The sequence below is a fragment of the Haloarcula sp. H-hyl6 genome (assembly GCF_056934455.1).
On the sequence record NZ_JBRIIK010000001.1, the window covers coordinates 1,093,090 to 1,148,193 of the forward strand.

57 protein-coding genes (2 of these 57 cut by a window edge) are annotated in these 55,104 nt (G+C 68.4%); 35 read left to right on the plus strand and 22 right to left on the minus strand.

The features are described 5' to 3' along the window. On the minus strand, positions 1–573 hold the 5' end (the start) of the coding sequence (locus Hhyl6_RS05780; RefSeq protein WP_483738271.1) for an LVIVD repeat-containing protein. Its footprint begins 810 nt before the window's first position; only the first 573 of its 1,383 coding nucleotides appear in the window; it begins with the start codon at positions 571–573; its stop codon lies off the left edge, out of view. A 71-nt stretch (positions 574–644) separates the two neighbouring features. On the opposite strand from Hhyl6_RS05780, the gene Hhyl6_RS05785 reads away from it, so the two are divergent. Next, entirely contained in the window at positions 645–1,382 is a 738-nt protein-coding gene (locus tag Hhyl6_RS05785) for an SDR family NAD(P)-dependent oxidoreductase (protein WP_483738272.1), read from the plus strand. A gap of 46 nt (positions 1,383–1,428) precedes the next feature. Here the strand turns inward: Hhyl6_RS05785 and Hhyl6_RS05790 are convergent, their stop codons facing one another. Both Hhyl6_RS05790 and Hhyl6_RS05795 read right to left on the minus strand, forming a co-directional pair. Next, entirely contained in the window at positions 1,429–1,674 is a 246-nt protein-coding gene (locus Hhyl6_RS05790; RefSeq protein WP_483738273.1) for a hypothetical protein, read from the minus strand. A 74-nt stretch (positions 1,675–1,748) separates the two neighbouring features. After that, on the minus strand, positions 1,749–2,330 hold the full coding sequence (locus Hhyl6_RS05795) for an LURP-one-related/scramblase family protein (protein ID WP_483738274.1): 582 nt from the start codon (positions 2,328–2,330) through the stop codon (positions 1,749–1,751). Positions 2,331–2,448: 118 nt separating this feature from the next. Here Hhyl6_RS05795 and uvrA point away from each other — a divergent pair, with 118 nt between their 5' ends. From uvrA to Hhyl6_RS05820, 5 genes are all read left to right on the plus strand, one after another. After that, on the plus strand, positions 2,449–5,430 hold the full coding sequence (gene uvrA, locus Hhyl6_RS05800) for an excinuclease ABC subunit UvrA (RefSeq protein ID WP_483738275.1): 2,982 nt from the start codon (positions 2,449–2,451) through the stop codon (positions 5,428–5,430). A 79-nt stretch (positions 5,431–5,509) separates the two neighbouring features. Continuing rightward, entirely contained in the window at positions 5,510–6,277 is a 768-nt protein-coding gene (locus Hhyl6_RS05805; protein ID WP_483738276.1) for a hypothetical protein, read from the plus strand. Positions 6,278–6,331: 54 nt separating this feature from the next. Then, on the plus strand, positions 6,332–8,215 hold the full coding sequence (locus Hhyl6_RS05810) for a S9 family peptidase (protein WP_483738277.1): 1,884 nt from the start codon (positions 6,332–6,334) through the stop codon (positions 8,213–8,215). 61 nt (positions 8,216–8,276) lie between these two features. Further along, positions 8,277–10,331: a pentapeptide repeat-containing protein gene (locus Hhyl6_RS05815; RefSeq protein WP_483738278.1), complete on the plus strand. Its 2,055-nt coding sequence runs from the start codon at positions 8,277–8,279 to the stop codon at positions 10,329–10,331. A 39-nt stretch (positions 10,332–10,370) separates the two neighbouring features. Beyond that, positions 10,371–11,327: a hypothetical protein gene (locus Hhyl6_RS05820; protein WP_483738279.1), complete on the plus strand. Its 957-nt coding sequence runs from the start codon at positions 10,371–10,373 to the stop codon at positions 11,325–11,327. Here Hhyl6_RS05820 and Hhyl6_RS05825 read toward each other — a convergent pair. Beyond that, on the minus strand, positions 11,324–11,710 hold the full coding sequence (locus Hhyl6_RS05825) for a hypothetical protein (protein ID WP_483738280.1): 387 nt from the start codon (positions 11,708–11,710) through the stop codon (positions 11,324–11,326). The two genes, Hhyl6_RS05820 and Hhyl6_RS05825, sit on opposite strands and share 4 nt — an antisense overlap. 113 nt (positions 11,711–11,823) lie before the next feature. Here Hhyl6_RS05825 and Hhyl6_RS05830 point away from each other — a divergent pair, with 113 nt between their 5' ends. Both Hhyl6_RS05830 and Hhyl6_RS05835 read left to right on the plus strand, forming a co-directional pair. Then, a complete protein-coding gene (locus tag Hhyl6_RS05830) occupies positions 11,824–12,273 on the plus strand; it encodes a DUF5518 domain-containing protein (protein WP_483738281.1) in 450 nt (149 codons plus the stop codon). Positions 12,274–12,356: 83 nt separating this feature from the next. After that, a complete protein-coding gene (locus Hhyl6_RS05835) occupies positions 12,357–13,439 on the plus strand; it encodes a geranylgeranyl reductase family protein (protein ID WP_483738282.1) in 1,083 nt (360 codons plus the stop codon). Position 13,440: 1 nt separating this feature from the next. On the opposite strand, the gene Hhyl6_RS05840 is transcribed toward Hhyl6_RS05835, so the two are convergent. After that, positions 13,441–13,689 (minus strand): DUF8151 family protein, encoded by a 249-nt coding sequence (locus tag Hhyl6_RS05840; RefSeq protein WP_483738283.1) that lies wholly within the window; start codon positions 13,687–13,689, stop codon positions 13,441–13,443. An 83-nt stretch (positions 13,690–13,772) separates the two neighbouring features. On the opposite strand from Hhyl6_RS05840, the gene Hhyl6_RS05845 reads away from it, so the two are divergent. After that, complete coding sequence (locus tag Hhyl6_RS05845) at positions 13,773–14,000, plus strand: DUF7860 family protein (RefSeq protein WP_483738284.1); 228 nt, start codon at positions 13,773–13,775, stop codon at positions 13,998–14,000. 52 nt (positions 14,001–14,052) lie between these two features. After that, complete coding sequence (locus Hhyl6_RS05850; RefSeq protein WP_483738285.1) at positions 14,053–14,448, plus strand: hypothetical protein; 396 nt, start codon at positions 14,053–14,055, stop codon at positions 14,446–14,448. On the opposite strand, the gene ygfZ is transcribed toward Hhyl6_RS05850, so the two are convergent. From ygfZ to Hhyl6_RS05870, 4 genes are all read right to left on the minus strand, one after another. Beyond that, on the minus strand, positions 14,439–15,524 hold the full coding sequence (ygfZ, locus tag Hhyl6_RS05855) for a CAF17-like 4Fe-4S cluster assembly/insertion protein YgfZ (RefSeq protein WP_483738286.1): 1,086 nt from the start codon (positions 15,522–15,524) through the stop codon (positions 14,439–14,441). The two genes, Hhyl6_RS05850 and ygfZ, sit on opposite strands and share 10 nt — an antisense overlap. 38 nt (positions 15,525–15,562) lie before the next feature. Further along, entirely contained in the window at positions 15,563–16,804 is a 1,242-nt protein-coding gene (locus Hhyl6_RS05860) for a carboxypeptidase regulatory-like domain-containing protein (RefSeq protein WP_483738287.1), read from the minus strand. Positions 16,805–16,882: 78 nt separating this feature from the next. Continuing rightward, a complete protein-coding gene (locus tag Hhyl6_RS05865; RefSeq protein WP_483738288.1) occupies positions 16,883–17,827 on the minus strand; it encodes a PfkB family carbohydrate kinase in 945 nt (314 codons plus the stop codon). Between the two features lie 155 nt (positions 17,828–17,982). Next, on the minus strand, positions 17,983–19,110 hold the full coding sequence (locus Hhyl6_RS05870) for a carboxylate--amine ligase (protein ID WP_483738289.1): 1,128 nt from the start codon (positions 19,108–19,110) through the stop codon (positions 17,983–17,985). 244 nt (positions 19,111–19,354) lie between these two features. Between Hhyl6_RS05870 and Hhyl6_RS05875 the strand changes: the two genes are divergently transcribed. Then, positions 19,355–20,293 (plus strand): glycosyltransferase, encoded by a 939-nt coding sequence (locus Hhyl6_RS05875; RefSeq protein WP_483738290.1) that lies wholly within the window; start codon positions 19,355–19,357, stop codon positions 20,291–20,293. Positions 20,294–20,312: 19 nt separating this feature from the next. Here the strand turns inward: Hhyl6_RS05875 and mutL are convergent, their stop codons facing one another. Continuing rightward, positions 20,313–22,394 carry a DNA mismatch repair endonuclease MutL gene (mutL, locus tag Hhyl6_RS05880; protein WP_483738291.1) on the minus strand — a complete coding sequence of 694 codons (2,082 nt, stop codon included), beginning with the start codon at positions 22,392–22,394 and terminating at the stop codon, positions 20,313–20,315. A gap of 127 nt (positions 22,395–22,521) precedes the next feature. Here mutL and Hhyl6_RS05885 point away from each other — a divergent pair, with 127 nt between their 5' ends. After that, complete coding sequence (locus tag Hhyl6_RS05885) at positions 22,522–22,710, plus strand: hypothetical protein (RefSeq protein WP_483738292.1); 189 nt, start codon at positions 22,522–22,524, stop codon at positions 22,708–22,710. Positions 22,711–22,788: 78 nt separating this feature from the next. Next, the gene (locus Hhyl6_RS05890; RefSeq protein ID WP_483738293.1) at positions 22,789–24,045 is read left to right on the plus strand and encodes an HAD family hydrolase; all 1,257 of its coding nucleotides are present in this window, start codon (positions 22,789–22,791) and stop codon (positions 24,043–24,045) included. Between the two features lies 1 nt (position 24,046). Here Hhyl6_RS05890 and Hhyl6_RS05895 read toward each other — a convergent pair whose 3' ends face one another. Further along, on the minus strand, positions 24,047–24,655 hold the full coding sequence (locus Hhyl6_RS05895) for a DUF4397 domain-containing protein (protein ID WP_483738294.1): 609 nt from the start codon (positions 24,653–24,655) through the stop codon (positions 24,047–24,049). Between the two features lie 151 nt (positions 24,656–24,806). Here Hhyl6_RS05895 and Hhyl6_RS05900 point away from each other — a divergent pair, with 151 nt between their 5' ends. From Hhyl6_RS05900 to Hhyl6_RS05930, 7 genes are all read left to right on the plus strand, one after another. Then, on the plus strand, positions 24,807–25,313 hold the full coding sequence (locus tag Hhyl6_RS05900; RefSeq protein WP_483738295.1) for a hypothetical protein: 507 nt from the start codon (positions 24,807–24,809) through the stop codon (positions 25,311–25,313). A 115-nt stretch (positions 25,314–25,428) separates the two neighbouring features. Beyond that, a complete protein-coding gene (locus Hhyl6_RS05905; protein WP_483738296.1) occupies positions 25,429–26,028 on the plus strand; it encodes a class I SAM-dependent methyltransferase in 600 nt (199 codons plus the stop codon). A gap of 69 nt (positions 26,029–26,097) precedes the next feature. Beyond that, positions 26,098–26,286, plus strand: a complete 189-nt coding sequence (locus Hhyl6_RS05910) for a hypothetical protein (protein ID WP_483738297.1) — start codon at positions 26,098–26,100, stop codon at positions 26,284–26,286. Between the two features lie 38 nt (positions 26,287–26,324). Next, positions 26,325–26,495, plus strand: coding sequence for a hypothetical protein (locus tag Hhyl6_RS05915; RefSeq protein WP_483738298.1), 171 nt, complete (start codon positions 26,325–26,327; stop codon positions 26,493–26,495). A gap of 74 nt (positions 26,496–26,569) precedes the next feature. Next, the gene (locus tag Hhyl6_RS05920; RefSeq protein ID WP_483738299.1) at positions 26,570–27,052 is read left to right on the plus strand and encodes a DUF7992 family protein; all 483 of its coding nucleotides are present in this window, start codon (positions 26,570–26,572) and stop codon (positions 27,050–27,052) included. Between the two features lies 1 nt (position 27,053). Next, complete coding sequence (locus Hhyl6_RS05925; RefSeq protein WP_483738300.1) at positions 27,054–27,440, plus strand: hypothetical protein; 387 nt, start codon at positions 27,054–27,056, stop codon at positions 27,438–27,440. Positions 27,441–27,535: 95 nt separating this feature from the next. After that, positions 27,536–27,826 carry an SUI1 family translation initiation factor gene (locus Hhyl6_RS05930; RefSeq protein ID WP_483738301.1) on the plus strand — a complete coding sequence of 97 codons (291 nt, stop codon included), beginning with the start codon at positions 27,536–27,538 and terminating at the stop codon, positions 27,824–27,826. 8 nt (positions 27,827–27,834) lie between these two features. Here Hhyl6_RS05930 and mutS read toward each other — a convergent pair whose 3' ends face one another. Then, complete coding sequence (gene mutS, locus Hhyl6_RS05935) at positions 27,835–30,522, minus strand: DNA mismatch repair protein MutS (RefSeq protein WP_483738302.1); 2,688 nt, start codon at positions 30,520–30,522, stop codon at positions 27,835–27,837. A 73-nt stretch (positions 30,523–30,595) separates the two neighbouring features. Continuing rightward, positions 30,596–35,284 (minus strand): multicopper oxidase domain-containing protein, encoded by a 4,689-nt coding sequence (locus Hhyl6_RS05940; protein WP_483738303.1) that lies wholly within the window; start codon positions 35,282–35,284, stop codon positions 30,596–30,598. Between the two features lie 303 nt (positions 35,285–35,587). Between Hhyl6_RS05940 and Hhyl6_RS05945 the strand changes: the two genes are divergently transcribed. The 4 genes from Hhyl6_RS05945 to Hhyl6_RS05960 are packed head-to-tail and all read left to right on the plus strand — an operon-like array spanning position 35,588 to position 39,414. Next, on the plus strand, positions 35,588–35,728 hold the full coding sequence (locus tag Hhyl6_RS05945; RefSeq protein WP_483738304.1) for a hypothetical protein: 141 nt from the start codon (positions 35,588–35,590) through the stop codon (positions 35,726–35,728). Continuing rightward, positions 35,725–36,147: an arsenate-mycothiol transferase ArsC gene (locus Hhyl6_RS05950; RefSeq protein ID WP_483738305.1), complete on the plus strand. Its 423-nt coding sequence runs from the start codon at positions 35,725–35,727 to the stop codon at positions 36,145–36,147. The genes Hhyl6_RS05945 and Hhyl6_RS05950 overlap by 4 nt, the downstream gene beginning before the upstream one ends. A gap of 40 nt (positions 36,148–36,187) precedes the next feature. Next, positions 36,188–38,356: a peptidase gene (locus Hhyl6_RS05955; RefSeq protein ID WP_483738306.1), complete on the plus strand. Its 2,169-nt coding sequence runs from the start codon at positions 36,188–36,190 to the stop codon at positions 38,354–38,356. Between the two features lie 35 nt (positions 38,357–38,391). Further along, complete coding sequence (locus Hhyl6_RS05960) at positions 38,392–39,414, plus strand: AIR synthase family protein (RefSeq protein ID WP_483738307.1); 1,023 nt, start codon at positions 38,392–38,394, stop codon at positions 39,412–39,414. On the opposite strand, the gene Hhyl6_RS05965 is transcribed toward Hhyl6_RS05960, so the two are convergent. Further along, positions 39,415–39,579, minus strand: coding sequence for a DUF7331 family protein (locus Hhyl6_RS05965; RefSeq protein ID WP_483738308.1), 165 nt, complete (start codon positions 39,577–39,579; stop codon positions 39,415–39,417). 169 nt (positions 39,580–39,748) lie between these two features. Here Hhyl6_RS05965 and thiD point away from each other — a divergent pair, with 169 nt between their 5' ends. Next, positions 39,749–41,101, plus strand: a complete 1,353-nt coding sequence (thiD, locus tag Hhyl6_RS05970) for a bifunctional hydroxymethylpyrimidine kinase/phosphomethylpyrimidine kinase (protein ID WP_483738309.1) — start codon at positions 39,749–39,751, stop codon at positions 41,099–41,101. Positions 41,102–41,192: 91 nt separating this feature from the next. Here thiD and Hhyl6_RS05975 read toward each other — a convergent pair whose 3' ends face one another. Together Hhyl6_RS05975 and Hhyl6_RS05980 are read right to left on the minus strand one after the other, a co-directional pair. After that, the gene (locus Hhyl6_RS05975) at positions 41,193–41,438 is read right to left on the minus strand and encodes a PRC-barrel domain containing protein (RefSeq protein ID WP_483738310.1); all 246 of its coding nucleotides are present in this window, start codon (positions 41,436–41,438) and stop codon (positions 41,193–41,195) included. Between the two features lie 100 nt (positions 41,439–41,538). Continuing rightward, a complete protein-coding gene (locus tag Hhyl6_RS05980) occupies positions 41,539–41,994 on the minus strand; it encodes a ferritin-like domain-containing protein (protein ID WP_483738311.1) in 456 nt (151 codons plus the stop codon). Positions 41,995–42,307: 313 nt separating this feature from the next. Here Hhyl6_RS05980 and Hhyl6_RS05985 point away from each other — a divergent pair, with 313 nt between their 5' ends. Next, on the plus strand, positions 42,308–42,904 hold the full coding sequence (locus tag Hhyl6_RS05985) for a hypothetical protein (RefSeq protein WP_483738312.1): 597 nt from the start codon (positions 42,308–42,310) through the stop codon (positions 42,902–42,904). 111 nt (positions 42,905–43,015) lie between these two features. Beyond that, on the plus strand, positions 43,016–43,651 hold the full coding sequence (locus Hhyl6_RS05990) for a DsbA family oxidoreductase (protein WP_483738313.1): 636 nt from the start codon (positions 43,016–43,018) through the stop codon (positions 43,649–43,651). On the opposite strand, the gene ddh is transcribed toward Hhyl6_RS05990, so the two are convergent. Together ddh and Hhyl6_RS06000 are read right to left on the minus strand one after the other, a co-directional pair. Then, the gene (gene ddh / locus Hhyl6_RS05995) at positions 43,648–44,574 is read right to left on the minus strand and encodes a D-2-hydroxyacid dehydrogenase (RefSeq protein ID WP_483738314.1); all 927 of its coding nucleotides are present in this window, start codon (positions 44,572–44,574) and stop codon (positions 43,648–43,650) included. The genes Hhyl6_RS05990 and ddh overlap by 4 nt on opposite strands. Before the next feature lie 476 nt (positions 44,575–45,050). Then, the gene (locus Hhyl6_RS06000; RefSeq protein WP_483738315.1) at positions 45,051–45,233 is read right to left on the minus strand and encodes a hypothetical protein; all 183 of its coding nucleotides are present in this window, start codon (positions 45,231–45,233) and stop codon (positions 45,051–45,053) included. Between the two features lie 185 nt (positions 45,234–45,418). On the opposite strand from Hhyl6_RS06000, the gene Hhyl6_RS06005 reads away from it, so the two are divergent. Beyond that, positions 45,419–46,513: a TSUP family transporter gene (locus Hhyl6_RS06005; RefSeq protein ID WP_483738316.1), complete on the plus strand. Its 1,095-nt coding sequence runs from the start codon at positions 45,419–45,421 to the stop codon at positions 46,511–46,513. Positions 46,514–46,537: 24 nt separating this feature from the next. After that, on the plus strand, positions 46,538–46,975 hold the full coding sequence (locus Hhyl6_RS06010) for a universal stress protein (protein WP_483738317.1): 438 nt from the start codon (positions 46,538–46,540) through the stop codon (positions 46,973–46,975). Positions 46,976–47,037: 62 nt separating this feature from the next. On the opposite strand, the gene Hhyl6_RS06015 is transcribed toward Hhyl6_RS06010, so the two are convergent. The 4 genes from Hhyl6_RS06015 to Hhyl6_RS06030 all read right to left on the minus strand — a co-directional run bounded on the left by Hhyl6_RS06015 (position 47,038) and on the right by Hhyl6_RS06030 (position 49,728). Then, a complete protein-coding gene (locus tag Hhyl6_RS06015) occupies positions 47,038–47,811 on the minus strand; it encodes a DUF7847 domain-containing protein (protein WP_483738318.1) in 774 nt (257 codons plus the stop codon). A 54-nt stretch (positions 47,812–47,865) separates the two neighbouring features. Next, on the minus strand, positions 47,866–48,198 hold the full coding sequence (locus Hhyl6_RS06020; protein WP_483738319.1) for a thioredoxin family protein: 333 nt from the start codon (positions 48,196–48,198) through the stop codon (positions 47,866–47,868). Positions 48,199–48,260: 62 nt separating this feature from the next. After that, on the minus strand, positions 48,261–49,118 hold the full coding sequence (locus Hhyl6_RS06025) for a hypothetical protein (RefSeq protein WP_483738320.1): 858 nt from the start codon (positions 49,116–49,118) through the stop codon (positions 48,261–48,263). Next, positions 49,111–49,728, minus strand: a complete 618-nt coding sequence (locus Hhyl6_RS06030) for a DUF7344 domain-containing protein (protein ID WP_483738321.1) — start codon at positions 49,726–49,728, stop codon at positions 49,111–49,113. The genes Hhyl6_RS06025 and Hhyl6_RS06030 overlap by 8 nt, the downstream gene beginning before the upstream one ends. Before the next feature lie 423 nt (positions 49,729–50,151). Between Hhyl6_RS06030 and Hhyl6_RS06035 the strand changes: the two genes are divergently transcribed. From Hhyl6_RS06035 to Hhyl6_RS06060, 6 genes are all read left to right on the plus strand, one after another. After that, positions 50,152–50,838 carry a hypothetical protein gene (locus Hhyl6_RS06035; RefSeq protein WP_483738322.1) on the plus strand — a complete coding sequence of 229 codons (687 nt, stop codon included), beginning with the start codon at positions 50,152–50,154 and terminating at the stop codon, positions 50,836–50,838. A 32-nt stretch (positions 50,839–50,870) separates the two neighbouring features. Next, positions 50,871–51,383, plus strand: coding sequence for a hypothetical protein (locus tag Hhyl6_RS06040; RefSeq protein WP_483738323.1), 513 nt, complete (start codon positions 50,871–50,873; stop codon positions 51,381–51,383). Positions 51,384–51,515: 132 nt separating this feature from the next. Then, the gene (locus Hhyl6_RS06045; protein WP_483738324.1) at positions 51,516–52,313 is read left to right on the plus strand and encodes a hypothetical protein; all 798 of its coding nucleotides are present in this window, start codon (positions 51,516–51,518) and stop codon (positions 52,311–52,313) included. A gap of 3 nt (positions 52,314–52,316) precedes the next feature. Next, the gene (locus Hhyl6_RS06050) at positions 52,317–53,234 is read left to right on the plus strand and encodes a hypothetical protein (protein WP_483738325.1); all 918 of its coding nucleotides are present in this window, start codon (positions 52,317–52,319) and stop codon (positions 53,232–53,234) included. A 54-nt stretch (positions 53,235–53,288) separates the two neighbouring features. Next, entirely contained in the window at positions 53,289–54,437 is a 1,149-nt protein-coding gene (locus Hhyl6_RS06055; protein ID WP_483738326.1) for a S26 family signal peptidase, read from the plus strand. Positions 54,438–54,518: 81 nt separating this feature from the next. Continuing rightward, positions 54,519–55,104 carry the 5' portion of a DUF5305 domain-containing protein gene (locus Hhyl6_RS06060; RefSeq protein WP_483738327.1) on the plus strand. Its footprint extends 563 nt past the window's final position, so 586 of the gene's 1,149 nt are visible here — the first part of the coding sequence; the start codon lies at positions 54,519–54,521; its stop codon lies off the right edge, out of view.

The following is a 55,104-nucleotide window of genomic DNA, read 5'->3' on the forward strand; positions in this document are numbered from 1 at the left end:
GCCGGCCTCGCGTTCCGTCTCCGTGTCGACGACCAAGAGGGGGTTCCCCTCGCGGCTGTTGGCCGTGAGGTAGGCGTAGCGGCCGTCGAAGTCGCAGTTGTGGATTCGGGTCTCCGTCTCGTAGCCGACCACTCGGTCGGGGTTCTGCCGGTCGCTCACGTCGAAGACGACGAAGCCGTGGGCGCCCTCTGCGGGGTGGGCCGGGCCGGCCACGAGGAGGCGGTCCCCGACGACGGCGAGGTCCTGCACTTCCCGCATCGGCCCCTCGGCGCTGTCGGCCAGGAGGTCCGTCCGGTGGGCGACGAGACGCGGTGCCGTAGGCGCGGTGACGTCCACGACGGCGACCCCCTCGCCGGTGGCGACGTACGCCGTGTGACCGTCGGGACTGGCGACCAGTTCGTGTGCGCCAGAGAGGTCGAGCGTTCCGAGTGGGTCACGGCCCGTCGGCGTCCCGGCCGGCGTCCCCTCGGTACGGTCGCCGGTCGGCGTGGGGTGTGCGCTCGCGGCCCCGGTCGCCGCGCCGACGCCGACGCTGGCCGCGCCGACGCGCCGGAGGAACGCCCGACGGTGCATACCCCGAGTCGGGGCGGGACGGCAAGAAGACTTCCGGTGGGGGTTTTCTTTCGGGCACCCCAAGCGACGGTATGCTTGCACCGGACCTCGACGGGCGGACCGCACTCGTGACCGGGAGCGCGAAGGGCGTCGGCCGCGCACTGTTGCTGGCCATCGCCGACCACGGCGCGGACGTGGCCGTCCACTACAACACGAGCGCCGACGCCGCCGCCGAAGTGGCCGAGACGGCCCGCGAACGGGGCGCGACGGCGACGACCGTACAGGGCGACGTGACCGACCCAGACGCCGTCGATAGCCTCTTCGAGAGCGTCGAGTCGGACCTCGGGAGCGTCGACGTCCTCGTCAACAACGTCGGCGCGTTCGCCCCCTCCCACTGGGAGGACATCGACCACGAGACGTGGCGGACGGTGATGACGACGAACTTCGACGCCACCTGCCTCTGTGCGAAGCGCACGCTCCCGGCGATGCGCGAGCAGTCGTGGGGGCGCATCGTCAACGTCGGCTACGCCACCGCCGAGCGAACGTACGTCGACCCGGTGAACTTCCCGTACTACGTCGCGAAGGCCGGTGTCGTCATGTTCACGCGGATGCTCGCCGCCGAGACGCAGGGCGACGGCATCACGGTCAACGCTGTCTCCCCCTACACCGTCGAGAACTCCGACGAGTTCCCCGAGGACCTGCCGCGCGGGCGACCCGCCTCCTTCGAGGACGTGCAGCAGGCACTGCTGTTCTTCCTCGACGAGGACTCGGACTACATCTCCGGCGAGAACGTCGAAGTCGACGGCGGACTGGTTCCCGAGCGGTTGTAGTCGACGGCGACGCGGACGGTTCGACCCGCTTTGTCGGGCCGCGGAGTCACCGGCGAGAGAGAACGTAGCCGCCGAGAAGCACCAAACCGACGCCGACGGCGGTGGGTGCGATGACGAAGAGGGGATGCCACGGCGCACACCCGTCACACCGTCCTGCGCTCACTCGCGCAGCGACTGTGAGGTGCGTGTAACTGCCGTAGCCCGAGAGCGCGAGTCCAAGCAGGACCGACAGGCCCGCTCCGAGGTCGCGCAGCGTCCGGTCGCGTTCGACCGGCGTGTTCGAGTTGGCCATACGCCGACGTCGGCGCGGCACGTAAAGCACCTTCTGGACGTTCAAAGCGCGGTTTGAGCGAGAGGACCGTCCGCTCAGTTGCCCTGAATGGCGTCGATGACCATCGCCGCGGCGACGACGGGTTCCTTCGGGACGTCGCTGGCGTCGTCGATAGTTATCTCGTAGCGGTCCTTCAGCGAGAACTGGCCGTCGATGTTACCGACGTGGTCGCCGTCCCGGTCGGTAATCTCGTACTTGTGGGGTATCCAGTTCCCGAACGGGAGGGTGTTCCGGGCCAGCGTCACCAGCGCACCGCGGGAGTTGATTTCGGCGAGTTTCTCCTCGGTCTGGGCGTCCCGAATCGTCCACGTGTCCTGCAGGATGGAGTAGTCGTTGTCGAGGACGACGACGTCCTCGCCGGTCCGCGAGTCGGTCAGGACGTAGTTGCCGGCCACGTCGATGATGCCGCCGGCGTTGACTTCGAACACCTCGTTCCCGTCGGCGTCGACGAACGGGAACTTCTCCTTGAGTTTGAACATCTTCTGCTTGCCCCGCAGGACGACGTTGCCGGCGGCGTCCATCGCCTTGTACTTGTTCCGGACGAGGCTCTGTTCGACGGTGTACGTGTCGTCTGAGAGTTCGACGCCCTCGATGTCGTACTTCCCGGTCGTGCTCATACCACCGTCTGGCACGGACACCGACTTGAAACTTTTCGTAGTATTTTCCGTTGGATGAAAATGGCGAGCGGGACCAACCGACAGGGTTTCACGGCCCCCGTCCTTGGGGAACCCATAGATGAGCAAGGACGTCATCGAGGTCAGGGGTGCTGAGGAACACAACCTCAAGGACGTCGACGTGGAGATCCCCCGCGAGGAACTCACCGTCGTCACGGGACTGTCGGGGTCGGGGAAGTCCTCTCTCGCCTTCGAGACGGTGTACGCGGAGGGGCAGCGACGCTACATCGAGTCGCTGTCCGCCTACGCGCGGAACTTCCTCGGCCAGATGGACAAACCGCAGGTAGAGAACGTCGAGGGCCTCTCGCCGGCAATCTCCATCGACCAGAAGAACGCCGCCAACAACCCCCGCTCGACGGTGGGCACCGTCACCGAACTCCACGACTACCTCCGTCTGCTGTACGCCCGCGTCGGCGTGCCCCACTGTCCGGAGTGTGGCCGCGAGGTGGGCGAGCAGTCCGCCCAGAACATGGTCTCGCGCATCCTCGAACTCCCCGAGGGGACCCGTGCCAAACTGTGCGCGCCGGTCGTCCGCGACCAGAAGGGGGCCTTCGAGGACCTGTTCGACGACCTCGTGAGCGACGGCTACTCGCGCGTCGAGGTGGACGGCGAGGAGTTCGACCTCACGATGGACCGGCCGGACCTAGACGAGAACTACGACCACACGATAGACGTGGTGGTCGACCGCGTGAAGGTCTCCGCGGACGCTCGCTCGCGCATCAACGACTCCGTCGAGACGGCGCTCACGGAGGCCGACGGGACGCTGAAGGTCGTCCTGCCGGACCCACCGGAAGGGGCCGCCGACGCGCTGGGCGGGTCGACCGCTCGCGCGACCGGGGACCTGGCCGACACCGAGTCGGACGAGGAGGTCGCCGACGAGGACCGCCTCGTGGTCGAACTCTCGGAGGACCTCGCCTGCACGCACTGCGGCATCGACATCTCCGAGGTCGAGACCCGTTCGTTCTCGTTCAACTCGCCCCACGGGGCCTGTCCCGAGTGTGAGGGGCTGGGCGAGACGAAGGAGGTCAGCGAGGACCTCGTGATTCGAGACCCCAGCAAGCCACTCAAACACGTCTTCGAACCGTGGAGCTACGACCGGACCTACTACTCCCGGCAACTGGACAACGTCGCCGACCACTTCGGCGTCTCGCTGGAGACGCCCTTCGAGGAACTCGACGAGGAGATTCGGCGGCAGTTCCTCTACGGCACGGACGACCTCGTCCACTTCCAGTGGCGCACGAAGAACGGCACGCGCGAGAAGACCGAGCGGTTCGAGGGGGTCATCCCCAACCTCGAACGCCGCCACGTCGAGACGGACTCCGACCGGGCCCGCGAACACATCGAGGAGTTCATGGCGACGACGACGTGCCCGGCCTGTGAGGGTACCCGCCTGAAAGCCGAATCGCGGGCCGTCCTCGTCGACGGCACCGCCATCACCGAAGTCAACCGGATGTCCATCGGCGACGCGCTGGAACACTTCGAGGGACTGGAGGCGAACCTCTCGGCGCGGGACACGAAGATTGCCGAGGAGATTCTCAAGGAGATTCGCGCCCGCCTCGGGTTCATGCAGGAGGTCGGCCTCGAATATCTGACGCTGGACCGCGAGGCGTCCACCCTCTCCGGCGGCGAGAGTCAGCGCATCCGCCTCGCGACCCAAATCGGGTCGGGCCTCGTCGGCGTCCTGTACGTGCTGGACGAACCCTCCATCGGCCTCCACCAGCGGGACAACGACCGCCTGCTGAACACCTTAGAGGAACTGCGCGACTTGGGGAACACCCTGCTCGTCGTCGAACACGACACCGAGACGATGCGCCGGGCCGACCAGATAATCGACATGGGCCCGGGGCCGGGCAAGCGCGGCGGCGAAGTCGTCGTCAACGGCCCGCAGGAGGAACTGATGGACACCGAGGCGTCCGTCACCGGCGACTATCTGGCCGGCGAGCGTGAGATTCCGGTGCCCGAGGAGCGCCGCGAGGCCGACGGCCACCTCACGGTGAAGGGCGCGCGTCAGCACAACCTCGCCGACGTGGACGTCGAGTTCCCGCTCGGGACGTTCACCGCCATCACCGGCGTCTCCGGGTCCGGGAAGTCCACGCTGATGCACGACATCCTCTACAAAGGGCTCGTGCGCCGGATGAACGACACCGACGTCAACCCCGGCGAACACGACGCCATCGAGGGAATCGACGAGGTAGAGACGGTGCGCCTCATCGACCAGTCGCCCATCGGCCGCACCCCGCGGTCGAACCCGGCCACCTACACCAACGTCTTCGACCACATCCGCGAACTGTTCGCCGAGACCAGCCTCGCCAAACAGCGCGGCTACGAGAAGGGGCGCTTCTCCTTCAACGTCAAGGGCGGGCGGTGTGAGGCCTGCGGCGGGCAGGGTACCGTCACCATCGACATGAACTTCCTCTCCGACGTGCAGGTCCCCTGCGAGGAGTGTGGCGGCGCGCGCTACAACGACGAGACGCTCGACGTCACGTACAAGGGCGCGACCATCGCCGACGTGCTTGAGATGACCGTCAAGGAGGCGTACGACTTCTTCGAGAGCCACTCCGGCATCCGCCGTCGCCTCCAACTCCTGAAGGACGTCGGGCTGGACTACATGAAACTGGGTCAGCCCTCGACCACGCTGTCGGGCGGGGAGGCCCAGCGGGTCAAACTCGCCGAGGAACTGGGCAAGAAAGACTCCGGCGAGACGCTGTACCTGCTGGACGAACCGACGACCGGCCTCCACCCCGAGGACGAGCGGAAACTCATCGACGTCCTCCACCGCCTGACCGACGACGGCAACACCGTGGTCGTCATCGAACACGAACTGGACCTCGTGAAGAACGCCGACCACGTAATCGACCTCGGGCCGGAGGGCGGCGAGAACGGCGGCGAACTCGTCGCCGAGGGCTCCCCGGAAGCCGTCGCGCGGACCGACGCCTCCTACACCGGACAGTACCTGCGTGACCTCCTCCCAGACGTCGAACTGGAGGGGCCGCGGGCCGACCGCGACGCGTCCGAGACGGCGGCGAAGGCCGACGACGACTGACAGGCGCGGACACCCCCCGAGCGGGAGGTGTGAGACGTCTACCGAGGTTTTTTGTAGTAGCTAGTTTCTGTGTTGACACATGGCGCAGCCGACTGCGGACCGCGTAGAGCGAAAGCGGGGTATCGGGGGACTGGCGAAGCAGGCGAATCCGGCGTTCGCGGCGGGGGCCGTCGCGGTACCGTTGCTGGCGTTCGGGGCGGCCGTAGCGAGTGGGAACATCCGGGCGCTGACGTACGTCCACGTGATGGCGGGCGTCCTCTGGACCGGCATCGACCTGTTCATGGGACTCGTACTGGGGCCGGTGCTGGGCGGGCAGGCACCGAAACAGCGGGCGGACTTCTTCGCGACGTTCACGCCGAAGATGACGTTCCTGATGCCGTCGCTGGCGACGGTGACCATCGCCGGGGGCATCCTGCTGGCGCTCCGCCTCGGGAAGTTCCCGAACGCGGACCCGTGGCTGGCGCTCCTGACGGCGGCGACCCTGATTCCGGTCGTCCTGCTGGTGGGCTACCAGTTCGACGCGCTGACCGACCCGCGGACGCTCGGCGTCCTGGCCGTCGCCGTCGTCGGGTCTGGGGCCTACCTCGCGACGGCGCTCCCGGCCTTCGCGATGACCTCGTGGTGGGTCGTCGCCGCCCTCGCCATCGTGACGGTCCTGTCCGTGCAGGGCTTCGGCGTCATCCTGCCGGGCGAGGTGCGCATCTACCGGCAAGTCGTCTCCGAGGACCCCGACGTGGACGTGGTCTCGGACATCGGGATGCGCAACGCCAGACTCGGCGGGATTCAGGGTGTCCTCCAGCTAGCCATCGTGTTCGTGATGGTCGGCATCCGCTGGTGGCCGGCCTGAGCGGGCGAAACCGGCAGAACAGTTACAACGGCGGTGGACGACAGCCAAGACGGTATGTCAGACCCTGATAGCTCGGAGACCCTCGAAGCACTCGCCAGTTTGCCGACGCTGGCACATCCGACCGCGTCCCCGGCCGACCACTCGGTCGCCTTCTACTACGACGTCTCGGGCCGCAACGAACTCCACGTCCTCGACGTAGCGAGCGGCGAGTACGAGCAGTGGAGCGACGGCGAGGTCCCCCGAAACGCTCGCTGGCACGTAGAGTGGGGGGCCGACGGCGAACGCGTGTTCTTCCACCTCGACGACGACGGCGACGAACAGAACGACGTCTACGCCATCGACCGGGACGGGGCGGTCGAACCGGTCGTCGAGATGGCCGGGCAGGTCGTCGTACAGGACGTCGGCGAGGACGGCGAGACGCTGTTGGTCGGGTCGACACGCGACGGCCAGATGAACCTCTACGCCCACGACCTCACGACGGGCGAGACGGAGAAACTGACCGACTACGACCGGGCGGTCTGGACCGGCCACCTCTCGCCCGACGGCGACCGGGTGGCCTACGGCACCAACGAAGCCGACGACTTCGAGAACGTGGACGTGTATCTGGCCGACGCCGACGGGTCGAACCCGCGGAACCTCCACGTCGGCGAGACGGGCGCCGAAGCCATGCCCATCGAGTGGGGCCCCGAGGGGGACCGGTTGCTCGTCTCGGACAACAGCGCCGACCTGACCAGAGCGGGGGTCTACGGCCTCGAATCCGACGCGGTAGCGTGGTTCGGTGGCGAGTACGAGGAAGAGCCGAAGGGATTCACGCCGGACGGCGACCGCTTCCTCGTCACCCGGACCCGCGAGGCGGCGAAGATGCCCGTCGTCTACGACGTCGAGTCGGGCGAGAGCCGCGAACTCGACCTCCCCGAGGGCGTCGCCGCCTTCGCCGGGGAACAGATGCTCGCCGACGGCCGGGTCCTGCTGACTCACACGACGCCGACCCGCCGGCCGGCGTTGCTCGCCTACGACCTCGCGACCGACGAGTACGAGACGCTAATCGAGGCGGAGTACGGCCCGTTCTCGCCCGACGACTTCGCCGACGCCGAGTACGTCACCGTCGAGTCCGACGGCGTCCCCGAGACGCGACAGGCGGCCGTGGAACACGACCCCTACGAGACGCTGGACATCGGCGCGTTGCTGTACGACTCGGGCGAACGCCCGTCGCCGCTAATCGTCAATCCCCACGGCGGACCCCGCGGGATGGACACCAAATCGTTCGACCTCTACACGCAGTTCCTCGCCCAGCGGGGGTTCTCCGTGTTGCAGGTGAACTACCGCGGGTCGACCGGCCGGGGCCACGAGTTCGTCCAGCGACTGTACGACGACTGGGGCGGGGCCGAACAGGGCGACGTGGCGACGGCCACCGAACACGTCCTCGACACCCGTGAGTGGGTCGACGGGGACCGCGTGGCCGTCTTCGGCGGGTCCTACGGCGGCTACTCGGCGTACTGGCAGATGGTCCAGTACCCCGACCTCTACGACGCCGGCGTGGCGTGGATAGGGCTCACCGACCTCGAAGACCAGTACGAGAACACGATGCCCCACTACCGGACGGAACTGATGGAGAAGAACCTCGGGACGCCCGAGGAGAACCCCGACCTCTACCGGGAGCGGTCGCCCGTCGAGTACGTCGAGAACCTCTCGGCCCCGCTGTTCATGCTCCACGGCGTCAACGACCGCCGTGTCCCCGTCTCGCAGGCCCGCCTGTTCCGCGACGCGCTGGACGACTTCGGCTACACCGAGGGCCCGGACGGCGACTACGAGTACGAGGAACTCGGCGAGGAGGGCCACGCCTCCTCAGACATCGACCAGAAGGAGCGCCTGTTCCGCCTGCTGGACGACTTCCTCGACCGGCGCATCGGGACCGAGGCCGTCGCGGCCGACGACTGAGGCGGTCGACAGGACGAGCGGACAGCACTTATTACGGCCCCTACCGACGGGTTCGAGTACGATGGTGTGGTCGGGTTCGGGGGACCGGTGTACGTTCGAGTGTGACCCCACAGACGCACACGAGTCGGTCGCCGACGAGGAGCGGTGGCGCTGTCCCCACGACTCGATGCGCGACGCCGACCACTGCCCGTTCCACTGCCCCCCGTCGGAGACGCCCGCGGACGTCGACGTGTCGGCGGCGTTCTTAGACGCCGTGGAGTCGGGGACGGACGGCACTCGGGCGGACCGCCGACGCTCGAAGCAGTTCCTCGGGGCCGACATCGCGACGCTGGACCTCTCGATGGCCGTGGTCGACGCCACCGACAACTACCCGATTGACCTCCGCGGGGCCGACGTCGACCGACTGGACGGGACCGACAGCGAGGTCGGCCAGCGACTCGACCTCCGGGGAGCGACCGTCGGCGAGTTGCGCCTCGACGGCGTATACCACGAACTCGACGCCCGCGGTGCGACCGTCGCGTCGGGAACCTTCGCGGGCGTGCGCGTCGACGGCGCTGACTGCCGGGACGCCACGTTCGAGACCGTCGACTTCGACCGGGCGACCGTGGAGGAGGCGGCGTTCGACGACGTCACCGTCGGCGACGGCTCGTTCCACCACACGGACTTCGGGATGGCCGACTTCGACGACGCGACGTTCGAGACGGGCGACTTCTACCACGCGAGTTTCGACGAGGGGGACTTCCGCGGGGCCTCGTTCGGGACGGCACGGTTCTACGGCGCGACGTTCGGCGGCGGCTACTTCAACGAGACCAGCTACGACGAGGCGGTGTTCGAGCGCATCGAGGCCGAGCGGTTCTACCTGCCCGACGCGACGCTCGCCGGCGGCACCTTCGCGGACGCGGTGGTGTCGATGAAACTGGTGCTGTCCGGGTCGACGTTCGTCGGCACCGACTTCACCGGGTTGGACGCCGAGCGGGTGGACTTCACTGAGTGTACCCTCGTCCGCCCCACCGTCGACGACGCGACGGTCGCAGACCTCCAGTTAGACGAGGCGACGCTGGCGAGTCCGCGGGTCACCGACTGCACGGTCGACCGCGTGACCGCCGCGGACGTGCGCTGTCTCGGCGTCGTGGCCGTCGAGGACTGCGCCGTCGACGCCGCCGACCTGTCGCCGGCGACCGCCGGCCCCGACGGGGTCGCGCTGGTGTCCCTGTCTGGGAGTACGGTCGGTGACGGCACGCTCGACCAATCCACCGAAGGCACGGTCGTCTACGACCTCGAACAGACCACGCTCGGGACGGTGAAGTTCACCGGCGGCGGGTCGGACGGCCCGCTGGACCGACTGGCCTTCCACCGGACCCGCTTCGACGGGTTCGACGTGCGAGACAACGACGACGTCGACCTGGAGGCCGCCGACTACCGCCTCCACGAACTCGCGGACGGCCTCGCCGACCCGCTTCGGACGGCACTCGCGTACCCGAACGCACTCGAAACGGTGGTGGGTGCGGCCGACGACGAGACGGCCGCCGCGCTGCTGGAACGGGCGGCGACCCGCGCGGCCGACGCGACGCTACCGGACGCCGCCCGAGCGTGCTACGACCGATTGGCGAAGGCTACCGAGGGGACCATCCCGGCCGCCGACGGCGAGGTGACGTACCTCCGGGCGAAGAACGGGGCCAACGACATCGCGGACAACACCGCCGCCTCCGCCTTCTTCGTCTCGCAGTTGGCCTACCGCCGCCGGACCCACGCGGGTCGCGTCGCCGACGGGAGTGCGCCGCTCCGGGACCGCGTGCGGAGCCTCGGCCGCTTGGGGTTGAACGCCTTCCTGTTCCTGACGACGGGGTACGGCGAGCGCCCCGCCTACACCCTCGGCGCGTCGGTGGTGCTCGTCCTCGGCTACGCGGCCGTCTACCTCGCGCTCGCGCCGCGCCTGTTCACCGACGCGGGGCAGTACCTCCAGTTGAGCCTCGGGTCGTTCATCGCCTTCTTCCTCGGCGGCGTCGGGGCCGTCGACGACGCGACGGTCAACGTCGTCGCACAGTCCGAGGCGTTCCTCGGCGCGTTCTTCATCGCGCTGTACGTGTTCGCGCTGACCCGGTCGGTCAGTCGGTGAGCACGCAATCTTTCTCCCGGTCGGCGACGTAGGCGACGTATGGACACCTGCTACGTCGCCCTCTCCGACCGGGTCCTCGTCGGCGTCGGCGAGTGGACTGAGCGCCTCCGCGGTGAACCGCTCGAATGCGTGGCCGCCGACGAACGAGCGCCCGACCGGGCGTTCGTCGGGACGGTCGAGGCGGGCCTCCAGCGGACCACCGACGGCGGCGAGACGTGGACGGAAGTGCTCGACGCCGGCGACCGCGTCACGAGCGTCACCGTCAGCCCCCACGACCCGGACGTGGTGTGGGCCGGCACGGAACCGAGCGCCGTCTACCGGTCGACCGACGGCGGCGAGACGTGGATCGAGCGCGGGGGCCTCACCGACCTCGACTCCGCCTCGCGGTGGTCGTTCCCGCCGCGGCCCCACACCCACCACGTCCGATGGCTGGCCGTCGCGCCGGACGACCCCGACCGGGTGTACGTCGCAATCGAGGCAGGCGCGTTCGTCCGGACGGTGGACGGCGGCGAGACGTGGGTGGACCACCCCACCGGCGGCCGACGGGACAACCACACGTTGGCCGTCCACCCCGACGCTCCCGAGCGAGTCTACACCGCCGCCGGCGACGGCTACGCGCAGTCATCTGACAGGGGCGTCACGTGGGCGTACCCGCAGGAAGGACTGGTCCACCGCTACGTCTGGGGCCTCGCGGTCCACCCCGAGGACCCCGACTGCGTCGTCGTCTCGGCCGCGAGCGGTCCCCGGTCGGCCCACTCGACGAGCGGCGAGAGCTACGTCTACCGTCGGACCGACGAGCGGTGGGAGCGAGCGATGGAGGGGCTGCCGGCCCCCGATGGCCTCGCGCGGGCCGTTCTGGCCCCGGACCCCGACGGAGCGGTGTGCGCGCTGACGAACCACGGCCTGTTTCGGTCGACCGGGGGGGCGACGTGGACGCGGGTGGGGTCGTGGGACGAGACGTACGACCAGGTGCCGCGCGGCCTCGCCGTCGTCTAGAGGGCCGCCCCGAGCGCGACGAGTGCGCCCGTGGTGACCACGGTCAGGCCGGCCGCGGCGGCGAGGATTTTCAGGGCGCGTTTCCGGTCGGCGGCCACCGCCTCGCGTTCGGCGACCGATCCACTGGACCCACCCGACCCCGAGAGGTCGTACCGCGCCAGCGCACCGAAGGCGACGCAGAAGCGGAAGTAGTCCTGCAAGACGCCGACCCACCCGCCGAAGACGAACGGCGCGGTGGCCCAGAGCGCGCTCTTCGGAACCACGGAGAGGGCGACGGCGAGGACGACGGCCGCGGCGATGCCGAACGACCCGACGCCGGCCTGTCGCCGCGCCCGCCGCTGTGTCGCCCCGATGTTACAGACCCCCGGTTGGTACTCTGCCATGTCCGTCCGAAGGGAGCGAACCGACAAATATCGACTGGACCCGGTGGTCCCCGGTCGGCGCCCCGTCGTGTCGGCAGGGTGAACTTATGTGTCGGGACCGAGAGCATTCACCCGTGACCCGGATTGGTCCCCTCCCACGAGAGTCGAAGGCGACGTGGACGTTCGCCCTGTTGGGCGGACTGGCCACGGTCCCGTTCACCGTCGCGAGTTACGCGCAGAGCGGCGAGGAGATGTCGTTCTCGGCGATACTCCCCGTCGCCGTCGTCGTCGGCTACCTCGCGAAACGGCGCGGCCTCGAGAGCGGGTCGGTCGGCCTCCGCGTGGGCCTCGTCGGGTCGGTGCCGGCCCTGTGGCTGGCCGTGTCGGTCGCGAGGGGGGCGGCCGCACTGGACGGGACGCCCGAGTTCCTCGCGGCGGCGACGGTACTCACCGTCGCGTTCGTCGTCTCGGTCGGTGGCCTCGTCGTCGGTGCTTCGGCGCTGTTCGGCGCGCTGGGCGGACGAATCGGGGGATGGCTGGCCGAGCGGACCGGCGGGCAACGGCCGCCCGTCGTCGGGAACTGAGTCGAGCGGTCGGCGACCGCCGCCGGTCGACCGGGCGCTCGGAATCGAGAAAGTACTTGTCTCGCGGCGCCGACACGGCAGGTATGCACGATGTCGTCGTCGTCGGTGTCGGCCCCGCCGGCGCCCGCTACGCGCGGCGGGCCGCCCAGCAGGGCCGGGACGTCCTCGCCTTCGAACAGGGGACGGTGGGCGAACCGCTGGCCTGTTCGGGCCACGTCAGCACCGACATTTGGGCCTACACCGAGGACGCCCGCGACGAACTGCTCCAGAACGAGGTGTCGGGGGCCCGATTCCACACCGACGGCCCGGGGAGCGACGCCCACCCCTTCTACAAGGACGAGGTCATCTCGAACGTCATCGACCGGGTCGGACTGGACCGCCACCTCGCCGAACTCGCCCGGGAGGCCGGCGCGGACGTCCGGGAGGGACACACCGTCGTCGGCGTCGAGGAACGCCGGGACCACGTCGCCGTCGAGGTGAAGGGACCCGACGGCGTCGAGACCCACCGCGCGAAGATGGTCGCCGGGTGTGACGGCCCCAAGAGCCGCGTCCGGCGGGAACTGGGCCTCCCCGAACCCGACGAGTTGCTCCACGGCGTCCTCGGGTTCGACGAGGCGGCCGACCACGGCGACTTCGTCGACGTCCACCTCACCGTGCCGACGTTCTTCGCGTGGCGCATCCCCCGCGGCGAGGCCGGCGTCGAGTACGGCCTCGCGGTGCCGCCGGGCGACGACGCCCGCGAGCGGTTCGAGACGTTTACAGACGGCTACGGCGCAAACGTGACCCGGCGCTGTTCGGGGCTCATCCCCATCGGCCCGCCGAAGCGCGTCACCGGCCGGCGGTCGTTCCTCGTCGGCGACGCCGCCGCCCAGACCAAGCCGTTCACCGGCGGCGGCATCCTCTACGGCATGACCGCCGCGGACCACGCCGCCCGCGAAATCGACCCGGACGACCCGGCGACCCTGGGCGACTACGAGCGAGCGTGGCGCGAGGACTTACGGCAGGAGATACGCCTGGGCCACGCCGTTCGCGCGGGCTACTCGGTGCCGAAGGTGGTGCAGAAGGCCGGCATGACGGCGTTCGAGGGCGAAATCGGCGTCCACATGGACCGGCCGACGACGCTGTTCTCCCGGGAGCAACTGAAGGCGCTCCTCTCGCGGTCCTGAGTCAGTTCGCCGCCACCGACTGCCGGAGACCGACCCACACGCGCTTGTAACCGAGCATGTAGACGCCGGCGTACAGCAGGACGGCGCCCATCCACAGTTCCCAGAGACCGAACGTCGACTGTCCGGCGAGCAGGTTCGAGAGGCCGGCGCTCTCCGTGAGTGCGCCGACGACGGTCAGCAGTCCGGCCAGCAGTGCCGAGAGCAGGAGGCCGAACAGTTCTGCCAGCGATTCAGAGACGAATCCGTTCATCGGCGACGCGTAGGCCGATGTGGATTATAACCCTTTCCCTGCGAAGCGCAAGCGGTTAGTGGGACGGTAGCGACCAGACGACCATGGCACAGTATCGCGATATGGACCACGGACTGTTGGCGAAACGCGGCTTCCTCCTCGGCGTCGGCCTGTTCGCGCTCGGCGCGCTCGGCGAACTCGTCGGTCACGCTCTCGTCGGGCCGTTCCCGGCGTGGGGCGATATGCTGTTGACCGACATGGTGGCGCTCGGTATCCTCCTCGGCCTGTTCTCGCCGCTCGTCTTCGGCATCGTCCTGCCGCTCATCGAGTGAACCGCGCGAATCGGTCGAAGCTATTTACGACTCCCGAGCGACAGCCCTTCGCATGAAGGCCTCGCGTTTCACCGTCGCCTCGACCGTCGTCGCGCTGTTCGGCTGTCTGGTCGCGTTCGTCGGCCCGCTGGCGCTCGGGGCTAACCCGGGAATCAGGGGCAGCGTGACCCTCTCGGCGGTCGTCGGTGCCGTCTTCGCCGGCAAGAACTTCCTGACCGTCCGAGAGCGGGGTCGCCCGCGGTTCGCGGCGGCGGTCATGGCGACGGTCCTCGGACTGTGGCTCGTCGTCGCACCCCTCCAGTACCAGACGGTCGCCGCCCCGCTGACGGCCGTGACCCAGTTCGGCGGGATGTGTCTCTCGGCGTTCTCCGCGTACACGGCGCTGGTCGCCGTGGAGTACTACCTCGGCGAACCGGACTTCGCCGACGAGGACGTGGGCTACTCGTAACTGGGGAGTCGCGCCGAGACCGCCGACCCCTCGACGAACGGCAGGTCGGTCCGTTCGGCGTCGACCTCGTCGCCGTCTGCCCGGACTGTCAGCGCCGTCTCTGGCAGGTCCCAGTCGACGGCCGCCATCGCGAGAGGGGCTTCGCGCATCGGACTGTCGACGGCGCGAGTGACCTCGCCGACGTGTTCGTCGCCGGCGAAGACGGCCGCCCCGGACTCGGGCAGTGCATCGACGGTGAGACCGACCAATCGCGACGGCGGGTGGCCCCGGTTCTCGATGCGGGAGACGACCTCCTGTCCGACGTAACACCCCTTCTCGAAGTCCAAGGCGTTGCGCAGGCCGAGTTCGTTCGGGACGTGGCCCTCGATTTCGCTGTCGAACAGCGGCGACCCCGCTTCGAGGGTGAGCGTCTCCCACGTCCGGTAGCCGAAGGGGACGGCGTTCAGCCCGCGGTTGACGAGCGTGTCGAACACCGCCTCGGCGTCGTCGGCCGCACACACCACGTCGTAGCTCTCCTCGCCGGCGAGGTTGTCGGTGCGGACGACGGTGACCCCGGCGTCGCCGAGTTCGCCCCGGTCGAACGAGAGCGGTGCTTCGGGCGAAGAGGCCTGATGGAGCACGCTGGCTATCTTCTCGGTGGCCTTCGGGCCGTGGACGCCGAAGGTGGCGAAGTCGTCGGTCGCCACGCGGACGTCGACGTCCTGGATGAAGGTCTTCTCCCGCCACTCCTCGGCCAGCGGTTCGGCACGCTGGGGCGGGGTGAACACCAGCAAGCGCTCGCCGGCGTTGTAGACGTACATGTCCGTCTCGACGCGGCCCTGCGGGTCGAGCAAGAGGGCGTAACACCCCTGCCCGTCCGCGTCGGGGACCCGGTTCGAGACGGCGTTGTCGACGTAGTCGACCCGGTCCTCGCCGGTGACGACGAGGACGCCGTAGCCGAACTCGCAGACGCCGACGACGTTCCGGACCGCGCGGTGGGTCCGCTCCGGACGGCCGTAGTTGTCGACGACGCGGCGGTCGCCGACCTCACGGAAGGTCGCCTCGTGGGCAGCGTGTACTTCCTCGAGGACAGTCATTGCCAACGGGTGGGGGCCTCGCGCCCAAAAGGGTCCCGTTACCGCCGCCGGAGCGCGAGGACCGCGAACAGGACGAGAGCGACGAGGACGGTGACGGGCGTGAACCCGGGGCCGCCCTCTCCGACCAGTCCCCCGTCGGTCGGCGTCTCAGTGTCGGTGGGCGTCGCCGTCTCCGTCGCCGTCTCGGTCTGGGCGTCGGTGGCGTCCGGGTCGACGCCCTCGACGGACGCCGTCGTCGAGAGGTCGCCCTTGGTGGCGTCGAAGGTCACCTCGCCGGCGGACTCCACGGGGACGGTGACGACGCCGGACGCGTCAGTCGTCCCGAGTTCCTCGCCGTCGCGGCTGACGGTCACGTTCGGCACGGGGTCGCCGTACTCGTCGGTCGCTTCGAGGCGGACTGTCTCGCCGACGACCACGCGCTGATTGGCGGGCGTGAGGTCGATGCGTGGCGTCCGCTGGATGGAGACGTCGACGGCAGTGTCCGACTCCCGAACCCTGACGGTCTGTTCGACCGTCTCGTAGCCCTCGTTCGTCACTTCGAGGGTGTACTGGCCGTTGACCGGGACGCTGATGGTCGCCTCGCCGTCGGAGAGCGTCTGGACGCTCCCCACCGACGGGACGGTGACGGTGGCGTTCCGGAGCGGTCGGGGGTCCTCGAAGTGGTCGTCGGTGACGGTGACGGTGACGAGCGCCGACCCCTCTTCGAGGCCGACCGTCGCCTCCGTCTCGCCGGTAATCTCCATCCGCGTCGAGTTCCGGAAGAAGCCCTCCTTGGTGACGATGACCCGGTACTCGCCCGCTTCGACCGTGGGCGTCTCGACGACGCCGTCGGCGTCCGTCCGCTGGTCGGTGACGAACTGACCCGAGCGGTAGAGTTGGACTCTGGCGCTCTCGACCGGCTGGCCGTCGGCGTCTCGGACCGAGAGGGTCGCGTTAGCGGTCGGAGAGACGGGAACTTCGACGTCGCGGGTGGTGGCATCGGCGACGAGGTACGGCGAGTTGCGGATGTAGGCGTCGTCCTCGACGTGAAGCATCACGTCGGCACCCTCGGGTACGTCCACGAGAACCTGCCCGTTGGCGCGGGTCGTCTCGTTGACCGGGCCGCCCGCACCGTCGTCCCACGTGGCCGAGACGTCCACGCCGCTGAGGGGGTCGCCGTTCTGGTCGACGACGGTGACCGTCAGCGTCACTCGGTCCTCCTGTGCCGCGCCGACGCCCGAGGCGGCAGGTCCAGCGAGTACCACGACACACAGGGCGAGAGCCAGACGGAGCGAGGCCATACACACGTGGTAACGTGGGCCGACCTTAACAGTATGGTCGGCTTATACTCCCGAGCCACGGCGTGTAACCCGCGCTCCTCACCGAGAGCGGGACGAGTCTGACTCGGCGAGTCGTTCGACTTCGGCGGGTTCGACGGGCGTCAGCGGTCCGGGCATCGTCCGACTCAGCGCCGCCGCGGCGCTCCCGTAAGCGAGGGCTTCGTCGGTCGGTGCACCGGCGAGGAGTCGCTGGAGGACGGCACCGACGAGCGTGGCGTGTTGCCCCGAGTCGTCCACTGCCGCCGTCTCGAAGGAGTCCTGTTCGTGGACGACGTTGTCGTGGTAGCCCACGACTCCGTGTTCGCTCCGGGTGAGGACGACCCGCGAGAAGTCGTAGTCGGCGGCGATTGTGTGGACGAGTTCGCGCGGCGTCCCCGTCCGGTCGAAGACCGCCTTGGCCTGGTCCTCGCTGGCGAACAGCAGGTCGACCGCCCCGAACAGGTCCGAGAGCGTGTCGTGGGCCGCTTCCGCGCTCCAGAGACCGGGGTGGAAGTCGAGGTCCAGCGCCCGCAACCCCGGCGCGGCGCGTAACAGCGCACCCGCCGTCTCTGCCGCCGTTTCCGAGAGAGCCGCCATCGACCCGACGGTGAACACCGCGTCGGCGCTCTGGACTCGCCCCATCGGGATTTCGCCGGGGGTCAGCGTCGCCATGGCCGTCCCGCCGCGGTCCTGTAGCAGGCGGTCCGCCCGGGGCGTGGCGGCGCCCTCGTAGAAGGTCAGTCCCTGCCGTCCCTCGTCGGGGTCGGCCCACACCACGTCCGTCTCCAGTCCGTGCTCGTGCAGTTCCGCGACGACGCGGCGACCCAACGGGGAGTCCGGCAACTTCGAGAGCCAGACCGCCTCGCCGCCGAGCCTGCTGGCCGTTGCCGCGACGGTGCTCGCCGTGCCGTCGGCCCGCATCCGTACCTCGCGAGCCGTCTCGAAGCGCTGTCCGTCCGGCGGCGCGAATCGGAGGGCCGTCTCGCCGAAAGTAACGAGTGACATACACCACGTATCGAGCGACTGGGGCTTAGTTCAACCGGCCGTCAGAGTGTACGTTTCGGCCGGGAGCCACGCGGTCGTACGGACCGCCGTAGGTCAGTGACGAAGACCACGCGACGACGTGCGGTCGTCCCGGGACACGGCTACAGCAGTCCGTATCAGTTGACCGGGCCATCGACGCTGACGACCGACGAGACGGCCGACTGAGCCGCCTCCAGTACGTGTGGCAGCGGGTCCGAGAGGCGGAGGTTCGACCGAGTCGACGGCGAGAGCAGGTCGGTCAGCACGGCCAGCGCACTCGACGGTCGCTTCACCGCGTGGAGCAGGTCACCCGACAGCGGCCAGTGGTACCGGGCCGGAGCGAACTCGAACGACGGGAGGACCCCCTCGTCAAGGTATGCGAGCAGTGCGCGAGGGAAGTTCATGCCGGAGGCGACACCCAGACCCATCGACCCCCAGAACTTCGGATTACACTCCAGCAGGTGGGGCGTGCCCGCGGCGTCGTTCTTGAACTCCAGCATGACGACGCCGTTCCACTCCAGGTGTGACAGTATCGGGTCGGCGTACGCGAACAGTTCGGGGTCCACGAGCGACTCCGCACAGACGCTCTTGCCGCCGGAGGGCGGCGACTCGCGGATGCGCCGGTGCGCGTAGTGTCCCTGACACTCGCCGTCGAGATAGAGGGCGAAAAAGCCCCGCCCCCGTCCGCCGAGGTACGCCTGATAGACGGGGTCCGAGTCGTGGGTCGAGACGTACGTCCGGTAGATGCTCCGGAGTTCCTCGGGTGAGTCGACGTATCGGACGAACCGTGGCTCCGTCTCGCTCCCCGTCTTGAACACGCCCGAGGGACCGACCGTCTCGACGGCGCGTGAGAGGTCGGCGGCCGAACTGATGCGGACCGACGTCGGGGTCGGGACGTCGAACCTGTCGGCCAGCGACTGGAGCGCGTGCTTGTCGACGACCCGGCGGAACGACTCCTCGGGGGGCAGAATCGGGTCGAGCGGGGCCGGAATCTCGTCACGGTGCTCCGAGACTATCTCTGTCGTGCGGCCGCCGACCGGGACGACGTAGTCGTAGCCGTAGGCGTCGACGACGCCTGCCAGTTCGGTCGCGTACTCCTCGGCGTCGTCGGCCGCGATTCGGTGGTCCCGAGCGGCGTACCGAGAAGCCGCCGACAGTGAGAACGGCAATTGTGCGACCACCCCCACCTCGTCGGTGACCGACTCGATGGCCCGCACCACTGTCAGCGACTTCTTCTCGAAGCCGTCGGTAACCAACACGTCCATGCGACTATAGTCCACACAGTAGTCGAATTGTAATACCGAACTTACGTCGAATAATTCGCTCTAGAACGCCACTGTGATATAGCGTGGTATTTCTCCCACGTCGGCGATAGCGTGTCTGACTATCTCTTGCTTCGGTCACGTATCCAGTGACTGCGGCAGGGAGATACGAGAAGGAACTGGCTACTCACACGTCGTCGCTAGTTGGGACGGTATTACTTTGCGCCGTCGCTGGGAGCCACCGCCGATGAAGGTTCTCCACCTCGTGACCCATCGGTCGTCCTTTTTCGACCGGCGCATCGCGAGTCTCCGGGAGCGCGGGCACACCTGCGACGTCGTCACCGTCCCCGGCCGCGAACAGGCCGACCGGGCCGATCGGAAGGACGCGAGTCGGTCCGTCGGCCACTATCTCCGCTTCTACGGGCGCGTCCTCTCGGCGGCGCGGGGGACCTACGACCTCGTCCACGCCCACTACGGCCTCACGGCACCGTTTGCGCTGGCCCAGCCACACAGACCCGTCGTCCTCACGCTCTGGGGGTCTGACCTGATGGGCGAGTTCGGGTGGCTCAGCGAACGCTGTGCTCGACTGGTCGACGAGACGGCCGTCATGAGCGCGGAGATGGCGGCCCGTCTGGACTGCGAGGCGACTGTCGTCCCACACGGGGTCGACCTCGACCTGTTCCGGCCGATGGACCAAACAGCGGCCAGAGCGTCGGTCGGCTGGGACCCTGAGGCCGCCCACGTCCTGTTCCCGTACACGCCCGACCGCGAGGTGAAGAACTACCCGCTGGCCGACCGCGTCGTCGAGCGGGTCCGGTCCCGTCTCGACCGGGACGTTCGGCTCCACACCGTCTACGAAGTCGAACAGGCTCAGGTGCCGACGTACATGAACGCCGCCGACGCACTGCTGTTGACGTCGAACCGAGAGGGGTCGCCGAACACCGTCAAGGAGGCGCTCGCGTGTTCGCTCCCAGTCGTCGCGACGGACGTCGGCGACGTCCGCGAACGGCTCGACGGGGTCACGCCGTCCGCCGTCGGGACGGACGAGAGCGAACTCGTCGCGGGGCTGGAGCGAGTGCTGACAGCGGACGAGCGGTCGAACGGGCGGGCCGCCGCTCGGGCCCTCGGCGTCGACCGGATGGCCGAGCGACTCGAAGGGGTGTACCACCGGGCGCTTCGCGACTGACCGGCGACAGTCGCGTTCGTCACTCCCGCCGACCGGTGTGGCCCGGGTAGTCCCGCTCGAACCGGTCTTCGAGTTCCTCGCGGTCGAGTTCGATGACCGTCGGGCGCCCGTGCGGACACGCGTACGGGTTCTCACAGTCGTCCAGCGCCGCCAGCAGGTCCCGAACGGACCCCTCGGTGAGCGACGTGTTGCCGGTGACCGACGGGTAACAGGCGAGGTCACCGAGCAGTTCGTCGGCCGCCGCCTCGACGGTGGTCGCCGCCTCGCTCTCGCCGCCGACGAACGCGCCGAGTACGTCCCGGACGATGTCCGGCCCGGCGGCGTCGGCGATGACGCCCGGGAGCGTGCGGACCTCGACGGTCCGCTCGCCCGTCCGGGCGGTGTGGAAGCCGAGACTCGCCAGCGCGTCGCTCCGGGCCTCGAACACCGCGGCTTCCCGGGCCGTGAGTTCGAGTTCGACCGGGTCCGCGAGCGCCTGTGTCGTCGTCTCGCCGGCGAACTCGGCCTGCAGGCGCTCGTAGTTCACCCGCTCGTCGGCCGCGTGCTGGTCTATCAGGACGAGGCCGTCCTCGGTTTCGGCGACGACGTACGTCTCGTGTAACTGGCCCAGCACCCGCATCGACGGGAGGCGGTCGTGGTCCGTCTCGGGTTGCTCGCCCAGTCGCGCCTGTTCGTGACCCCCGGAGAACTTCCGGTCGGCCGGCACGTCGGCGGTGGCCGCTTCGCCGGGGGGCGCGCCCGTCTCGGCCGTCTCGCTGGCCGAGTCGGACTGGTCGGACTCGGCAGACGGAGCGGGCGTCTCCCCGACGCTCGTCTCCGCAGGCCCGTCGGCGGCCGGCCAGCCGTCGTCGTCGGCCGTTCGACCAGAAGCGGTGGTGTCAGAGGCCGTCGAACCGGTCTCGTCGGCGTCCGGCGATGCTGTACCCGTGGCGGTCGCGGACTCGTCGGTCACCGACGGCGCTCCGGACGACCGGTCGTCCGGGCCACCGCCAGATGGCTCCGACGAGGACGGCCCGTCGTCGCTGCTCGACCGCGACGGGGAGATTTCCGTCTGTTCGGGCTGTGAGCGGCCGCGCGGGGCCGACGAGCGGAGCAGGCCCTCCCGCAACAGGGCGTCCTCGACGGCGGTTCGGACCTGCTCGCGGACCGCCTCGTCGTCGGCGAACCGGACCTCCATCTTCCGGGGGTGGACGTTCACGTCCACGTCGCCCGCCGGGACGTCCAGAAAGAGGACCGCGAAGGGGTAGCGGTCCGGCGCAATCTGGGTGCCGTAGGCGTCGACGACGGCGTCGTGGGCCGTCTTCGCGCGGACGTACCGGCCGTTGACGTACGTCGAGAGGTACTCCCGGCCGGCGCGGGTTGTCTCCGGGTGCGAGACGAGGCCGCTGACGCCGTCCAGCGGACCATCGGGCAAGTCACTACCCTCGACCGTTATCATGGATTGGGCGACTTCGCGCCCGTACACCGACATGACCGTCTCGCGCAGGTCGCCCTGTCCCGTCGTGGCGAACGTCTCGCGGCCGTCGTGTTCCAGCGCGACGGCGACGGCGGGGTTCGCCAGCGCGTAACTCGTGACGATGGTGTTGACGTGGGCGAACTCCGTCGAGGCCTGCTTGAGGTACTTCCGGCGGGCGGGGACGTTGTAGAACAGGTCCTCGACTTCGATGGTCGTCCCCTCGGGGCATCCGGCGGGGTTCACCTCGGTCACCTCGCCGCCCTCGACGACGAGTTCGGTCCCCACGTCACCGCCCCGCGGACGGGTCGTGACGGTCAGGCGCGAGACGGCCCCGATGGCGTGGAGGGCTTCACCCCGGAACCCGAGGGTCCCGACCCCGCCCTCCAAGTCGGCGATGTCCCGAATCTTCGAGGTGGTGTGTTGCTCGACGGCGCGCTGGACGCTCTCGCGGTCCATTCCGATACCGTCGTCGGTCACCCTGATACCCTCCGTGCCACCCTGTTCGACGGCCACCGTGACCCGGTTCGCGTCGGCGTCGATGGCGTTCTCGACGAGTTCCTTGACGACGGAGGCGGGTCGTTCGACCACCTCGCCGGCCGCGATGCGTTCGACGGTGCGCTCGTCGAGTTGCTGGATGTCGGTCATGGCGTCCCCCGCATGGTCGTTGCCCTGCGGTAGCGGGCGGGGCGACTTGAGACTGTCTCCGGCGATGCACCCCGAGCATGGAAATAGTTAACAAGGAACAGTCCCGACCATCTTCTGGTGAGGTACCATGTGCCACCACAGAGGACGGACCCCGGACTGGAGACGTGAACGGACCGAGCGCGAGACGGACGCGCCGGCCGAAGACGAGGACGACGAAGACCTGCCGTCGTTCCTCAACGAGTCGAGCGAGGACGTGGACGTGCTGACCGACGGCGGCGACGGCGGCGACGGCGGCGACGGCGACGCGGAGTCGTAACGCCCACGCAGTTTTTCCGGAGCCAGCGAACCGTACAGTGAAGTGCGCGGACAGCGAGGGGTTCCCCAACGGAGACAGATGGAACAGTACGACCAGCTCTACCGCCTGTACGAGACTGCAGACACCGAGACGCTTCGGGCCTATCAGGAGTTCGTGGACCTGCTCCCGCCGCTCAGCTCCCCCGTCGCGCTGGACCAGTGGGAGGACGCCCGGGAGGAACTGGACGAGCGCAAGGCCGAGATAGCCGCCGATTTCCCAGCGACGGGCGAGACGTACGCCGAACTGGCCGCACGGCTGACCCGCGAGGAGGCGTTCGCCGCGCTCGACCTCTACTCGAAGTACGGGCGCTCGGTGAACGTCCTCGTCTTAGACGTCGACGAGACGCTCCGGTCGGCCGGCGACACGGACAACGAGATTCCGCGAGACACGCTGTACCTGCTCACGGAGTTTCAGGAGCGCGGCGTCCCCATCGTCGTCTGCACGGGCCAGACCCTCGAGAACGTCAAGGGGTTCATGATTCAGGGCCTCGGCAACGAAGTCGTCTCTTCCGGGTCGCTCTCTATCGTCTACGAGTCCGGCAACGGCGTCTTCACGCCGAAACACGGCGCGGAGACCAAGCAGTTGCTGTACGAACGCCTCGACGACGAGGTGGTCGAGGTGTTCGACGCCGTGCGCGGGCGCGTCCTCTCGGAGGCCCCCGACGACGTGAGTCACGGCTGTCACCTCCAAGGCAACGAGTTCAACGTCACGCTCAAGCCCAACGCCGAAGTGGGCAGCGAGGCCGCCGTCGAGGTCATCGACGAGGCGCTCTGTTACCTCTGTGGACTTGTCGGCGAGTGCGTCGCCGCCGCCGTCGGGGCCGACGTGGCGGACCCGGCCGCCGTCGCACGGACCTACTTCGCCCGCGACCCGGAGATTCAGGCGGTGTTCGACGCCTCGGGCCTCTCGACCGACGCCGACCTCGACGCCGCACCCGCCCCACTCTTGGACCTCCTCGAACGCATCGACCTCGGCTACTACGAGGGCGACGCCGCCGAACTCGTCAGTCTGGAACTCGACAAGTCCGCCGGCGTCGAACAGGCCTTCGAGGTGCTGGGCATCGACGACCCGTTCGCCCTCGTGATGGGCGACAGCAAGAGCGACCTGCGGGTGATGGAGTGGGTCGCCGAGAACGACGCGGGACTGGCCGCGGCCCCGGACCACGCCTCGAAGGCCGTCCTCGACCACGTGCGGGCCCGCGACGACCTCGTCTACGAGGCCGGCAAGGCGAGTTCGGTGTTGCACACCGTCTACGGCCTCGACCTGCTGGCGCGACTGAACGAGCGCCGTTCCTGAGTCAGTCCTCCGCCGACACCATCTCGACCGCGTCCGCCTCGACGACGGCCGCGAACGTCCCCGCCTCGATTTGGCCGAGCGCGACGGCCGAGTAGGCCGTGCCGCCGTCGAGCGAGATGTCGGCGAGTTCGAGTTCGACGCGGCCGCGGTCGACCGGTCGGAACGAGAGGTCGTGGGTCCCCGCATCGACCGGGCGGTACTCGCTGACCTCGCGGAAGCCGACGCCATCGACGAGCGTCGGCCTGTTGCCGACGGTGAGCGTGATGTCCGGGGCGTCCGGCGACGCGTGGACGAGGCGGACGTGGGCCTCCTCGGGCGGTACCTCGGCCGGGTCGTCACGTACGACCGTCGCCTCGATGTCGGTGACGAGACCCGTCGCGAACACCGTGTAGGCGGCGTCGGGCGCCAGCGAGACGGTCCGCTCGACCACCGTCGCGGTGCTCCCGGCGGGGGCGATTGCCACCTCCCGGTCGCCGGCTTCGACCCGGTCGTACTCGCTCAGCGTCGCGTACTCGACGTTCTCGAACCGCATCTCGCCGCCCACGCTGACGTCGACATTCGGCGCGTCGGGACAGCAGTGACCGACGCGAAGGAGTGCGTGTGCTGTCATGGGATATCCTCTGCCCGCGCCGACGCCGTCGGTGGGTTTCGTTATGGGCAAGGTAGGTCCCGAGTAAGTTCGGGGAACCGAACGCACTCCCGACTTACCGTGCGAGATATTACCACACAACAGTTAGACGGCTCGGCGTCGAACTCCGCCCATGAGCCTCGAAGAGGTGTTCGGGCAGGTTCCCGACCCCCGGTCCCACTCGTTCCCGGAGTACGCGCTGAGTCAGGGCGACCCGGTCCGACCGGTGGCGCTGACAGAGGCCGAGTTGCGGGCGTTACTGGACCTCTACGAGCAGTTCGCGGCCGTGGACCCGAGTGGCGTCGACTCGAACCCCTTCCTCCGGGCGACGAGCGACTTCCTCAAGCAGACGTTCGGCACGACGCTCCGCCGGCCAGACGAGCAGTTACACGACGACGTCGCGGCGATGCTCAACGACTTCTCCGACGGGTTGGGCGGGAAGTCGCTCGGCGTCGTCGACGCCACGCCGGCCCACCACCGGACGCTGTACTTCTTCCTGACCAGTTGCAAGGCCTACCACCTCGCGCCGCACGTCCGGTTCGACCCCGACGAGGCCGCCGTCCGCACGCTGTACGACCTCTACGAGCGAGTGAGCGAACAGGAGTTCTACCTGAAGCGCCCGAAGTCCGTACTGGAGTGAGCGCACGGCGACGCTCCGGACCGGTAATCGCGGCCCACCGACCGGGACGACCAGCCACGAACGGGCGTACCGAGGGGACCACGACGCTGATACCGCTGGCACGCCTACGACGGGTATGGACCCCGACGAGGTGCGCCGCGCGTGGGACGCCGTAGCCGAAACCTACGCCCGCAAGCGCGACCCGAGCGGTTCCGACGCCGCGCTCGTCGACGACCTGCTGGCCGACCTGCCGCCCGACCCGACGGTACTGGACGTCGGGTGTGGCGACGGTGCGCGCACGCTGGCGAACCTCCCGTCCGGAAGCGTCGGCCTCGACTTCTCCCGCCGCGGACTGGAACTGGCCCGCGAGACGGTTCCCGACGCCAGACTGGTGCAGGGCGACATGACCGCGCTCCCTATCGCCGACGACAGCGTCGACGGTATCACGGCGTACCACGCCGTCTTCCACGTCCCGCGCGAGCGACATCCGGCGGTGTACCGGGAGTTCGCCCGCGTCCTCCGGCCGGGCGGCCTCGCCCTGCTGACGCTCCCGAGCGGGCGGTTCGAGACCGTTCGACGGGGCTGGATGGGCGGGTCGATGTTCTTCTCCGCCCCCGGTCGACAGGCGACGCTCGACCAGTTGCGCGAGGAGGGGTTCGAGGAGGTGTGGACCGAGACGGCCGACGACCCGCTTGGCACGTCGACGGAGTTCGCGTTCGCCCGACTCGGTGCCTGACGTCGTTCGCGGTGTTCGCGGCGTCTGAGCCGGACAAGACATTTACCCGAGGCGTTGGACGCGACAGCTATGGTCCACTGCCCCGACTGCGAGAGCACTCTCGCCGACGAGAGCGACGTGGAGTTCGTCGAGATGGACGCCACCACCGGCTTCCTCGCCGCCTCCAAGCGGTTCTACGTCGCCAACTGTGCAGACTGTGGCGCGACCCTCGGGAGCGGCGTCGCCGGCGCGAAGGCCGGCGGAGGCGGTGCCGTGTAGCAAGAAGACATTTATCGCATCCCTTCGATTCGGCGGTCATGGTCCACTGCCCTGAATGCGACGCGACCCTCGAACAGAAAGACGACGTGGAGTTCGTCGAGATGGACGCCACAACCGGCTTCTTCGCGGCCTCCAAGCGGTTCTATCTGGTCGCCTGCACGGAGTGTGGCGCGGCCATCGGGAGCGGCGTCGCCGGCGCGAAGGCCTGAGTCCGGGTCGGCGCCGCCGAGGCCGACCCCGAACCAGCGGTGCGTATTTCTAGTTGAACGACCTACACGAACGTATGTCACTCGACGTCTCGGTTCCGGACCCACCGTCGCTCCGCGGGCCACAGCCACGGGGCGAGTACGAGGCCATCGACGAACCCGACGAGGAAGTCGCCGACGACTACCGACGGGAGGAGGTCGAGCGCATCCTCGCCGACGGCGCGTGGCACGACGCCTTCGAGGAGTGGACGACCCAGACGGGTCTGACGGCGGCCGACTTCGACGTGGTCACGAGATACGACCTCGTGGAGGCGTTCGACTTCTACTGGGACCCGACCACGGACGAAGTGGGCTACCGTGCGCCGTCACTCCCGGCGGCCGCCCGCGAAGAACTCGACCCCGACGACGCGGACGAAATCGAGTCCGAACTCGACGCGCTGGGCCGGGTCGTCTCGGAGATGCTGGAGAACGACTACCTCCTGCGCGACGACGAGACGTTCGGTTTCTTCGACGACGAGGCGCCAGAGGAGACGTTCGACTACGACGACAGAGAGGAGTGAGGTGTTCGGGGCGTCGCCGGTCCGCGCGGGCGTGGTCGTAGCGACGGCCATCACCCTTCTCGGCGTCGGCACCCTCGTCGGCCTCGTCTACGCCGACGCGACGACGACGGTCACCAGAGTGGCCTACGAGGAGTACCAAGCAGGATGTGCGGACCTCGCCGGCCAGACCCGCCTCGTCGACGGCGGCCTCGGGATGCGCGAGGTGACGCTGAACGAGACGCACGTCAGGCGGTGTGAGAACACGACCTACGAGGAGTACCGCCAGCAGCGCCGACAGTCGCTCCGCACCGCCCCCATCGGGGTTACACAGTGGGTCTGGTTCGGCGGGATGGGGCTACTGTTGACCGGCGGTGGCGCGCTCTTCCTCCGGCGTGAACTGGCGTCGTAGCGGCCGACGGCGGCGCTCGGGTGCTCCCCGGACGAAGGGTCGGCGCTCGCCGACGGCACGGTCATCTCGCTCGGCCGCCCAGAGAGGGTGTTACAGTGACCGACGACGACCCGTTCGAGAACATCGACGTCCCGGATGACCCGACCGCCGACCTAGACCGCGCGACTCAACGCCTCTCGGTGCCCACCGAGAAGCGGCGCTACGGCAAGCAGGTGGTGCTCGTCGAGGGGTTCGAGGGCGACACCGACCTGCGGTCGCTCGCCTCGGACTTGAAGCCCGCGCTCGGCACCGGCGGGACGGTCAAGGAGGGACGCATCGAACTGCAAGGAGACCACGCGGAGCGCGTGCGAGAACTGCTCGCGGAGAGAGGGTTCGAGGTCGCCTGAGACGGCTCTCACTCCTCGTCTAACTCGTCCTGCCACTGCTGGACCGTCGCCATCAGTTCGACGGGAGGAGTTTCGTTGACATCGAGGTCTTGTAGCTCTTCGAGGACCGATTGTGTCTCAGCGTCGATAGCCGTCCCATCTGACTCGTCGGCGGTAGCTGCCTCGGGGTTCCCGTCGGTCTCGACTCGCTGTGTGTCCCCACCAGTAGCGAATTGTCCCGAGTTCAGGTCGAAGACGGCCTGTTTGGTTTCGCTACCGCTCGTGTTTCCACGAACCTCGATTGCCTTATCATCGCGCAGCCTATCCAGAACCTCCCGCGAGCGCTCGACGACGGGTTCGGGAACACCGGCTAAATCGGCGACATGGACACCGTACGAGCGGTCTGTCGGACCGTCTCGTACTGTCCGAAGGAAGGTCACATCACCATCGGTCTCGTCGGCAGCGACGTGGACGTTGTGGACCGTCTCAAGTGACTCGCCCAACGCGGTGAGTTCGTGATAGTGTGTGGCGAACAAGGTTTTCGCCTGAATATTCGTCGCGATGTACTCGCTGGCCGCCCACGCGATGCTGATACCGTCGAACGTCGCCGTCCCGCGGCCCACCTCGTCCAGAATCACCAGCGAGTCCTCGGTGGCGGAGTGGAGGATGTTCGACAGTTCCTGCATCTCGACCATGAACGTCGAGCGGCCCTGCGCGAGTTCGTCTAAGGCCCCGACGCGGGTGTAGATGCCGTCGACGAGGCCGACGGTGGCCGACCGCGCGGGGACGAAACTCCCGGCCTGCGCCAGCAGAGTGACGAGGGCGGCCTGTCGCATGTACGTCGACTTCCCGCTCATGTTGGGGCCGGTGACGACGAGGAACTGGCGGTCGCGGTCCAGATAGAGGTCGTTGGGGACGAATTCGGTGGTCTGCTCGACTACGGGGTGGCGACCGGCCTCGATGGACAGTTCGTCGCCGTCGGTGACCTCGGGCCGGGTCCAGTCGTTCTCGACGGCGTGGACCGCCAGCGACGCCAGCGCGTCGATTTCGGCGAGCGTACGGCCCACGTCCTGCATGAGCGTCGCCTGCTCGGCCACCCGCTCACGCAACTCCTCGAACAGGTCGTACTCCATCTCGTGGCGGCGTTCCTCCAGTCGGAGGACGGCCCGCTCCTTCTCGTCGAGTTCGGGGATGGTGTAGCGTTTGGAGTTCTTGAGCGTCTTTATCTCCTCGTACGCCTCGGGGACGCTGTCGGTCTCTGACTTCCCCACCTGGATGTAGTAGCCGTCGGTCTTGTTGCGGTCGACGGAGAGGTGGGTGATGCCGGTGCGCTCTTTCTCTCGCTGGGGCAGGGTCTCCAACCACTCCAACGCGCCCTCGTGGTCGTCGATGACCTCGTCAAGACTGTCGTCGTAGCCGCGGCGGAACAGGCCGCCCTGCGTGACCGTCCCCGGCGGGTCCTCGACGAGCGCCGCGTCCAGTTCCGCGGCCAGTTCGGCGGCGGCCTCGCGGTCCGCGCCCGAGAGCGCGTCAGCCAGCGGCGACTCGGCCAGTCGCTCCGTCTCCGCGACGGCGTCGGCGACCTGCGGGAGCAGTTCCAGCGTCTCCTGGGCGGCCCGGAGGTCCCGGGCGTCGGCGCTCCCGGAGGTGGCCCGGGATGCCAGTCGTTCGAGGTCGTAGGCGTCCGAGAGGGTCTCCCGAATCGTCTCGCGGGCCATCGCCTCGCGGGTCAGCGCCGCCACCGAGGACTGCCGGCGCTGGAGTTCCCCGCGGTCACGGCGAGGGCGCTGGAGCCACCGCCGGAGGAGTCGCCCGCCGGCGGCCGTCGTCGTGTGGTCGACGGTGTCGAACAGCGACCCCGATGTCCCGCCTTGCATCGTCTCGGTGAGTTCGAGGTTCCGCTGGGTGGTCGCGTCCAGCGCGACGTGTTCGCGGGCACCGTAGGCCTGCAGGCGCGTGACGGCCGCGAGCGTCCCGACGCCGGTCTCCTCGACGTACGAGAGGACGGCACCGGCGGCGGCGATGGCCGCGTCGTCGTCGGCGATGCCCACGCTCGATAAGGTCTCGGCGCCGAACTGCTCGCGCACCCGATGGCGGGCCCGACCGGGCGCGAACGCCTCTGAGGCGTGCAGGGAGACGGCGGCGTCCAACCGCTCCGAGAGGGCGTCCAGAAAGTCGTCGTCGTTCCGCAGGTCGGGGCCGGGCAGGACCTCCGCCGGCGCGAACGTGTACAGTTCGGAGAGGACGGCGCCGGGGTCGGCGTCGTCGAGTTGGGTCACCTGAAACTGGCCGGTCGTCACGTCGGCGAAGGCCAGTCCGTAGGAGTCGCCGTCCCGGCCGGACTGCCGGACGACGGCGGCGAGGTACTGGGCCGAGGCGTCGCCGGTTTCGAGGTGCGTGCCGGGCGTCACCACCCGCGTTATCTCGCGGGCGTGGCCGTCGGCCGTCTCGTGTTGGTCGGCGACGGCGACCCGGTAGCCCCGTTCCACCAGCGCGGAGACGTACGGCGTCAAGTCGTCGACGGGGACGCCGGCCATCGGGTACGACGACCCGTGGGAGGACTTCTGGCTCACCTTCAGGTCCAGTTCCTCGGCCACTAGTTCGGCGTCGTCGGCGAAGAACTCGTAGAAGTCGCCACACTGCATCGTCAGAATGTCGGCGTCGGTCTCCTCCTTGAGCGAGAGGAACTCCCCGACGATACCCGTCGCCTCTGTCATGGCCGTGTCTCTGTCCGTCCCCGGCGTAAGGATTGCGGGAGCGGACGGCCCGGACCGAACGCCGTCGACCGAGTTAGCTGTCGGTCCCGTCGCCGCTCTGCCCGTCGGTCCCGGTTTCGTCGCCGGCCGAAGTCGCGTTCCCGTTGCCGTTGCCGTTCCCGTTCGTATTGCCGTCGACCGGCGTCGCGGCGTCGGCGAACGCGGCGACGGCCTTGACTCGCGTGTTGCTCGTCCGGCGGACGAACTCGGCTACGTCGGACCCCGGCGGCGAGGCGACGAGGTCACGGAACGGCTGCCCGCCCGGGACGACGAACGTCTCGTCCGTACCCGTCTCGACGACGATGTCGCTGGCGCTCTCGCCCTGTCGCGGCCGGAGGCGGACGCCCGACCCGACCTGCTGGCTCACCGTCGTCCCGAGCAACTGGAGCGTCGCGTCGGCGAGACTCGTGACTTCGCTCGGGTTCGTGTCGGTGAACACGTAGACAGCACCGGCGTTCATCGCGCCGATTTCGCTCTCGGGAACGCCGACGACCACGTCCTGCTTGCCCGTGCCGGTCACGTCGCCGACCTGCACGACGTAGCCGGGTCGCCCGGACAGGGGGACGTTCCCCGCCCGGTCGGGCAACGGCTGGATAGCTTCGTCGGGGAAGCGGTCCGGTTGCCGGCGGACCCGGAAGATGCCCCACAGACCCGCTTCGAGACGGCGGCGCTGTTTCGTCTCCTGGTAGATGTAGTCGCCGTTGCCGCTGCCGCTCCCTAACCCACCGGCCCCACCGAGCAGGTTGAACGTCTCGGCCTTGCCGGGGCTGAGTTGCCCGTCGACGCCGACAACGGGCGACTCGTCGACGCCCTGGAAGCGCTGCCACTGATGTTCGGCGAGGTGGAACGCGACCGAGCGGGCCTTGTCAGCGCCGCTTGCGACCCGGAACCTAACCGGGTCGTCGGTGAGCGCCTTCAGTACTGGCGTGTTCGGGTCGCCGTGGACGCGCGAACTGTAGACGAGGTGTTGGGCGTCGTTGCGTTCGAACCGGCGGACGAACGGTTCCGCCCGGTAGTTGACACCGCCGTATCCCTGGTCCTCGGTGTCGCCGAGTTGGTTGCAGGGGGCGTTCGGGTTCTCGATGTCCGGGCCCGGCGGGACCACGCAGTCGTCGGGGTCGTCCCGGTTCAGGATGAACTGTCCGTCGGCGAAGATGAGCGCGTTCTCGCGGAAGTCAGGCGTCCCGTCGGCGGTCTGTATCATCGACTCGGCGGTGGTGACTGACGCTTCACCCGTCCGCGAGTCGAGCGTCACCGAATCCCGCGGCTCGACTACCAGCTGACCGAACGCGCCGTGATGGCGGTTGCTACGGACGTCGGCCATGTCCCACAGGAGCGACGTCCCCACCTCGCCGCTGGCGAACCAGCGGTAGGTGATGGTTTCGCCCCGTTCGACGGTCGTGTCGTAGTTGAACCCGACCGTCGACCCGTTGGACCCGTTGACGTCGTAGTCGAGCAAGAGCGGGTGTAACGAGATGCGACTGGAGCGGTCCCACGGCTGAGAGACCCGCATCTTCGGGTGGGCGTGGTCGTCGAGGTCCCCGGGCAGGTCGTTTGTGAGGTTTATCTCGATGCAGTCGCCCTCGTTGGCGTGGAGTGTCAGCGGTTCGACCGGGCGCTCGCCGTTCTTTATCTCGTCGACGTACCGGTCCAGCGCGAAGACGACGCCGTACTCGTCGTGGTCGCCGTAGTCGTTGTAGGGGATGTCCACCTGAAACGCCGTCACGTCGAACGACCGAACCGGTGCGTCGTCTGGGCACGGGTCGCCGGGGTCGTCGGGTGCCGGTGGAATCTCCCCGATGCTCCCGTTCTGCCGGGCGTCCTTGTCCGGCGGAAACGCTCGGTCGTCGTCGCTGGCATAGCGGAGTTTGGCGCGCTGTCCCTCCTCTGTCCAGTCGAAGTCGGCGAAGGGCGCCGGGTGTCCCATCGCTTCGAGGTCGGTCTCGGAGATGGACTCGCTCGGTGCGTCTTGGCCGGGGAGCGCCTGGAGGTGGTCGACTGCGCCGCCCCAGATTCGGGTCAGACCCCACATCCCGGTCCACAAGTCGTCTATCATGTTCGCGCCGTACCGGTAGTCCCGCACCGGCAGGTCGTTCGGGTTCGTGATGTGGTCGAAGTCGGGGTCCGTCTCCGTGGACGGCACCGTGAACGTGAACGCCTCCGAGGTGCCGATGACCTGCGAGACCGAATCCTGCTGTGCGAATCCTTCGGGGTCGAACTGGAGGCCGTGGATACCGAAGTTGTGCTGTTCCTCGTAGGCCCCTTGGAACAGTCGGAACCGCAGTTGGTCGCCCGCGTACGCCTCCAGAACGGGCGTCTCCGGGTCGCCGTGGGTCTTCGAACTGTGGACGTAGGCCGGGTCCTCGGTATCGCGGTGGTAGAACGGCGAGTTCCGGTAGTTGATGGCCATCGTCCCGGCGTTCTGGTCGTGTTCCCGGTCGGGGTTGACGAACTCGCCCGTGTCCGGGTCCAGCAACTGCGCGAAGTCGTGGTAGTGGAGCGCCTGTTCGCGGAAGGCCTCGCTCTCCGGCGGGTCGATGATGGCCTGTGCGCCGCTGTAGATTGAGTCGCCCGAGTACGGGTCCAGCCACTCCGACCCTTCTGGCTCCACGATGAGGCCACAGAACAGGCCGTGCATCACCTCCGAGATGCCGATGATGTGGTCGTGGAAGAAGATGGCGCCCTCCTCGTCGGCGTACCAGCGGTACTGCATCGTGTCGCCGGGGTCGGTCGCTTGGTCGTAGTTGAACCCCGTCGTGACCGACTCCGACCCCAACTGGTCGAACCCGACGAAGTGCGGGTGGACCGAGGACGGGAACCCTTCTTCCAGTTCGTTCTGCAGGCGGACCTCCACGCAGTCGCCGACGTTGGCCCGGACGAACAGCGGTTCGGGGTTCAACTCGCCGTCACGGAGGAGTTCGGCGTCGTCGACGTCGATAGTCTCCCGAACGGTTCCGTCGGGGTCCTTGAGACGGACCTGGTCGAGGACGTAGACCAGTGCCTCCGGGTCGTAGTCCCCGGTGTCGTTGTAGACGATGCCGTTGTCGTTGCCCGGTCGCATCAGCGCTATCGTGTACTCGACGATGCGCTCCGGGTCAGGGCGCTGACACGGGTCGGCGTACGGCGCACCCGGTTCGAAGTCGTTGCCGAAGACCTCCAACTCCACGTCGGTCGGGTCTCGCGGGTTGTTCACCGACGAGCGTGGTGGCTTCGGGGCCAGATTGCCGATTGGACTCTCGTCCGGGCCGAGGTCGTACACCTCGCGGATGGCGTCGGCGACGAACTCCGGGTACCCCGGCGTGTCGTCGTCCGGGCCGATGAGGCCGCTGGAGTTCGGGAGGGGCACCAAGTCGGGTTGGACCTCGTCGTGGATGCGCATGATGGCCCACATCCCCTCGCCGTAGTGCGGGAACAGGTGACAGTGGAAGAGGACGTCGCCCGTCGACTCGTGGACGTAGCCCGCACCGACTTCGAAGGCTTCTTCGAAGGTCGTCGACTGACGGAGCGTCCGCGGACCGTGGCCGGCGACGAGGTACGCGTCGAACGTGTCCCCGAGACCGATGGTCTGGGCGTCGAGGGTGTCGGCCGCCGTCCGCGGCACCTCCTTCCAGCGGTGCTGGTGGAGGTGGTGGACGTGGTTCTCCTCCAGCGACGCCCCGACGAAGGTGTACTTCACCGGGTCGCCCTTGTACGTCTCGAAGACGTTATCACCCCCGCCGGGGTCCCCGTTGGTCCACGAGTTGTAGAACTCGTCGTCGCGTTGGCCGAGCGGGTCCGCCCGGTAGTTGATGGCGTGTATCGTCTGCGGGACGTCGCTGTCGGGCCAGAAAACTTCCGGTTCCATCCCCTCGGGCGTGTGGTAGAACGGGACGAACTCCCGGTAGGTCGTCCCCAGACCGTTGGGGTCGTGGATGACCGCCCGCGTCCCGCTTCGGAGTTCCCCACCAGTCTCGGGGTCCGTCCACGTCGCGCCCTCGGGTTCGACGACGATGGCCCCGAACAGCCCACGCGAGAGGAGGTTCGCCTGTTCGGGCGGTTCGTCGGCGCTGTCGACGGCCTGATTGGCCCCGTCGTAGAAGAAGTGCGTCCCCGTGTGGGTCGCCTCCCAGCGGTACTGGACGGTGCCGCCCGGCGGTGCGGTCGTGTCGGGGTTCAGGCCGACGGCCATCCCGTCGGACGTCCGCACGTTGTACGGCAGGGCCGTCTGGTGCATCGAGGCGTGCCGGTCGAGGTGGTTCACGAAGCGAATCTGTATCGTGTCTCCCTCGTTGGCCCGGATGACTAGCGGTTCGATGACCGAGGTGTCGACCTCGTCTCCGTCTGCGTCGTCGTCCGGTGGTCCCCGTCCCTGTCCCTGTCCGGGGTTCGAGTCCGTCTGGGTCGTCTCCGTCTCCTCTTCGACCAGCGAGAACCCGTCGTCGGGGGCGACGCCCGACGCCGCCCGTACGGCGTCGAGGTTCTCCTCCAGAACGTACATCACGCCGTTCGGTTGGTGGAGGCCGAACTGGTTGTAGAAGATGTCCACCTCGACGGCGTGGACGGTGAACCGGCGGGTCCGACCGTCGTTCGGTCGGTTCTGTGAGCGAGCGGTCTGTGGGTCGGCCTCGCCGTCGAACAGCGTCGTCGAGAGCGGGAGCAACCCGAGTCCTTGAACGAACGTCCGGCGCTGGACCGGGGCCACGTCGGTCGGGGTGTCGATGTCGTCGTCTGCGTCCGGTGACATGCATATTACCACCCACACGAGATAGGTTTGGTAACGACCCGGTTTCTGGTTGTAAAACCCTACTAACACTTTGGGGGGGGGAGTGCCTGGTGTGCCACGTCGTCTCACCGCGGCGAGACATACGCGACGTTCAACCGACTCTGAACCGGTGACACGGCCGACGGGTAGTGGTCTGCAAATAGCCCTCAGGAGCGGTATATAGACCGTACCGTACCGAAAGCACCATTTAGCCGCCTTCGAAACAGCCGGTTACAGGCCGGACGACTGGTCCCGAACGACGGGCACCATCCGGCCCCCACAACCATGACCGACACGTTCCGCGTCGCCGTCGTCTGCGTCCAGAACGCCGTCGCGCCGACGGCGCGACGAGCCCTGTCTCGCCTCGCTCGAACGACCGCCCGAACGCGGCCCTCGATGCCGGTCGCCACGGGAGGCGACCGATGACGTATCGGGTCGCCTTCGTCTGCGTCCAGAACGCCGGCCGCTCCCAGATGTCGACCGCCTTCGCCGAACGGGAGGTCGAGAAACGCGGTCTCGGCAACCGCGTCGACGTCGTCACCGGCGGCACCCACCCCGCCGACCACGTCCACCCCGAAGTGGTCGAAACCATGCGGGAATTCGATGTCGACCTCTCGGACCGGACTCCGCGCGAAGTCTCGACCGAGGAACTGGAGGCCTGTGACCTCGTCGTCACCATGGGGTGTTCGACGCTCTCGCTGGACGCCGACGTCGAGGTCCGCGACTGGGCGCTGGACGACCCCGACGGGCAGGACGAAGCCGCAGTCAGGGAGATTCGAGACGACGTCCGCAGTCGCGTCGCCGACGTGTTCGACGACGTCGAAGCCGAGTTAGAGACCGCTTGAGCGGTCAGCTATATGAACCGGGGGCCGGTACAGGGTGACAATGCGCGTGGCGCACCGTGGATGGGTGGCCGTCGCCGTCGCACTCCTGCTCGTTCTCACGTCCGTGGGACCAGCGGCGGGGACGGGCGACCCCATCCAGTGGGAGCGCCCGGACCCGACTGCGCCCCGACAGCAGGACGTGGCGACTGCGCCGACTGCGCCCGCGAGCGTCACGCTTCCGGGCCGGACCGATTCCGAGAGTCTGCCTCCGGGCCCCGGACTAGCACAGGTCGCAGACGAGGACGCCATCCGCCAGACCCAGACCTACGGGCTGACGCCCGACCGGCCCGGCGAGGTGGCCGTCGAGTTGACCTACGAGATACCCGACCGCGTCGTCTCCCTGCAGACGCAGATTCCGTCCAACGCCTCGGTGACCGACAGCGACGGGTTCGACCGGGTCAACGGGACCACCTTCGAGTGGGACGGGACCACCGGCGCGGCGACCATCGACTACCGCATCGACCCCAACCAGACCATCGAGCGGACCGGCCCCGAGGGCGCAGACGGGCAGTACATCGCCGTCGACGCCGGGGAGTGGGCGCTCATCAGTCGGTCGCACACGCCGACGCGGTGGCGCTACACCGGTACCGACCCGGTCGTCTTCCGGCAGAACGTGACGACGGCCGGGGATGGGGCTGCCGGGGACCAACTCGTCTATCTCGGCCCCGTCACCACGTTCGAGCGGACGACCGCCAACCAGACGTTCCGACTCGCGGTCCCGGAGCGAGCGACGCTGGCCGAACCGCCGAACGCGATTCTCGACTCGCTGACCGACGCCTCCGACGCCATGCGAGTCGGTGACCGCGACGAGGAGGTGTTCGTCGTGGCCGCGCCGACCGACGACGTCCAATGGGGCGTCCGCGGGTTGGAGACCGGCGGGTCGGACCTCTGGGTGCGCGACACCGAGCGACTCGACACCGCCGACAACGTCTGGTTACACGAGTACGTCCACAGCAGACAGTCGTTCACGACGACCCGCGAGACGCGCTGGCTGACCGAGGGGACCGCCGTCTACTACGCGGCGATGCTGACGCTCGAACAGGACCGCATCGACTTCGCGGCTTTCCGTGAGGCCCTCGACGACGGCAGCCGCGACGTCTACGACGGCGTGGTGCTCGCCGACCCCTCCTCGTGGGAGCGCAACGCGAACTACGTCAAGGGGTCGCTGGTGACCGGTCGCATCGACGAGGAGATACGCCGCGAGACCGAGAAGGAGGCGACGTTTCAGGGCACGTTCAGGCGGCTGAACGGGCTGAACCACCCGGTGACCCAAGACCGCCTGTTGACTGCCGTCGAGCAGGCGGGTGGGACGGACTCGCGGACCGACGCCACCGCCTACACGGAGACGGCAGCGTCCGTGACCATGTGGAACGAGACGGTCCACGCCGGGGTGTTCGGACAGGTGCCCGCCAGAATCGGTTACGCCCTCCCGGAGGCCACCGAGGACGGCGGCTACCGCGTCAGCGGCTCCTACCGGACCACGACGGTCACGAACACCACGCCGATACGCCTCGCCACCGGCGAGACGCTGACCGTCGAGGCCCTCGTCAGCAACGCCGGCGGCACCGAGGGCACCTACAACGCGACCCTCGACATCAACGGGACGAGCGTGGCCACCGAACAGGGCCGCATCGGCCCGCAGAACCAGACGGTCGTCCCCCTGTCGCACACGTTCGTCACGCCGGGACGCTACGTCCTGAGCGTCGACGGCGACAACGTCACCGTCGTCGTCGAACGGCCCGCGGAGACCCGCGTCACGGGCATCGAAGTCAGTTCGCTGACGGCAACCGAGGGGAGTTCCGTCGTCGTCACGGCGACGGTGGTCAACGACGCACGGGTGCCCGCGACGGGGACCATCGTGTTCACGCGCGACTACGAGCAGGTGGCGACCCGAGAGGTGTTCCTCCCGCCGGAGAACACCACCCGCGTCGCCAGCGGCGTCCCCCTCCCGGACCCGGGCGACGTCGTCGTCTCGGCGGGCGGTGCCCGGCCAATCGAGGTGACCGTCACGCCGTCGAACGGGACGCGGGCGACGGCGACGCAGACGACGGCAGAACCCGAGGCCAGTACGACCGGCCAGAACGGTCCCGGGTTCACCGTCGTGGGGACGCTGGTGGCGCTCCTGCTCTCGGTGGCCGCCGCACGCAGTCGACGGCATCGGCGGAGATAGCCACCGCTTAGTACCACCGCGTAGTAGCCGCGCCCATGCCAGAGCTAGGTAAGGTCGACCGCGAGTTCTTCGGCGAGTACATCTACCCGAACCTCGGCGCCGACCGCGAGGACGTCACGCTCGGGCCGCAACACGGCGTGGACTTCGGCGTCGTGGACGTCGGCGAGAAAGCGGTCGCGATGGCGACCGACCCGGTGTTCGTGATGCCGTCGCTGGGGTTCGAGCGCGCGGCGTGGTTCGCCTTCCACATCCTGATGAGCGACGTCGCGGTGTCGGGCCTGCCGCCGACGCACCTCTCCATCGACTTCAACCTCCCGCCCGAGATGACGAACGAGGAGTTCCAGACAGTCTGGGAGACGTTCGACGCGGAGGCCCGCGAGTTGGGCGTCTCGGTCATCACCGGCCACACCGGCCGCTACGCCGGGTGTAACTACCCGATGGTCGGCGGTGCCACCTCGATTTCGGTCGGTGAGTTCGACCAGTTGGTCCGCCCGGACGGGGCGCAGGTCGGGGACCGCGTCGTCGTCACGAAGGGGCCGGCCATCGAGGCGACAGGCCTGCTCTCCATCCAGTTCGAGTCGCTGATGGACGGGGAGATGGACGCCGACGACATCGCGGACGCCACCGACCGGTTCTACGACATGAGTCCCGTGAAGGACGCGCTGACGGCGGCCGCGGCGGGGCCCGTTCACGCGATGCACGACGCCACCGAGTGTGGCATCTACGGCGGCCTCTACGAGATGGGGCGGGCCGCCGGCGTCGGCGTCGAACTGGAGACCGAGCGCGTGCCGGTCCAACCCGGCGTGCGCGAGGCCTGCGACTTCTTCGGCATCGACCCGTGGATTTCCATCAGCGAGGGGACGCTACTGGCGGCCGTCGACCCCGACGGCGTCGACGGCGTACTGGACGCACTCGAAGCCGAGGGCATCCCCGCGGCCGACGCCGGCGTCGTCACTGAAGGGAGCGGGTTGGTGGTCGACGGCGAACCCACGGACCACCCCGGGGTCGACCCCTTCTGGGGGACCTTCGAGGAGTACATGGGGAAACTGCAGGAGTAGTTACGCGCTTGTTCGCTCCGACGAGGGCCCTACTTCGACGGCATAGCTGGACTGAAGCCACGCTTCGGGGTTGTCAGTGTCGTAGACGACGACGTCGCCGCCGCCCGTGGTGAAACTGCCGTACTGCTCGTCGTTCTCGCCGGAGTCGTTCGGTGCCGGTTCCATTGTCTACACCGGGTGTGGGGAGTTCTCACACATAAGCGTTTCTCGGGTGTGGTATGAAGTATTATTAGCATACTAGGATGGCGTGCCGGCTGTCGGTTTCTCGGCGCGCGGTCACGTGCGGACCTGCCAGACCAGCATCGCTTTGAGGCCGCCGGTCCAGCCTCCACGCATGACACGCGCGGACGCACCGGTCACGCCGCCGGTCGTACTCACCATCGCGGGCAGCGACTCCGGCGGCGGGGCCGGCATACAGGCGGACCTGAAGACCGTCGAGGCCGGCGGGGCCTTCGGCACCAGCGCCATCACGAGCGTCACGGCACAGAACACGACGGGCGTACGAGGGAGTCACCTCCTGCCGACCGAGGACATCGAGGCCCAGATTCGGGCGATTCGCGAGGACTTCGACGTGGCCGCGGTCAAGACGGGGATGCTCGCGGTGAGCGACGTCATCGACCTCGTGGTCGAGGAGACGCCCCTGCCGAACCTCGTCGTCGACCCGGTGATGGTCGCCACGTCGGGCGACCGACTGCTGGAACCCGAGGCCGAGGCGGCCTACGAGGACCTCGTCGCCGAGGCGACCCTCGTCACGCCGAACGCCGACGAGGCCGAGGTGCTGACCGGCCGGACCATCGACGACCCCGGCGACGCCGAGGCGGCGGGCCGGGACATCGTCGAGATGGGCGCCGACGCCGCCCTCGTCAAGGGCGGGCACGTCCCCGGCGACGAGGTGGTCGACGTGCTGGTGACCGGCGACTCGGTGACGACGTTCCGCCACGACCGGGTCGACACCGAGGCCACTCACGGGTCCGGGTGTACGCTCTCCTCGGCCGTCGCCACGCGACTGGCCCACGGCGACGCTCTCGACGAGGCCGTCGCGGCCGGCATCGACCTGTTGGCCCGAGCAGTCCGATACAACCTCGACGTGGGCGAGGGCCCCGGCGCGGTCCACCACACGGTCGAGACGCGAAACGAAGCGGCCCGCCACGAGACCAGCGAGGCCGTCGAACGGGCGGTGGCGGCGCTCGTCGACCGCGACGTCTCGGCGCTGGTCCCGGAGGTGGGGATGACCGTCGCCGGCGCGACGCCCTACGCCGAGACGCCCGAGGAGGTGGCCGCCGTCGAGGGCCGCATCGCGCGGACGATGGACGGGGTGCGGCCGAACCGCGGCGTGCGCTTCGGTGCAGGCGGGACCGTCGCACGGTTCCTGCTGGCGGCCCGCGAACACGACCCGGCGCTCCGGTACGCCGTGAACTGCCGCCTGACCGACGCCGTCGAGTCGGCCCTGTCGGACCTCGGCGGGGCCGTCTCGGGGTACGACCCCGCTGACCGTCCCGAGGACGTCTCGCCCGCGGACACGACGGCGTGGGGCGTCGACCGAGCCTTCGAGACCAGCGAGGACCCGCCCGTGGCCGTCGTCGACCGCGGCGAGGTGGGGGCCGCCGGGAGCGTCACGCTGTTGGCTCGGGACGGCGAGACGCTGGTCGACCGCACCGAGACGCTACTGGACGCCGTGACGGAGTAGTCAGGCGACCCGCGGGTGCGTGAAAAACCGTCGAGCGGGCCGCCACAGACCCGTCGCGCTGTCTCCTCGTCTCCTCGTCTCGGCCGGCCACCTACAGGTCGGACTTCAGTCGAACCTCGTCGTCTGTGATGGTCTCCACCGTCTCCGGGTCGAGTTTGTAGTCGTCATCGTCGACCTTCTCCCAGCCGAGACGCGACATTATCTTGTCCGTGATGCCCGGGTCGGGGTCGACGAAGGCGTCGCCGCCGCGGAACCCCGATATCATCCCGATGGTCTCGCCGTCGGCGTTCACGACTCGCTTCCCCTCGTCCCGTTCGGTCAGGTTGGTTCGCGCCATTGCATCTACCCATGCCGAGACGGGCGGTTTTGTTATGCTGGGAGAACTCCACGACGGGCGTGGACGGGCCGCCCTTACCGCTGCCTAGGGACGTGTTAGCTCAGTCGCTGCGATACTCCTTGCGGAACCCGCGGAACTCCGTCCGGTGGGCCTCCTCGTCGGCGAGGACGGTGACCGCGAGGTCCTCCGTGACCGGGTCGTTGGCCGCCTCGGCGGCGTCGATGAGGTCGCGGTAGGTCTGGATGGCGTCGTTCTCTGCGTCGAGGACGCCCTCGATGACCGACAGGACGTCAGTCGACTCCTCGGGTGGTTGGAGGGAGTCCTGTCGCGCGACGAACTCCGCCGACCCCGGGGGCTGGGCGTCGAGTTGCTTGAGACGCTGGCCCAACTGTTCGGCGTGACCCAGTTCCTCCTGGATGTCCTGCTGGAGGCTCTCCTTTATCTCCTCGGCGCGGACGCCGTCGAGGACGATGGCGTTCGTCTGGTAGTTCATCACCGTCTCCATCTCGTCGCCGTACGCCTTTCGCAGCAGTTCGATGACGCGGTCGTCTGCCATGCCACCCGCTTCGGGCGGGACACGTAAACAAGGCGGGGTCAGTGCAATCGAGGTACAACCCGCCTACCGCGTCCGTGGACTCGTGCCGGCTGAGACGGGGACCCCGGAGGTGTCAATAGGCCTGACGGTGGCGCAAGAGTAATACGCGTGTTCGGCCTGATACCCCACTATTACCGAAGCGAAGTCGAGCGACGAGGCGTCGGCCGACCCCCGTCTCCGCGAGGAGTGTCTCGAACGTGTCCCCGGGACCGGCGCCGACGGCGACGTCGTCCTCGTCGGCACCCTCCACGACCACCCTGCCAGCGCGTACCGCGTGCAGTCGGTGGTCGAGGAGGAGTCCCCGGCCGTTCTCGCACTCGAACTCCCGCCGCTCGCGGTGCCCCTGTTCGAACACCACGCGAGCGACGCGCTGACGCCGCCGACCTTCGGCGGGGAGATGAGCGCCGCGATACAGGCGGCCGAGGACGCCGACGTGGTCGGCATCGACGGCCCCACCCCGGCGTTCCTCGGGCGGGTCGCGGCCGCGCTGTTCCGGGAACGAGCGTCGCTCGACACCGTCCGGGAGACGGGGCAGGCCGTCCTCTCGGTGACGCGAACCGCCGTCGTCCGTCGGATGGCCGCGACGGTGGCCGCGCTGACGGCGATGCGGGTGGCCGTCGACGCGCCGACGGTGTACGACGCCGGGTGGAGCGACGACGCCCAGCGACAGGCCACCGACGAGCAAGAGCGGATGCGGACGGCCGAAGCGATGCTGGCGGCGTTCGACCCACCGCCCGCCGCCACCGTTCGTACGACGGCCCGCGAGCGACACATGGCCGACCGACTGGCGACGCTCCGGTCGCGGGGTGACGTGGTCGCCGTCGTCGGGATGGCCCACGTCGACGGCGTGGCCGCCCGCCTCTCGGCGTGACCGCCCGCCTCTCGGCGTGACCGCCGACCGAAGCGGTCGACCCCCGGTCGTGCGCCCACCGAACACGACCGGCCCCCGCTCTTAACGAGTGACGGGGTAGAACGCGCAAGTATGAGCGAGACACGGGAGAGCGAGCGAATCACGGTGTACTCCGACTACGTCTGCCCGTTCTGTTACCTCGGGCGCGAGTCCCTGCGACAGTATCAGGCGACGCGGGAGTCCGCCCTCGAAATCGACTGGCACCCGTTCGACCTGCGGAGTCAGAAGCGCAACCCGGACGGCACCATCGACCACTCCGTCGACGACGGGAAAGACGACGAGTACTACGAGCAGGCCAAGCAGGGCGTCCGCCGCCTGCAGGAGAAGTACGACGTGGAGATGGACGTAGACATCGCCACCGACGTCGACTCCCTGCCCGCGCAGGTCGTCTCCTACTACGTCGAGGACCACTACGACTACGAGACGTGGCTGGAGTTCGACGTCGCCGTCTTCGAGGCGCTCTGGCAGGCGGGGCGGGACATCGGCGACGAGGACGTACTGGTCGAACTCGCCGAGGACGCCGGCGTCGACGTAGACGAGGTGCGCTCGACGCTCGACGACGACGACCTCCGGGCGACGGTCCGCGAGCAGTTCGCCGCGGCGCGGCGGCAGGGCGTCACGGGCGTCCCGACGTTCGCCTACGACGGCTACGCCGCTCGCGGCGCGGTGCCGCCCGAACAGCTCGAACGGCTGGTCGAAGGGACCTAGACGACGCGGTTTTGCAGCGGCTCCCCGCGGGCCGCCCGTTCGACGTTCTCGCGGACGAGGCCGGCGACGTCCTCGTGATAGTGGTTCGTGAACGCCGCGCAGTGCGGTGACATGATGACCTCCTCGTAGCCCCACAGCGGGTGGTCCTCGGGGAGCGGTTCCTCCCAGTAGGCGTCGATGGCGGCCCCCGCGATACGGCCGTCCTCAAGCGCCGAGAGCAGTGCGTCCTCGACGACGACGTCGCCGCGAGCGACGTTGACGAGGTAGGCGTCGTCGGGCATCGCGTCGAGGACGGTGGCGTCGACCAGCCCCTCGGTGGCGTCGGTCAGCGGCACCGCGAGGACGACGAACCGAGCGTCGGCGACGGCGGCGTCGAGTTCGTCGGGCGTGTACACCCGCTCGACGCCCTCAACGGGGTCGCCCGATCGCCGGACCCCGACCACGTCCATCCCCAGCGCGTCGGCCCGTCGGGCGATGCCCTGCCCGATGGTGCCCAGACCGACGACACAGACCCGCTCGCCGGTCAACGTGAAGGGCACCTCGTAGGCCTCGTGGTCCCAGACGCGCTCGTGCTGTTGGTCCCGGTAGACGTGGAGTCGTCGGGCGAACATCGTGAGGTAGCCGACCACCGTCTCCGGCACCGTGTCGCCGTGGATGCCGGTGCTGTTCGTGAGGACGGTGCCGCTCGCCTCGTAGGCCGCCGTGTCGAACTCGTCGTAACCGGCCCGCACCCCGTGGACCCACGCCGCGTCGAGGAACGCCTCGCGGGGCGAGAAGGTGACGACGCAGTCGCCGGGGCCGTACGTCTCGCCGTCCTCGACAGGTTCGACGGGCACGGAGAGCGACGACAGCGACTCGACCAGCGCCGACAGCGGGAACGCTCGACCGGCCGACTCGTGGACCGCGATTCGCTCGATGTCCATACCGATTCGTCGTAGAGCGGCGTGTTAGTGGTTTCGCGGTAGGCGGGGTCGGGAGTGGGTGCAGGAGTACTACGATGGAGAGCGAGAGAGGGGCGGCGTGCTACTCGAACCTCGAGGGAGCAAGCGGTCGGACTCGTTCTCGTCCGTGAGTATGTCTCAAATCGACTGGTCCGAACTGAACGCCGTTTCCCCCTCGTCGGCTGGCTCGAGCTCGTAGCGCCCACTCTCGTCGGCGTACAGCCCGCCGTCGCATCGTCGCCGTCGACGGCGACCATCTCGTCGTCGGGCGCACCGAAGTACGCCTCGCCGAACGTCGGGTCGCCGACGCCCGGGCTACTACCTTTCGGTGGACGTCGGTGACGGCCACGATAGCGTCGCTACGCGACTCGCGTGGAAGCGGTGTGTGCCGCCACCGAACCGGTGCGTAGACCCGAGGGTGGCGACGGTGGCACAGAGAGAACGGTCGACCGACGCCGCTAGCGACGGCCGGTACGGGCTTCGACGCGCATCTGGACGTAGCGGTCAGCCCACGTCGCTACGTGGGTCCGGATAGCCCGCGTTACCGTCGCGATGAGTCCGTCCGTCGGGGCGCGGTCGACTGCGTCGTGACTGTCGTCGTAGGACTGCTCTGCCTCCATGGGCCCCTCTGGAAAACTCATTACATCACGATTTTTCACGGCCGGTACAATAAACGTTAGGGACTTATGACCACGCACGCGAACGCAGGCGTGTTCATTGATTATTGGCCCTCCAGAGCGCCTGTCCCTCACGAATTATGTTCCAGCCGTCGGTCCAGACGACAACGCACTTATGTCCCGATTCACTACACTGGTTTCACGATTCAATGACCACGTCGTCATCGTCCGGTAGCATCCAGAAGACCTTTCTCAAGTACCAACACGTCTTCGTGTTCCTCGCGCCGCTGGCGTTCGTGGTGGGGGTGTACTTCTTCGCACCCACCAGCGGGTCGGGGGCGGGCTACTGGCTCGAATACTGGTGGTTGTTCCTCGCGTTCATCACCGGCGCGACCATCGTCAACACGGTCGGCATCAGCGGGTCGGCACTGTTCGTGCCGTTCCTCATCTTCCTCTTCCCGGTCATCGCCGGGGAGACGCTCACGCCGGAGACACTGGTGAAAATCGGGCTCATCAGCGAGTCGTTCGGCCTCTCCAGTTCGGCGCTGGCGTTCATCCAGTACGGGCTGGTCGACCGCCGACTGGCGCTCTCGCTCGTCCTCGGGGGCATCCCGTTCGTCGTCGCCGGCGCGCTCCTCTCGTTCGTCATCCCGGCACCGGTGTTCCACGCGCTGTTGGGACTGGCGCTCATCGCCGCGTCGTTCCTGCTGTTCAAGGCCGACCTCGGCCACGAGGAACCCGGCGCCGCCGGCGACGAAGAGGCCGGCGTCTCCGCGGACGGTGGCACCGAGGCGGGTCTCCCGAACGACGACGACAAACTCGGCCCCGCCGGCGTCGAGAAAGACGAGGAGGGCACCGTCACCCGCGTCGACAGGGACGGGAACGACTACACCTACTCGCACGGCGGCTACCTCGAGCGCTTCGCCAACTACAGCGTCGGTGGCGTCTTCCAAGGGCTGGCCGGGTTCGGTATCGGCGAACTGGGCATCATCTCGATGCTCCGGACCGACGTGCCGGTCCGGGTCGCCATCGGGACCAACCACATCGTCGTCGCGACGACGGCCATCCTCGCATCGCTGGTCCACGTCTTCGGCGGCGGCCTCGTCCCCGGCGCTCACAGCATCGACCTCGCGTCGACGCCGTGGAACATGGTCGTCTGGACGGTGCCCGCGACGGCCACCGGCGGACAGATTGCTCCGTACGTCTCGGCCGCGCTCGATACGAGTCTCATCAAGAAGGGCGTCGGCGCCCTGTTCGCCGTCATCGCCGTCGCGCTGTTCCTGATGGCGGCCGGTGCCTTCTAACCGCGGGCCGTCCTGGTTTCGAGTATGTACGAGCGAATCCTACTCCCGACCGACGGGAGCGACGGTATCGCCGCGGCCGCCGAACACGCCGGCGTCCTCGCCGACCGGTTCGACGCGACGGTCCACGTCCTCTCGGTAGTCGACACGCGCAACCGCTTCGAGAGCCCCACGTCCGGCCTCTCCACCGAGGCGTGGACTGAGGCCGAGCGCGAGCGGGCCGACCACGCCATCGAGACGGCCGTCGCGGCGCTCCCCGACGACGTCGCCGTCGAGACGGCTACCGTGGAGGGCGTCCCGCGCTCCGAGATTCTCGCGTACGTCGACCGCGAGGGGATAGACATGGTCGTGATGGGCACCCACGGGCGGACCGGACTGGACCACTATCTCATCGGGAGCGTCGCCGAGAAGGTGGTCCGACGCTCGCCGGTGCCCGTCGTGACGGTCCGGTTGACCGAGGAGTAGCGCGGGCCGAGCGGACCCGAGAACCTCGTCGACGGCGAGCGCCGTCACTCACAGGTGACCGTTCAGAGCGTCGTCGACGGAGTCTGCGTCTCGTCCGATACCGTCGGCGGTCCGCCGTCGCCCGTCTCGTCCCGGAGCTGTCGGAACGCGACGGCGACGACGGCCAGCGAGAGCAGCGACGTCGGCACCTGGACGACGGTGAGAGCCAGTTGTGAGACGCCCTGTGGGAACAACAGCGACGCGACGAGGCCGACGACGCCGCCGACCAGTCCGAGACCCGCGACCAGTACGAGGAGGAGGGCGAACAGCGGAATCCAGTTCCCCCTGCCGAGGTGGTAGCTCGACCGCAGGGCGTCGACGAAGTTGCGGTCCTCGACGGCGACGTAGGGGACCAGGAAGACGAAGGCGACGTACGCGAGGATGCCGGGGACGACGAACAGGAGCGACCCGACGAACACCAGCAGACTGTAGACGAGACTGCCGACGACGAGGTTCGCCATCGCGAGCGGCACGTTCCGGGTGAACGCTCCGGTCGGGAACGACTCGCGCGCGCCGGCGACGAACGTCCGCGTGGCGACCAGCGAGAGGTACGACCCGACGAGCATCGCGACGAGGACGAGGACGGCGGCGACCGAGAGCGGCACGTCCACGACCAGCGGGAGGAACGCGACGGCCTCCTGTAGGCCCATGCGGACGTACAGCGCGGCGAGAAGGGTGTTCACCGCGCTCTGGATGCCGACCATCAGGACGAGGTACACCGCGAACAGTATCGCGCCGGTACGGCTGACCAGTTGGCGCCCCGCGTCCCGCAGGGTGGCACCGATTTGGAGGGACATCGTTTCACAGTTCTCGTCGGGGATTGAAAAGCACTCCCCCGTGGCGGCGGACCCTCAGGCCGCCTCGACGAACTCGACGAGGTCGGCCGTCGGGACGAACCCGTCGGCCCGCCGGTCGACCAGTTCGCCGTCGACGAACAGCAGGAAGGTGGGGACGCTCCGGACGTCGAACGCCTCGACGGCGTCTAAGTCCTCTCGCGGGTTGAAGACGACGACCGTGGCGTCGGTGGCGCGGGCGACGTTGTCGAGGATGGGTTCCATCGACTGGCAGATGGCACACCCTTCGGTGCGGACCATCACCAGCACCCGGTCGCTGTCGCTCAGGTACTCGTCGAGTTCGTCGCGGGTCCGGACGGTCACGGGTCGGTCGTGGTCGGTCGTGGTCATACCGGACGTAGGTGCTGGACCCGGGTAAGCGTTACAGCGGCGGTGGGGTCACCGACAGCCAGTCACGACGGACAGGCCAGTCCGTCGCCGGTCGACCGGAGCGACGACGGGGCGACGGTCCCCTCACACACCGGGTCGGCGGGGACGTTCGACCCCACCGGGTCGTCCTGTCCGGGCGGCTGGACGACCAACCCGTCGTCGGTCCGTCGCAAGTCCGGATGGACATAGGTCCGGTCCCTCGCGTCGAGGGCGACAGCGACGACAGTCCCGTCACTGTCGACGACGGGTCGGACGTTCTCGCCACCAACGGCGGCGACGTCCACGTCGTGGGCCGTGAGCCCACCCGAGTCGAGGAGCCAGACCGTGGCGTTCGAGTCGTCGAGGTCCGAGAGAGTCTCGACCCGCGCGTCGCCGTCGCCGCGGAACAGGACCGACGCGTCCGCCTGTGGGGGGCACTCGACGGCGTACTCGACGCGTCGCGGGTCGGTCGTCTCGGCGAACACGCCGGCCCCGTCGGCCGTCACGTCGAACGCGACGGTCGCGAACTGCGTGCCGGCCGACCGGCACCGTATCTCCACCGGAACGTCGAACGCCTCGCCGACGCCGAGCGCGGTTTCGGTCACGGCGTCGCTGGCCGGCACGACGGCCACGCCGTCGTCGGTCGTGGCGGTGTAGTCGACGGTGACGTCGACCGGTCGGGTGAACTGGTTCCGGACGGTCAGGAACGCCCGGTCTCCGGCGCGCGGCCCGTCGAGCGTGACTCTCTCGTCGGGATACGTCAGCGACATGTACGCGTCTTCGTCCCCGACGACGTCGACGGCCACCTGTCGGTCGGCGGAGACGGCGCTGAACCCGCCGCTCCCGACGGCGAGAGTGGCGACCAGCGCCACAGCGACCACCAGTGCGAGTCGGTCAGGCATCGTCCACCTCCGGAGGCGTCTCGCCCCGACCCAGTCGCATCCGTCGCGAGAAGTAGTAGTGCGAGAGCGATGAGACGCCGAAGGTCCCGAGCAGGAACACCGTCCACCCGACGAAGGGGACGGCGGCGAACGGCTGGACGCCGACCCACGAGAGCGTGACGAGGATACAGCCGATGGCGCTGAGACCCATGTAGTAGAAGCTCCACGGGATGTCGTAGCGGTCGACCAGTTCCAGATAGATGTCGAGGTCGTCGGCCGCGTCGGTCAGTTCGACGGTTCCGTCGCGCTGGTGGAACTCGACGACGCCCGTCTCGTCCATCTTCGGCAGGTGGAACTGCTGGAGGGACGTGTACACCGTCTTGCGTTCGCTGGCGGAGATGTCCCGAACCGCCGTCTCGTTCTCCCACGCCGCAATCTGTTCGGCGAGGTCGGACAGCGAGACCGGTCGCTCGGCGTCCTGCAGATGGTGGAGCGCGTAGCGCCGCCGGCGGTTGCTCAACATCTCGAACGTCTCGTCCCGCGAGAGTTCCGCGGGACGGGCGTCTCGCTGTGTCTCTGTCTCGGTTCGTTGCGACTGGTCGCCTGCCGACGGTGACGTAGCCTTGCTCATTCGGACATCCCACCCCAAGGGAGACGACGGTGGGCGCGAACCCACACGATAGGTGACAGTTTGCACTTCTGTTGAGAAGCGAACATGACATAAAGCTATTGACTGTTCATCATTTTCCCTCCGCTTCTGTGCCCGATATCCGGATGTGCCACTCGGGAGACAGCAGTGGCCGTCAGAACCGACGAAAACGCCGATATACGCGCTTCAAACACTGTATACCGTCTTCCACCCGCCGAGACGCGGCGCAGTATAGAGCGCCTGATTTCCCGACGTCGACGCGCAAAGGTCGTTTGCCGACGGTCAATCAGTCTGTGTGGTACTTTCAAAGTCCTTACTACAATGCGGATAGGGGGTGTGGCCTCAGGTAGCGTCCGACCCACCGGCGTTCGGTGGGGGTGGGGCGCCAAACGAGGTAGACCAACGATGCAACGACGCAAGTTCCTGATCGGAATGGGATCGCTCGCCGCCGGTTCGGCGGCTGCAATGGGTACTGGTGCGTTCGATAGCGTGCAGGCGCAGCGTGACGTCACGGTGACCACCGCTGGAGACATGGACGCCTTTCTCAAACTAGAGGCGACTAGTCAGTATGCCAACAACAACGGTGAGACGCTCGCTATCAACCTCAGCGGAGAGAGCGGGGCGCTCGGCGACGGCCTGAACAAGAGCGCGACGACGACTATCCTCAACGTCTTCAACATCCGCAACCAGGGAACCGAGCCCGTCGCACTCCACTTCGAGGAGGAGCCGCCCATCGGCCGTGGGACCGACGGCATCGAGAGCTCGCAGTGGTTCATTTCACCCGAGGACAAAACCGACCCCTCCTCCGGAGACGAGTCCGCGTCCACGTGGCCGAGCGGCCAGCCGCCGAACCTCGATGACGATAGCGAGACCGGGCGTGCGAACATCGACCTTGCGCAGTTCGACAGCCCGAGTGAGTTCCCTAACGTACTCGCCCCAGGCGACGACGTCAGCGTGGGCCTCTACATCATCATCGACGAGGACGATGACACCGACAGCACTAGCGGCGTCGAAACGGAGGACCTCAATATCGACGGGACGCTGACCGTCTTCGCCTACAGCGAGGATTCCGCGAGCGACGCCCAGTCCTAATGATAGAGAGATAGATGGAGCGACGACGATTCGTGGCATGGCTCGGCGCTGTTGTCGGCGTCAGCAGCGCAGTCGGTACCGGCGCAGTTTCGAGTGTCTCCGCAGAGCGAACTGTCTCGGTCACCACTGCCGACGACGACCGCGCACTCTTACGCTTGGAGCCTCTTACCGATAAGGGGGTTAACGACGAACCGACAGGCCGGTCAAGGACGTTCGGAACGAGAGTGTCGTTCACACTCCCAGGGACTGGACCCGGCGAAAGCACGAGCGCACAGGGGCCGGGCGTGGACTCGAGGTACCAGTTCCACAACCTCCTGCGTATCGAGAATCAGGGGACTAAGCCGGTCAAGGTGCACAGCACCTACGGTGGAGACGCATTGGCCAACCTCGCACTAGTGCGGGAGAACGACAAACTTCGCGCCGACCCGCCAGTTATCGATGTAGGCGAGTACGTCGACGTCGGCCTGTATCTCGACACCGACGGCACGGATATCGGTACGTATCACGAGACGCTGACCATCGTCGCCGAAGCCACCGACGACTGATACCGCTACACCACCACGGGGTGGTGGCATCCCAACATGCACTCTTTGAATAGTGTTTGAACACCGAAGTACAACGAGTAAGCGAGTACCCGCATAACGCCTGTCCATAGTCAGGCGTCCTGCTTGCGACTCATGACCAAACTCCTGCCCATCGTCGCCGCCCTCGCCCTCGCGTCGACAGCCCTGCTCGTCCCGACTGGCGCAGTCCCGTTCGACCCACTCGGGACCGACACAATCGGCGAGGACCTCGTCCTCCAACCGGCAGACACCGAGAACGGCGACTACGCAGTCCTGAACGAGGACGACGAGATAGAGCTCCTCCTGACGGGGTCGAACCCCTACGTCGACGGCGACGGGGTCGACGCGGACAGTCTCACGACGCTCCCCCGCGTGTTCACGATGACATACACCGGCGACCGGTACGCCGAGGTGTGGCTTACCGACGACGCCGACGACGTACGGTTCTACAGCGGTGCGGACTCGACCGACACCATCGAGAGCGCCGACCACAGCGTCAGTCTGGGGCCGGGCGAGACCGTCGCGGTCGGCCTGCGCGTCGACACCCGCGGCGACCACGACGTGGAGGACGCCCAGCAGTTCACCGTCCACGCGGGCCTCGCCGAACCACGTGACGACGAGGACGACGAGGACGACAGCTACGAACAGCAGGCAGTGACGCCGACGGGGACGTCGACAACCACGGGCAGCGAGACCGCGACCGAAACGGACACCGAGACGGCGACCACAGCCGAGACGACCGAGCAGACGGAGCGACCGACGCCGAACGGGACGGAGCGCGACCCGACCGGGTCGCCGACCAGGAGCGGGACGACGGAACTCGCCGGCCTCGGTCTCGGGCCGCTGCTGGCCGTCGTCGCCTTCCTGGCGGGACTGGTCGTGGCGCTCGTCGCGGTGCGGCGGTACAGGTGACCGATGCTCGGGGGCGACCGGACGGCGTCAACGCGACGCACGCTGTGGTCTCGGGCGACGGCCATCGACCTGCTGTTGCTGTGTTCGGTCCCCGCGGTACTGCTGGCGGTGGCGTCGCTGCCCCGCGCGACCCGCCAGTCGCTCGCGTTCGAGTACACGGCGCCGACCCTCGGGACGGCCCTCGCGTCGTCGTTCGTCCACCTCGAGACGGCCCACCTGGTGACGAATCTGGTGGGCTACGCGCTCGTCGTGCCCGCCGCGTATCTCCCGAGCGTCCTAAGCGGGGCCCGGGAGCGGTTCCGCGTCGCGTTCATCTCGTTGCTCCTCGTCTGCCCGGTCGCGCTGCCGTACCTGAACCTGGCGGTCGCGCGCCGCGGCGCCAGTCTCGGCTTCTCCGGCGTGGTGCTGGCCCTGTACGGCTACCTCCCGCTGGCGCTGGCGACCTACCTCGACCGGCAGTTCGGCGTCGGGCCGGACCGGAAGACGGCGCCGCTGCTGTTCTTCGGCGGCGTGACGGTCGTCGCGCTGCTGACGCTGGCCGCCGTCGCCACGAACCCCGTCCGGGCCCCGGTCCGTGGCGTCGTCGTCCCGGTCACGCGGGTCCTCGTCGCGACGCTGGTCGGACTCGTCGCCGCGCTCGTCCTCGTCGTGGCGCTGTACGCCCTGTCGACGGTCGACGACTGGCGGGCGGTGGGGCCGACGCTCCGCGCCGCGACGCGCCAGTCGGGGCACTTCGAACTGGCCGTCGCGGCGACGGTGGTGTTCCTCGCGGTCCCGGTCGCCACGTTCCCGGTCGACCCGGTCGTCGACGGCGCGGTCGTGAACCTCTACACGCATCTCGTCGGCTACGCGCTGGGTTTCACCGGCCCGTACGTGACGCTCGAAGTCCGGCGGTCGCTGGTCCCCTCAGCAGAGGCGTGAGCGCGCCGTCGACCCATCACCAGACTTATATGACAGCGAGACAGACACTCGGTGATGGCACTTCGGAGGGGGGTCGAGGTGGCGGTAGAGGGGGCCGTCGTCCTGTTCCTCGTCGCGATGGTCGCCGGCCAACTGCTCGGTCAGCCCGTGTTGCTCGGCTACGTCACGACGGGGAGCATGCAACCGACGCTGGAACCGGGCGACGGGTTCGTCGCCGTCCCGGCGGAGGTGGCCGGCCCCGTCGAGGAGGGCGACGTCGTCACCTTCCGCGCCGAGGAGATCCAGGGCGGCGGCCTCACCACCCACCGCGTGGTCGGCGAGACGGAGCGGGGGTACGTCACGCGCGGCGACAACAACCCGTTTACCGACCAGGACGGCGACGAACCCCCGGTGACGGAGGCACAGGTAGTCGCCGTCGCGTGGCGGCCCGGCGGCGAGGTACTGGCGGTGCCGGGCGTCGGCGCGTTCGTCACCCTGACGCAGGGCGTACTGACCGAGGGCCAGCGGCGACTGGCCGCGACGCTGGGTACGCGCTCACTCCTCGGGACGCAGGGGATGGCCTACCTGTTCGTCGGTCTCTCCGTCGCGGCGTACGTCGTGGACCTGGCGGTCGGCGGCGGCCGGCAGCGGCCCCAGCGAGACACCAGCCGCGAGACGGGGACGAGCGTCCGTCTCGTCGTCGCCGTCTTCGCGGCGGCGGTCGTCCTGTCGGCGACGGCGACGATGGTCGTCCCGGCCGGCCCACAGGAGTTCGGCGTGGTCAGCGCCGAGAGCGACTCGCCCGGCATCCGCATCATCGAACAGAGGACGACGGAGTCGACGCGGTACGTCCTGGGCAACGGCGGGTTCGTCCCGATGGTGACCTACGTCGACCCGGCCAGCGACGGCGTGGAGTTCGACCCTCGCGAGACGGTGATACCCGCCCGGTCGACGGTCAACGCGACGCTCACGCTGACCGCCCCGCCGGACACCGGCTACTACCGCTACTTCGTCGTCGAGCACCGGTACCTGCTCCTGTTGCCAGCGTCGACGATACGGTCGCTCTACGAAGTCCATCCGTGGGCGCCAATCGTCGCCATCGACGGCCTGCTGGGCGGGTCGTTCTACCTGCTCGGCGTGGCGCTCGTCGACACCGGACGGGTCCGGTCGCGGTCCCGTGACGGGCCGTCCCGCCTCGACCGCCTCCGCTCACGCCTCACGTAGTGTTAGGACCCAACAAGTTACCACACACTAACTATTATGTCTGACAGCATGCGTCGCCGGACCCGTCGGTTTCGGAGGATAGTGGCCGACAACGTCGCGCTCGTGGTCGTCTGCGTCCTGCTGGTCGGGGCCGTCGGGGGGTACCTCACGTACACCACACACGTCGCCCCCGGGACAGAGACCCAGACGCGCCAGACCGCCTCGTGGGAGTCCAGCGGTGCGTTCTCCCATCGGGCGACGGTCATGAACGGGAGTCGAGCCTTCGACGAGGGAGCCGTGCTCCGGAACCGGACAGTGTACTTCCAGCAGGTGACGCCGCGCCTGAACGGGTCGTTCGCGTACACCTATGCGGCCAGCGACGGTGGTGACCTCGGCGTTGACACCACCGTGTCGCTCGTCTTCCGGTCCGTCGAACCGAGCGAGGAGGGCGACGACACCGTCTACTGGCGCGTCGACCGGGCGCTGAACCGGGCGAGCGAACGGTCGCTGTCGCCGGGCGAGCGAACGACGGTCCCGTTCTCCGTCAACGTGAGCGAGGCCGCCGCCGAGGCGGCCCGCATCGACGACCGAATCGGCGGAACGCCGGGGACCGTCGAAGTCGCCGTCGTCGCTCGAACGACGCTCTCGGGAACCCGAAACGGTCGGTCGGTCGACGCCACCAGAACCT

Excerpts from the sequence above, each read along its gene's own strand:
- Hhyl6_RS05785 (WP_483738272.1), top strand. The coding sequence starts at position 645 with ATGCTTGCACCGGACCTCGACGGGCGGACCGCACTCGTGACCGGGAGC.
- Hhyl6_RS05790 (WP_483738273.1), bottom strand. The coding sequence starts at position 1,674 with ATGGCCAACTCGAACACGCCGGTCGAACGCGACCGGACGCTGCGCGAC.
- Hhyl6_RS05795 (WP_483738274.1), bottom strand. The coding sequence starts at position 2,330 with ATGAGCACGACCGGGAAGTACGACATCGAGGGCGTCGAACTCTCAGAC.
- uvrA (WP_483738275.1), top strand. The coding sequence starts at position 2,449 with ATGAGCAAGGACGTCATCGAGGTCAGGGGTGCTGAGGAACACAACCTC.
- Hhyl6_RS05805 (WP_483738276.1), top strand. The coding sequence starts at position 5,510 with ATGGCGCAGCCGACTGCGGACCGCGTAGAGCGAAAGCGGGGTATCGGG.
- Hhyl6_RS05810 (WP_483738277.1), top strand. The coding sequence starts at position 6,332 with ATGTCAGACCCTGATAGCTCGGAGACCCTCGAAGCACTCGCCAGTTTG.
- Hhyl6_RS05815 (WP_483738278.1), top strand. The coding sequence starts at position 8,277 with ATGGTGTGGTCGGGTTCGGGGGACCGGTGTACGTTCGAGTGTGACCCC.
- Hhyl6_RS05820 (WP_483738279.1), top strand. The coding sequence starts at position 10,371 with ATGGACACCTGCTACGTCGCCCTCTCCGACCGGGTCCTCGTCGGCGTC.
- Hhyl6_RS05825 (WP_483738280.1), bottom strand. The coding sequence starts at position 11,710 with ATGGCAGAGTACCAACCGGGGGTCTGTAACATCGGGGCGACACAGCGG.
- Hhyl6_RS05835 (WP_483738282.1), top strand. The coding sequence starts at position 12,357 with ATGCACGATGTCGTCGTCGTCGGTGTCGGCCCCGCCGGCGCCCGCTAC.
- Hhyl6_RS05840 (WP_483738283.1), bottom strand. The coding sequence starts at position 13,689 with ATGAACGGATTCGTCTCTGAATCGCTGGCAGAACTGTTCGGCCTCCTG.
- Hhyl6_RS05845 (WP_483738284.1), top strand. The coding sequence starts at position 13,773 with ATGGCACAGTATCGCGATATGGACCACGGACTGTTGGCGAAACGCGGC.
- Hhyl6_RS05850 (WP_483738285.1), top strand. The coding sequence starts at position 14,053 with ATGAAGGCCTCGCGTTTCACCGTCGCCTCGACCGTCGTCGCGCTGTTC.
- ygfZ (WP_483738286.1), bottom strand. The coding sequence starts at position 15,524 with ATGACTGTCCTCGAGGAAGTACACGCTGCCCACGAGGCGACCTTCCGT.
- Hhyl6_RS05860 (WP_483738287.1), bottom strand. The coding sequence starts at position 16,804 with ATGGCCTCGCTCCGTCTGGCTCTCGCCCTGTGTGTCGTGGTACTCGCT.
- Hhyl6_RS05865 (WP_483738288.1), bottom strand. The coding sequence starts at position 17,827 with ATGTCACTCGTTACTTTCGGCGAGACGGCCCTCCGATTCGCGCCGCCG.
- Hhyl6_RS05870 (WP_483738289.1), bottom strand. The coding sequence starts at position 19,110 with ATGGACGTGTTGGTTACCGACGGCTTCGAGAAGAAGTCGCTGACAGTG.
- Hhyl6_RS05875 (WP_483738290.1), top strand. The coding sequence starts at position 19,355 with ATGAAGGTTCTCCACCTCGTGACCCATCGGTCGTCCTTTTTCGACCGG.
- mutL (WP_483738291.1), bottom strand. The coding sequence starts at position 22,394 with ATGACCGACATCCAGCAACTCGACGAGCGCACCGTCGAACGCATCGCG.
- Hhyl6_RS05885 (WP_483738292.1), top strand. The coding sequence starts at position 22,522 with ATGTGCCACCACAGAGGACGGACCCCGGACTGGAGACGTGAACGGACC.
- Hhyl6_RS05890 (WP_483738293.1), top strand. The coding sequence starts at position 22,789 with ATGGAACAGTACGACCAGCTCTACCGCCTGTACGAGACTGCAGACACC.
- Hhyl6_RS05895 (WP_483738294.1), bottom strand. The coding sequence starts at position 24,655 with ATGACAGCACACGCACTCCTTCGCGTCGGTCACTGCTGTCCCGACGCG.
- Hhyl6_RS05900 (WP_483738295.1), top strand. The coding sequence starts at position 24,807 with ATGAGCCTCGAAGAGGTGTTCGGGCAGGTTCCCGACCCCCGGTCCCAC.
- Hhyl6_RS05905 (WP_483738296.1), top strand. The coding sequence starts at position 25,429 with ATGGACCCCGACGAGGTGCGCCGCGCGTGGGACGCCGTAGCCGAAACC.
- Hhyl6_RS05910 (WP_483738297.1), top strand. The coding sequence starts at position 26,098 with ATGGTCCACTGCCCCGACTGCGAGAGCACTCTCGCCGACGAGAGCGAC.
- Hhyl6_RS05915 (WP_483738298.1), top strand. The coding sequence starts at position 26,325 with ATGGTCCACTGCCCTGAATGCGACGCGACCCTCGAACAGAAAGACGAC.
- Hhyl6_RS05920 (WP_483738299.1), top strand. The coding sequence starts at position 26,570 with ATGTCACTCGACGTCTCGGTTCCGGACCCACCGTCGCTCCGCGGGCCA.
- mutS (WP_483738302.1), bottom strand. The coding sequence starts at position 30,522 with ATGACAGAGGCGACGGGTATCGTCGGGGAGTTCCTCTCGCTCAAGGAG.
- Hhyl6_RS05940 (WP_483738303.1), bottom strand. The coding sequence starts at position 35,284 with ATGTCACCGGACGCAGACGACGACATCGACACCCCGACCGACGTGGCC.
- Hhyl6_RS05945 (WP_483738304.1), top strand. The coding sequence starts at position 35,588 with ATGACCGACACGTTCCGCGTCGCCGTCGTCTGCGTCCAGAACGCCGTC.
- Hhyl6_RS05950 (WP_483738305.1), top strand. The coding sequence starts at position 35,725 with ATGACGTATCGGGTCGCCTTCGTCTGCGTCCAGAACGCCGGCCGCTCC.
- Hhyl6_RS05955 (WP_483738306.1), top strand. The coding sequence starts at position 36,188 with ATGCGCGTGGCGCACCGTGGATGGGTGGCCGTCGCCGTCGCACTCCTG.
- Hhyl6_RS05960 (WP_483738307.1), top strand. The coding sequence starts at position 38,392 with ATGCCAGAGCTAGGTAAGGTCGACCGCGAGTTCTTCGGCGAGTACATC.
- Hhyl6_RS05965 (WP_483738308.1), bottom strand. The coding sequence starts at position 39,579 with ATGGAACCGGCACCGAACGACTCCGGCGAGAACGACGAGCAGTACGGC.
- thiD (WP_483738309.1), top strand. The coding sequence starts at position 39,749 with ATGACACGCGCGGACGCACCGGTCACGCCGCCGGTCGTACTCACCATC.
- Hhyl6_RS05975 (WP_483738310.1), bottom strand. The coding sequence starts at position 41,438 with ATGGCGCGAACCAACCTGACCGAACGGGACGAGGGGAAGCGAGTCGTG.
- Hhyl6_RS05980 (WP_483738311.1), bottom strand. The coding sequence starts at position 41,994 with ATGGCAGACGACCGCGTCATCGAACTGCTGCGAAAGGCGTACGGCGAC.
- Hhyl6_RS05990 (WP_483738313.1), top strand. The coding sequence starts at position 43,016 with ATGAGCGAGACACGGGAGAGCGAGCGAATCACGGTGTACTCCGACTAC.
- ddh (WP_483738314.1), bottom strand. The coding sequence starts at position 44,574 with ATGGACATCGAGCGAATCGCGGTCCACGAGTCGGCCGGTCGAGCGTTC.
- Hhyl6_RS06000 (WP_483738315.1), bottom strand. The coding sequence starts at position 45,233 with ATGAGTTTTCCAGAGGGGCCCATGGAGGCAGAGCAGTCCTACGACGAC.
- Hhyl6_RS06005 (WP_483738316.1), top strand. The coding sequence starts at position 45,419 with ATGACCACGTCGTCATCGTCCGGTAGCATCCAGAAGACCTTTCTCAAG.
- Hhyl6_RS06010 (WP_483738317.1), top strand. The coding sequence starts at position 46,538 with ATGTACGAGCGAATCCTACTCCCGACCGACGGGAGCGACGGTATCGCC.
- Hhyl6_RS06015 (WP_483738318.1), bottom strand. The coding sequence starts at position 47,811 with ATGTCCCTCCAAATCGGTGCCACCCTGCGGGACGCGGGGCGCCAACTG.
- Hhyl6_RS06020 (WP_483738319.1), bottom strand. The coding sequence starts at position 48,198 with ATGACCACGACCGACCACGACCGACCCGTGACCGTCCGGACCCGCGAC.
- Hhyl6_RS06025 (WP_483738320.1), bottom strand. The coding sequence starts at position 49,118 with ATGCCTGACCGACTCGCACTGGTGGTCGCTGTGGCGCTGGTCGCCACT.
- Hhyl6_RS06030 (WP_483738321.1), bottom strand. The coding sequence starts at position 49,728 with ATGAGCAAGGCTACGTCACCGTCGGCAGGCGACCAGTCGCAACGAACC.
- Hhyl6_RS06035 (WP_483738322.1), top strand. The coding sequence starts at position 50,152 with ATGCAACGACGCAAGTTCCTGATCGGAATGGGATCGCTCGCCGCCGGT.
- Hhyl6_RS06045 (WP_483738324.1), top strand. The coding sequence starts at position 51,516 with ATGACCAAACTCCTGCCCATCGTCGCCGCCCTCGCCCTCGCGTCGACA.
- Hhyl6_RS06050 (WP_483738325.1), top strand. The coding sequence starts at position 52,317 with ATGCTCGGGGGCGACCGGACGGCGTCAACGCGACGCACGCTGTGGTCT.
- Hhyl6_RS06055 (WP_483738326.1), top strand. The coding sequence starts at position 53,289 with ATGGCACTTCGGAGGGGGGTCGAGGTGGCGGTAGAGGGGGCCGTCGTC.